This window comes from Reyranella sp. (assembly GCF_050185545.1).
In the GTDB taxonomy this organism is placed as follows: Bacteria; Pseudomonadota; Alphaproteobacteria; order Reyranellales; family Reyranellaceae; genus Reyranella.
On the sequence record NZ_JBFWZI010000031.1, the window covers coordinates 1 to 50,052 of the forward strand.

At 67.4% G+C, this 50,052-nt stretch carries 45 protein-coding genes; 34 read left to right on the forward strand and 11 right to left on the reverse strand.

Going from position 1 to position 50,052, the window contains the following annotated elements; all coding sequences use genetic code 11:
* From AB7O82_RS11345 to AB7O82_RS11385, 9 genes are all read right to left on the reverse strand, one after another.
* Positions 1-1,404, reverse strand: a 1,404-nt coding sequence (locus AB7O82_RS11345; protein WP_428551312.1) for an AMP-binding protein, incomplete at its 3' end; no start/stop codon positions are given.
* A 2-nt stretch (positions 1,405-1,406) separates the two neighbouring features.
* Positions 1,407-2,219: an enoyl-CoA hydratase family protein gene (locus AB7O82_RS11350; RefSeq protein ID WP_428551310.1), complete on the reverse strand. Its 813-nt coding sequence runs from the start codon at positions 2,217-2,219 to the stop codon at positions 1,407-1,409.
* Positions 2,216-2,692 (reverse strand): MarR family winged helix-turn-helix transcriptional regulator, encoded by a 477-nt coding sequence (locus AB7O82_RS11355; RefSeq protein WP_428551308.1) that lies wholly within the window; start codon positions 2,690-2,692, stop codon positions 2,216-2,218. The genes AB7O82_RS11350 and AB7O82_RS11355 overlap by 4 nt, the downstream gene beginning before the upstream one ends.
* Positions 2,686-3,444, reverse strand: a complete 759-nt coding sequence (locus AB7O82_RS11360) for an SDR family NAD(P)-dependent oxidoreductase (RefSeq protein ID WP_428551305.1) — start codon at positions 3,442-3,444, stop codon at positions 2,686-2,688. Before AB7O82_RS11360 ends, AB7O82_RS11355 begins: the two co-directional genes overlap by 7 nt.
* Positions 3,445-3,460: 16 nt before the next feature.
* Positions 3,461-5,752, reverse strand: coding sequence for a bifunctional salicylyl-CoA 5-hydroxylase/oxidoreductase (locus AB7O82_RS11365; RefSeq protein WP_428551303.1), 2,292 nt, complete (start codon positions 5,750-5,752; stop codon positions 3,461-3,463).
* 536 nt (positions 5,753-6,288) lie between these two features.
* Entirely contained in the window at positions 6,289-7,002 is a 714-nt protein-coding gene (locus AB7O82_RS11370; RefSeq protein ID WP_428551300.1) for an ABC transporter ATP-binding protein, read from the reverse strand.
* A complete protein-coding gene (locus AB7O82_RS11375; protein ID WP_428551295.1) occupies positions 7,002-8,771 on the reverse strand; it encodes an ABC transporter permease subunit in 1,770 nt (589 codons plus the stop codon). The genes AB7O82_RS11370 and AB7O82_RS11375 overlap by 1 nt, the downstream gene beginning before the upstream one ends.
* A complete protein-coding gene (locus AB7O82_RS11380) occupies positions 8,768-9,814 on the reverse strand; it encodes a branched-chain amino acid ABC transporter permease (RefSeq protein WP_428551292.1) in 1,047 nt (348 codons plus the stop codon). Before AB7O82_RS11380 ends, AB7O82_RS11375 begins: the two co-directional genes overlap by 4 nt.
* 347 nt (positions 9,815-10,161) lie before the next feature.
* A complete protein-coding gene (locus AB7O82_RS11385) occupies positions 10,162-11,310 on the reverse strand; it encodes an ABC transporter substrate-binding protein (RefSeq protein WP_428551289.1) in 1,149 nt (382 codons plus the stop codon).
* Between the two features lie 447 nt (positions 11,311-11,757).
* On the opposite strand from AB7O82_RS11385, the gene AB7O82_RS11390 reads away from it, so the two are divergent.
* From AB7O82_RS11390 to thiL, 21 genes are all read left to right on the forward strand, one after another.
* Positions 11,758-13,908 (forward strand): thiamine pyrophosphate-dependent enzyme, encoded by a 2,151-nt coding sequence (locus tag AB7O82_RS11390; protein WP_428543032.1) that lies wholly within the window; start codon positions 11,758-11,760, stop codon positions 13,906-13,908.
* 9 nt (positions 13,909-13,917) lie between these two features.
* Positions 13,918-15,582, forward strand: coding sequence for an indolepyruvate oxidoreductase subunit beta family protein (locus tag AB7O82_RS11395; RefSeq protein ID WP_428619409.1), 1,665 nt, complete (start codon positions 13,918-13,920; stop codon positions 15,580-15,582).
* A gap of 6 nt (positions 15,583-15,588) precedes the next feature.
* The gene (locus tag AB7O82_RS11400; RefSeq protein ID WP_428543038.1) at positions 15,589-16,905 is read left to right on the forward strand and encodes an aromatic ring-hydroxylating dioxygenase subunit alpha; all 1,317 of its coding nucleotides are present in this window, start codon (positions 15,589-15,591) and stop codon (positions 16,903-16,905) included.
* A gap of 4 nt (positions 16,906-16,909) precedes the next feature.
* On the forward strand, positions 16,910-17,395 hold the full coding sequence (locus AB7O82_RS11405) for an aromatic-ring-hydroxylating dioxygenase subunit beta (protein ID WP_428543041.1): 486 nt from the start codon (positions 16,910-16,912) through the stop codon (positions 17,393-17,395).
* Positions 17,396-17,403: 8 nt separating this feature from the next.
* Positions 17,404-18,660: a thiolase family protein gene (locus AB7O82_RS11410; RefSeq protein WP_428543044.1), complete on the forward strand. Its 1,257-nt coding sequence runs from the start codon at positions 17,404-17,406 to the stop codon at positions 18,658-18,660.
* A gap of 100 nt (positions 18,661-18,760) precedes the next feature.
* Complete coding sequence (locus AB7O82_RS11415) at positions 18,761-20,002, forward strand: SDR family oxidoreductase (RefSeq protein WP_428543047.1); 1,242 nt, start codon at positions 18,761-18,763, stop codon at positions 20,000-20,002.
* 17 nt (positions 20,003-20,019) lie between these two features.
* Positions 20,020-20,814 carry a cyclase family protein gene (locus AB7O82_RS11420; protein WP_428543119.1) on the forward strand — a complete coding sequence of 265 codons (795 nt, stop codon included), beginning with the start codon at positions 20,020-20,022 and terminating at the stop codon, positions 20,812-20,814.
* Positions 20,811-21,542: an SDR family oxidoreductase gene (locus AB7O82_RS11425; RefSeq protein ID WP_428543050.1), complete on the forward strand. Its 732-nt coding sequence runs from the start codon at positions 20,811-20,813 to the stop codon at positions 21,540-21,542. The genes AB7O82_RS11420 and AB7O82_RS11425 overlap by 4 nt, the downstream gene beginning before the upstream one ends.
* Positions 21,543-21,554: 12 nt before the next feature.
* The gene (locus AB7O82_RS11430) at positions 21,555-22,094 is read left to right on the forward strand and encodes a MarR family winged helix-turn-helix transcriptional regulator (protein ID WP_428543053.1); all 540 of its coding nucleotides are present in this window, start codon (positions 21,555-21,557) and stop codon (positions 22,092-22,094) included.
* Positions 22,095-22,345: 251 nt separating this feature from the next.
* Positions 22,346-23,437: an NAD/NADP octopine/nopaline dehydrogenase family protein gene (locus tag AB7O82_RS11435; protein WP_428619412.1), complete on the forward strand. Its 1,092-nt coding sequence runs from the start codon at positions 22,346-22,348 to the stop codon at positions 23,435-23,437.
* On the forward strand, positions 23,434-24,411 hold the full coding sequence (locus tag AB7O82_RS11440; RefSeq protein WP_428543059.1) for a 3-hydroxybutyryl-CoA dehydrogenase: 978 nt from the start codon (positions 23,434-23,436) through the stop codon (positions 24,409-24,411). Before AB7O82_RS11435 ends, AB7O82_RS11440 begins: the two co-directional genes overlap by 4 nt.
* Positions 24,412-24,413: 2 nt before the next feature.
* Positions 24,414-26,021 (forward strand): ATP-dependent acyl-CoA ligase, encoded by a 1,608-nt coding sequence (locus AB7O82_RS11445; protein WP_428543062.1) that lies wholly within the window; start codon positions 24,414-24,416, stop codon positions 26,019-26,021.
* 339 nt (positions 26,022-26,360) lie between these two features.
* A complete protein-coding gene (gene rpiB / locus AB7O82_RS11450) occupies positions 26,361-26,810 on the forward strand; it encodes a ribose 5-phosphate isomerase B (RefSeq protein ID WP_428543065.1) in 450 nt (149 codons plus the stop codon).
* Positions 26,807-28,114, forward strand: a complete 1,308-nt coding sequence (glyA, locus tag AB7O82_RS11455) for a serine hydroxymethyltransferase (protein WP_428543068.1) — start codon at positions 26,807-26,809, stop codon at positions 28,112-28,114. The genes rpiB and glyA overlap by 4 nt, the downstream gene beginning before the upstream one ends.
* A gap of 30 nt (positions 28,115-28,144) precedes the next feature.
* Entirely contained in the window at positions 28,145-28,612 is a 468-nt protein-coding gene (gene nrdR, locus AB7O82_RS11460; protein ID WP_428543071.1) for a transcriptional regulator NrdR, read from the forward strand.
* 4 nt (positions 28,613-28,616) lie between these two features.
* Entirely contained in the window at positions 28,617-29,699 is a 1,083-nt protein-coding gene (ribD, locus tag AB7O82_RS11465) for a bifunctional diaminohydroxyphosphoribosylaminopyrimidine deaminase/5-amino-6-(5-phosphoribosylamino)uracil reductase RibD (RefSeq protein WP_428543074.1), read from the forward strand.
* 9 nt (positions 29,700-29,708) lie between these two features.
* Complete coding sequence (locus AB7O82_RS11470) at positions 29,709-30,311, forward strand: riboflavin synthase (RefSeq protein WP_428543077.1); 603 nt, start codon at positions 29,709-29,711, stop codon at positions 30,309-30,311.
* Complete coding sequence (gene ribB, locus AB7O82_RS11475; RefSeq protein ID WP_428543080.1) at positions 30,308-31,459, forward strand: 3,4-dihydroxy-2-butanone-4-phosphate synthase; 1,152 nt, start codon at positions 30,308-30,310, stop codon at positions 31,457-31,459. Before AB7O82_RS11470 ends, ribB begins: the two co-directional genes overlap by 4 nt.
* 2 nt (positions 31,460-31,461) lie before the next feature.
* On the forward strand, positions 31,462-31,938 hold the full coding sequence (gene ribH, locus AB7O82_RS11480) for a 6,7-dimethyl-8-ribityllumazine synthase (RefSeq protein ID WP_428543083.1): 477 nt from the start codon (positions 31,462-31,464) through the stop codon (positions 31,936-31,938).
* Positions 31,935-32,402, forward strand: coding sequence for a transcription antitermination factor NusB (gene nusB / locus AB7O82_RS11485; protein WP_428543086.1), 468 nt, complete (start codon positions 31,935-31,937; stop codon positions 32,400-32,402). Before ribH ends, nusB begins: the two co-directional genes overlap by 4 nt.
* Positions 32,403-32,409: 7 nt before the next feature.
* A complete protein-coding gene (gene thiL, locus AB7O82_RS11490; RefSeq protein WP_428543089.1) occupies positions 32,410-33,378 on the forward strand; it encodes a thiamine-phosphate kinase in 969 nt (322 codons plus the stop codon).
* A 201-nt stretch (positions 33,379-33,579) separates the two neighbouring features.
* Here thiL and AB7O82_RS11495 read toward each other — a convergent pair whose 3' ends face one another.
* Positions 33,580-35,814, reverse strand: a complete 2,235-nt coding sequence (locus AB7O82_RS11495; protein WP_428543091.1) for a protein kinase domain-containing protein — start codon at positions 35,812-35,814, stop codon at positions 33,580-33,582.
* A gap of 236 nt (positions 35,815-36,050) precedes the next feature.
* On the opposite strand from AB7O82_RS11495, the gene AB7O82_RS11500 reads away from it, so the two are divergent.
* Positions 36,051-37,232, forward strand: a complete 1,182-nt coding sequence (locus AB7O82_RS11500) for an MFS transporter (RefSeq protein ID WP_428543093.1) — start codon at positions 36,051-36,053, stop codon at positions 37,230-37,232.
* A gap of 172 nt (positions 37,233-37,404) precedes the next feature.
* Entirely contained in the window at positions 37,405-39,510 is a 2,106-nt protein-coding gene (locus tag AB7O82_RS11505) for a sodium-translocating pyrophosphatase (RefSeq protein WP_428543095.1), read from the forward strand.
* Positions 39,511-39,888: 378 nt separating this feature from the next.
* Here the strand turns inward: AB7O82_RS11505 and AB7O82_RS11510 are convergent, their stop codons facing one another.
* Positions 39,889-40,371, reverse strand: a complete 483-nt coding sequence (locus tag AB7O82_RS11510) for an outer membrane protein assembly factor BamE (protein WP_428543097.1) — start codon at positions 40,369-40,371, stop codon at positions 39,889-39,891.
* Positions 40,372-40,467: 96 nt separating this feature from the next.
* Between AB7O82_RS11510 and AB7O82_RS11515 the strand changes: the two genes are divergently transcribed.
* From AB7O82_RS11515 to AB7O82_RS11565, 11 genes are all read left to right on the forward strand, one after another.
* Positions 40,468-40,962, forward strand: coding sequence for a ubiquinol-cytochrome C chaperone family protein (locus AB7O82_RS11515; protein ID WP_428543099.1), 495 nt, complete (start codon positions 40,468-40,470; stop codon positions 40,960-40,962).
* A 93-nt stretch (positions 40,963-41,055) separates the two neighbouring features.
* Positions 41,056-41,556 carry a YceD family protein gene (locus AB7O82_RS11520; protein WP_428543101.1) on the forward strand — a complete coding sequence of 167 codons (501 nt, stop codon included), beginning with the start codon at positions 41,056-41,058 and terminating at the stop codon, positions 41,554-41,556.
* 115 nt (positions 41,557-41,671) lie between these two features.
* Positions 41,672-41,866, forward strand: a complete 195-nt coding sequence (gene rpmF, locus AB7O82_RS11525) for a 50S ribosomal protein L32 (RefSeq protein WP_428543103.1) — start codon at positions 41,672-41,674, stop codon at positions 41,864-41,866.
* Between the two features lie 51 nt (positions 41,867-41,917).
* Positions 41,918-42,997, forward strand: coding sequence for a phosphate acyltransferase PlsX (plsX, locus tag AB7O82_RS11530; RefSeq protein WP_428543105.1), 1,080 nt, complete (start codon positions 41,918-41,920; stop codon positions 42,995-42,997).
* The gene (locus AB7O82_RS11535; protein WP_428543107.1) at positions 42,994-43,965 is read left to right on the forward strand and encodes a beta-ketoacyl-ACP synthase III; all 972 of its coding nucleotides are present in this window, start codon (positions 42,994-42,996) and stop codon (positions 43,963-43,965) included. The genes plsX and AB7O82_RS11535 overlap by 4 nt, the downstream gene beginning before the upstream one ends.
* Positions 43,966-44,097: 132 nt before the next feature.
* Positions 44,098-44,412: an integration host factor subunit alpha gene (locus AB7O82_RS11540; RefSeq protein ID WP_428543109.1), complete on the forward strand. Its 315-nt coding sequence runs from the start codon at positions 44,098-44,100 to the stop codon at positions 44,410-44,412.
* Between the two features lie 18 nt (positions 44,413-44,430).
* Positions 44,431-44,967 carry a MerR family transcriptional regulator gene (locus AB7O82_RS11545; RefSeq protein WP_428543111.1) on the forward strand — a complete coding sequence of 179 codons (537 nt, stop codon included), beginning with the start codon at positions 44,431-44,433 and terminating at the stop codon, positions 44,965-44,967.
* Between the two features lie 157 nt (positions 44,968-45,124).
* Entirely contained in the window at positions 45,125-45,430 is a 306-nt protein-coding gene (locus AB7O82_RS11550; protein ID WP_428543113.1) for a hypothetical protein, read from the forward strand.
* Positions 45,431-45,686: 256 nt separating this feature from the next.
* Entirely contained in the window at positions 45,687-47,951 is a 2,265-nt protein-coding gene (locus tag AB7O82_RS11555) for a xanthine dehydrogenase family protein molybdopterin-binding subunit (protein ID WP_428543115.1), read from the forward strand.
* Between the two features lie 203 nt (positions 47,952-48,154).
* Complete coding sequence (locus AB7O82_RS11560; protein WP_428619414.1) at positions 48,155-49,213, forward strand: NAD(P)H-dependent flavin oxidoreductase; 1,059 nt, start codon at positions 48,155-48,157, stop codon at positions 49,211-49,213.
* Between the two features lie 610 nt (positions 49,214-49,823).
* On the forward strand, positions 49,824-50,052 hold a 229-nt coding region (locus tag AB7O82_RS11565), incomplete at its 3' end, for a hypothetical protein (protein ID WP_428619415.1).

Sequence of the window (50,052 nt, forward strand, 5' to 3'; positions counted from 1 at the left end):
GCCGACCACGGCGCATTCGCGCACGTCGGGATGCGACAGCAGTGCCGCCTCCACCTCCGGGCCGGCGATGTTGTAACCGGCGGAGATGATCATGTCGTCGGAGCGGGCGGCGAAGTGGAAGTAGCCGGCCTCGTCCTGATGGAAGGAATCACCGGTGAGGTTCCAGCCGCCCCGCACATACTCCCGCTGGTGGGAATCATCGAGGTAGCGACAGCCGGTCGGGCCACGCACGGCCAGCCGCCCCACCGTGCCGCGCGGCACCTCGGCCATGTCGTCGTCGACGATCTTGGCTTCGTAACCGGTGACGGGCCGCCCGGTGCTTGCCGGGGCGAGGTCGTCGAGCCGGTTGGAGATGAAGATGTGCAGCATCTCGGTGGCGCCGATGCCGTCGAGGATCGGCTTGCCGGTCTTGCGCATCCAGTCCTCGAATACCGGGGCAGGGAGGGTTTCGCCCGCGGACACCGCGAGCCGCAGCGACGACAGGTCGGCGCCGCCGTCGTGCGCCGCCAGCATGGCGCGATAGGCGGTCGGTGCGGTGAAGCAGATCGTGGCGCGGTAGGTCTCGATGATCTCGATCATCTTCGCCGGCGAGGCGTCCTCGAGCAGGGCGGCGGCCGCGCCGAAGCGCAGCGGAAAGATGGCGAGCCCCAGACCGAAGGTGAAGGCGAGCGGCGGCGAACCCACGAACACGTCGTCCGGCGTCACGCCCAGCACTTCCCGGGCATAGCCGTCGGCGGCGATGAGCAGGTCGCGATGGAAATGGGCCGTGGCCTTCGGCACGCCGGTGCTACCCGAGGTGAAGCCCAGCAAGGCGACATCGTCGCGTCCGGTGTTCACGGCGTCGAAGCGCACCGACTTGCTGAGGGCAATCCGGTCGAGCTCGGCGTCGTGGTTGGCGGTGCCGTCGAAGCCCACTACCTGCTCGATGAAGCGGCTGTCCTTGGCGCAGGCCACCAGCTCGTCCATCAGCCGCGTGTCGCACAGGGCGAGAACGGGCTCCGCCTTTTCGACGATCTTGGTGAGCTCGCTGGCCCGCAGCATCGGCATGGTATTGACCACGACGGCGCCGGCCTTGGTCGCGGCCAGCCAGCAGGCGACCATGGCGGGGTTGTTGGCCGAGCGGATCAGCACCCGGTTGCCCGGCCTGACGCGGTAATTCTCGACCAGCGTGCGGGCGAGGCGGTTGCTCCAGTCCGTCAGCTCCTTGTAGGTGCGCTGCCGGCCGTTGCCGATCAGCGCCGTGCGATCGCCGAAGCCCTTGGCGACCATGCGGTCCGTGAGCTCGACCGCGACGTTGAGGCGCTCGGGATAGTCGAAGCCCTGGAGCAGGAAATCGGGCATCTCGTTCGCCGGCGGCAGCCTGTCGCGCGCGAAGGTGTCGGTGTGGGCGCTCGGTCCAAGCATGGTCAGGCTCCCTCGAAGACCGGCGTCTGCCTGGCGACGAAGGCGCGGTAGGCGCGCTCGAAGTCGCGCGTCTGCATGCAGATCGCCTGGGCCTGGGCTTCGGCCTCGATCGCCTGGTCGAGACCCATCGACCATTCCTGGTTCAGCTGGGTCTTGGTGATGCCATGGGCGAAGGTCGGGCCGGCCACGATGCGGTGTGCCATGTCGAGCGCGTCGGCCTCCAGGGCGCCGGCGTCGACCAGGCGATTGTAGAAGCCCCAGCGCTCGCCTTCGGCGCCCGACATGGTGCGCCCGGTGTAGAGCAGCTCGGCGGCGCGACCCTGGCCGATGATGCGCGGCAGGATCGCGCATGCGCCCATGTCACAGCCGGCGAGGCCGACTCGCGTGAACAGGAAGGCGGTCTTGGCCTCGGGCGTGGCGATGCGGATGTCCGACGCCATGACGATGATGGCGCCGGCGCCCACCGCCACGCCGTCGACCGCGGTGATGATCGGCTTGCCGCAGGCGAGCATCGCCTTGACCAGATCGCCGGTCATGCGCGTGAAGGCGAGCAAGCCTTTCATCTCCATGCCGACCAGTGGCCCGATGATGTCGTGGACGTCGCCGCCCGAGCAGAAGTTGCCGCCGTTGGGCAGGAAGACGACGGCGTCGACGTCCTCGGCATAGCGCAGCCCACGGAACGTGTCGCGCAGCTCGGCATAGGAATCGAAGGTCAGCGGGTTCTTGCGCTCCGGGCGGTCGAGACGCACGCGCGCCACCCTGTCCTCGACCTGCCACAGGAAGTGCTTGGGCTCGAGCCCGGCCATGCGTGTCATTCGCGTCCCTCCCAATCGCTGCGGAACGACTTCAGCATCGCCGTCAGGCGCCGCGTGTCGTTGCCGGATACACCGCCCAGAAGCTCGTCGATCCAACCCTCGTGCGCGGCAGCCATGGCACGGAACTGCTCGCTGCCGGCTCTCGTCAAGCGCACGATCGACGTCCGGCGATCGCCGTTGCGGCGGGTGCGCAGGACCAATCCCTCGGAGACCAGCCGGTCGACGATGCCGGTGACGTTGCCGTTGGACACCAGCAGGTAGCGCGACAGGTCGCTCATCAGCATCCCCTCGGGAGAGCGGTAGAGCGCGGCCAGGACATCGAAGCGGGGCAGCGTGGTATCGTACTGCCGCTTCAGCCGCTCACGCAGCTCGGCCTCGATGGTGCGCGAGGCACGCAGCAGGCGGATCCACAGGCGCAGCCGGTCCTTGCTGTCCTTCGGCAGGGAGGACGTGCGAAGCGGGGCGCTCACCATGTCTCGCCTCCCGAGAGCGAGATCGCCTGGCCGGTGACCGAGCCCGCCGCCTCGCTGCACAGCCACAGCACCGTTGCCGCCACCTCATCGGGCTGGATGAAGCGGCCTTGCGGGTTGGTCGCGGACAGGCTGGCACGGGCCTCGGCGACGGAACGGCCGGTGGTGCGGACGATCCGCTGCACGGAGTCTTCCAGCATGTCGGACTCAACGAAGCCGGGGCAGACGGCGTTGACGGTCACGCCAGACTTGACGACTTCCGTGGCGAGCGCGCGCATCAGCCCGACGACACCATGCTTGGAGGCGACGTAGGGCGCGACATAGGCGTAGCCCTTCAGGCCTGCCGTCGAGGCGACGAAGACGATGCGACCCGACTTGCGCTTGGTCATGCCGGACAGGGCAGGCTTCACCGTCAGGAAGGAGCCGGTCAGGTTGACGTCGAGCGTGCGCTGCCAATCGGCGAGGCTGGTGCGATGCGCCGGGCCGGCCTCTGCCATACCGGCATTGGCCACCACGATGTCGATTGCCCCGCGCGCCGCTTCGGCCTCGGTGTAGAGCGCCGCGATAGCCGCCTCCTGGGTGACGTCGGCCGCGATCGCGCTGATCCGCTTGTTCTGGCCGGCGACGGCTTCGAGCTGCGCCTGTCGGCGGCCGCAGATGGTGACCGCGATCCCGGCCTCGGCCAGCGCCAGGGCGATCGCGCGCCCGACGCCCGTCCCGCCACCGGTGACGAGGGCGTGTGTTCCGACGATCATTTTTGCTGCCCCACAATCATACGCGCATCCCCATCGTCGCGTTGCGTTCGCTCAGCCGGTAGATCTGATCGCGGCCGGGCAGGTAGGGATCGGGCCACTTCACGTCGCGGTCGCCCATCTGGACGGCGGCATGCAAGGTCCAGTAGGGATCGGCGAGGTGCGGACGCGCCAGGCAGACGAGATCGGCGCGACCGGCCAGCAGGATCGAGTTCACGTGATCGGGCTCGTAGATGTTGCCGACCGCCATGGTCGCCATGCCGGCCTCGTTACGGATGCGATCGGAGAAGGGAGTCTGGAACATGCGGCCGTAGACCGGCCGGGCCAGGATCGAGGTCTGCCCGGCCGAGACATCGCAGATGTCGACGCCGGCGGCCTGCAGCAGGCGGGCGATCTCGACCGATTCGGCTGGCGTCACGCCGTCATCGCCGACCCAGTCGTTGGCCGAGATGCGCATCGAGATCGGCTTGTGCGCCGGCCAGGCCGCACGCACGGCATGGAAGACCTCGAGGGGGTAGCGCATGCGGTTCTCGAGAGATCCGCCGTACTGGTCGGTGCGCCTGTTGGTGAGCGGCGTGATGAAGGACGACAGCAGGTAGCCGTGCGCGGCATGGATCTCGAGCATGTCGAAGCCGCAGCGCGCCGCCATCCTGGCCGACGCCACGAACTGATCGCGCACCCTTGCCATGTCGGCCGGGTCCATAGCCCTGGGTACCTGGTTAGCCGGCGACCACGAGACATCGGAGGCGGCCATCACCGGCCAGTTGCCCGATGGCAGCGGGGCATCCATTTTCTGCCAACCGAGCTGCGTCGATCCCTTGGGGCCGGAATGGCCGATCTGGGCGCAGATCTTCGCCTCCGTCTCGGCATGCACGAAGTCGACCAGCCGCTTCCACGCCCGCTCGTGCTCGGGCGCATAGAAACCCGTGCAGCCCGGCGTGATGCGGCCCTCGGGGCTGACGCAGGTCATCTCGATCCCGACCAGGCCGGCGCCGCCCTTGGCGCGCTCGGCGTAGTGGGCGAAATGCCAGTCGGTCGGGCAGCCGTCGACCGCCTTGTACTGGGCCATCGGCGAGACGACGATGCGATTCTTCAGCGTCATGTCGCGCAGGCGGAACGGCGCGAACATGGGCGTGCGATGCACGTTGTCGGCATTTCCGGAGCGCCGCTGAAACCACGCCTCGGCATCGCTTAGCCAGGCAGGATCGCGCAGCCGCAGGTTCTCGTGGCTGATGCGCTGCGAGCGCGTGAGCAGGGAATAGTTGAACTGCACCGGATCGAGGCCGAGGTAGCGTTCGACATCCTCGAACCATTCGAGCGAATTACGTGCCGCCGACTGCAGGCGCAGCACCTCGACTCGCCTTGCATCCTCGTACTTGGCGAAGGCGGCGGGTAGATCGGGCTCGGAATGCAGGTAATCCGCCAGCGCGACCGCGCTTTCGAGCGCGAGCTTGGTGCCCGAGCCGATCGAGAAGTGGGCGCTGGCGGCGGCATCGCCCATCAGCGCCAGGTTCTTGTGCGACCAGCGCTCGCACAGCACGCGCGGGAAATTGATCCAGGCCGAGCCTCGCAGATGGCCGGCATTGGACATCAGGGAATGGCCGCCTAGATACTTGGCGAAGATCCGCTCGCAGGTCGCGATCGACTCCTCGCGGCTCATCTCGCCGAAGCCGAACCGCCGCCAGGTCTCCTCGCTGCATTCGACGATGAAGGTCGCCGTCTCGGGCTCGAACTGGTAGGCGTGCGCCCACACCCAGCCGTGCTCGGTCTTCTCGAAGATGAAGGTGAATGCGTCGTCGAACTTCTGGCGCGTGCCGAGCCAGACGAACTTGCACTTGCGGACATCGATGTCCGGCTTGAAGACCTCGGCGAAGGCGGAGCGCGAGCGCGAGTTCAGCCCATCGGCGGCGACCACGAGGTCGTGCGTCTCCATGAAGGGGCGAGGATCGTCGAACTCGGTTTCGAAGGCCATCTGGATGCCGAGCTCGCGGGCGCGACGCTGCAGCAGCAGGAGCAGGCGCCGGCGGCCGATGCCGCAGAAACCGTGCCCGGTCGACACCGTGCGGCGCCCGCCGTGATAGACGGCGATGTCGTCCCAGTAGGCGAAGTGATCGCGGATCCAGGCGGCGCTCACCGGATCGTTGTCGGCAAGATTGTCGAGGGTTTCGGCCGACAGCACGACGCCCCAGCCGAACGTGTCGTCCGGGCGATTGCGCTCGACCACGGTGACCTGATGCGCAGGGTTCCTGCGCTTCATCGAGATGGCGAAGTAGAGGCCGGCAGGGCCGGCGCCGAGAACGGCAACCTTCACAGGAGGTCTCCTCGGTCCAAGGGCGTTGGCTAGGAATGACTCCGCCGGAGGATTAATTCAAGCCTGAAGTTTTAGGTTTGAAATAATGCTCCCTGCAGCGTCTTCGCTGAGGGAGGTGCCCCATAGGCGTTAAGATACAAAGGAACCTCACCCTGAGGAGCGGCCCGGAGGGCCGCGTCTCGAAGGGTCGGCAACACTGCAGGTGCTTCAAACCGGCTTCTTCTGAGATTCCGTGTACGGCCCATCCTTCGAGACGGCCGCTACGCGGCCTCCTCAGGATGAGGACTTTGGTTGGCCGTCGGCCTAGTTTAACGCCTATGGGGAGGGGCCCCGTCTTAACGGGGCGGAGGGGTCATATTCTTCCGGACCGCGGGCGTGCCGCCCGCTCATGGAGTGGAGCGGGCGGGACGCCCGCGGTCCGCATGATCCATGACCCCTCCGCCTGTCTGCGCGAAGCCGAAGCGGCCTCGCTTCGGCCAAGGCAGGTCGGCGTAAGACGCCGACAGCTCCCCAGCGAAGCTGGGGAGGAGAGGAAATCAACTCCCGCCGAGGTAGCTCGCGGTCACGCGCGGGTCGTGCATGAGGTCGGTGGCCGGGCCCGAATGGACGATCTCGCCGGTTTCCAGAACGTAGCCGAAGTCGGCCGTCTCGAGGGCGGCGCGGGCATTCTGCTCGACCAGCAGGATCGAGACACCCGTTTCACGCAGGGAGGCGATGATCCGGAAGACCTCGCGGACGATCAGCGGCGCCAGCCCGAGGCTGGGCTCGTCGAGCATCAACAGGCGCGGTCGGGACATCAGGGCGCGGCCCAGCGCCAGCATCTGGCGCTCGCCGCCCGACAGGGTCGATGCGAGCTGGTTGCGGCGTTCGGAGAGTCGCGGGAAGCGGCGATAGACGTCGTCCAGCGTGCTCTTGAGGCCGGCACCATCGCGGCGCCTCGTGTAGCCGCCGAGCAGCAGGTTGTCGGCAACCGTCAGATCGCCGAACAGTTCGCGTTTCTCGGGCACGAGGCAGAAGCCGCGCTCGATGCGCGCCTCGACATCGAGCCGCCGCAGGTCGATGCCGTCGTAGGACATGCGGCCGCGCCAGCGCAGCAGGCCGATGGCGGCGCCGAGCAGGGTGGTCTTGCCGGCGCCGTTGGGGCCGATGACGGTGACGATCTGGCCAGGCTCGATCGACAGCGAAACGCCGCGCACCGCCTCGACCTTGTCGTAGGCGACAGACAGGTCCGCTATCGCGAGGAGGGGCATCAGACGACCCCGCCGAGATAGGCTTCCTGGACCCGCGGATCGGCGCGCACGACGGCCGGCGCGCCCTCGCAGAGCTTGGAGCCGAAATCCATCACCACGGTGCGATCGACCAGGCCCATGACGAAATCCATGTCGTGCTCGACCAGGAGGATGGTGAGGCCTTCGGCGCGCAGCGCGGCGAGCAGGCGGGCGAGCTCGGCCTTCTCAGCCGTACGCAGGCCGGCGGCCGGTTCGTCGAGCACCAGCAGCGCCGGATCGGCGGCGAGCGCGCGCGCAATCTCGAGCAGGCGCTGGTTGCCCAGGGGCAGATTGCCGGCCAGCTCGAAGGCCCGGTCCGCCAGCCCGACCCGATGGAGTTGCCGCATTGCCTCTGCCTCGGCGCGCTTCTCCTCGGCGCGATCGAGCCGCAGGGCGCCACGCAGGAAGCCGGACGAGGTGCGGCCGTAGGTGCCCAGCAGGACCGTATCGAGAAGCGTCATGTTGGGACGAAGCTTCACATGCTGGAACGTCCGCGCGATCCCGGCGCGGGCGATGTGGCGTTGCGGCCGCCGCGTGATGTCCTGGCCGAGGAAGGTGATGCGCCCCTGATCGAGCGGCAGGGCGCCGGTGAGCAGGTTGAACATCGTCGTCTTGCCCGCGCCGTTGGGGCCGATCAGGCCCAGGATCTCGCCGGCCTCGACCTCGAAGCTCACGCTGTTGACCGCCACCAGGCCGCCGAATCGACGCGTGACCTCGGAGACCTCGAGGATCGGCTTGCCGCGGTCCGGTTGCCGGCGTCGCTCCAGGGCGGTCGTCGCGGTCGGCACCGTCGGCTGAACGCGAGGCAGGTAGCGCAGGGCATAGGGCACCAGGCCGCTGCGTGCCCGCTGCAGCAGCAGGATGAACAGTACGGCGAAGACCACGACCTCGACCTGTCCGGAGGCGCTGAAGGCGATCTTTGGCAGGTAGTCCTGGATGCTATTCTTGAGCAGGGTGACGATGGTGGCGCCGAGGATGGCGCCCGACAGATGGCCCATGCCGCCGACCATCGCCATCAGGAGATAGAGGATGCCGACATTGACGTCGAACGGCGCCGGGCTGACGAAGCGGCTCATGTGGGCGTAGAGCCAGCCCGACAGCGCCGACAGCAGAGCCGCCAGCACGAAGGTCACGAGCTTGATGCGGAACGGGTCGATGCCGAGGCTCTCGACCATGATGCGCCCGCCGCGCAGGGAGCGAATGGCCCGGCCCTGGCGCGAGCCGAGCAGGTTGGCGGCAAGCACGAGGGACACGATCAGGAAGAGCCAGATAAGGTAGTAGATGCTCTGGCTGGCGGCGAGCGAGAAACCGGCGATCGAGATCGGCGGGATGTCGCTGATGCCGTTGAACTGGCCCAGCATGGGCAGGTTGCCGAACAGGAAATAGATCGCGAGGCCCCAGGCGATGGTGCTGAGCGACAGGAAGTGCCCACCGAGCCGCAACGTCACGCCGCCGAGAACGGCGGCGATCGCGGCCGTAAGGGCCAGCGCCAGCGCCAGGCCGAGCCAGGGCGAGTAGCCCTGCTTCACCGTCACCCACGCCGTGGCGTAGGCGGCGATGCCGACGAACGCGGCCTGGCCGAAGGAGAGCATGCCGCCGATTCCGGTCAGCAGGACGAGCCCGAGGACGGCCAGCGCATAGATGCCGATGAAGTTCAGCAGCGTGATGCTGAAGGGACTCAGGACGGCAGGGAAGACAGCGAGCAGGGCAATCGCGCCGAGGCCAACGAGGCGAAGCTGGGCCGCGGTCATTCCTCGGCCTCCTCGTCGTCGGTGGCGGCCATGCTGAGCGAGCGCCACAGCAGCACCGGGATCAGGACGCCAAAGACCACGACTTCCTTGTAGGCGCTGCTCCAGAACGAGGCGTAGCTCTCCAGCAGGCCGACCAGCACCGATCCCAGGGCGGTGCCTGGATAGCTCGTCATTCCTGCGATGATGGCGCCGACGAACGCCTTGAGGCCGATCAGGAAGCCCGAATCGTAGAAGATGGTCGTCACCGGCGCGATCAGCACCCCCGAGATGCCGGCGAGGAGAGAGGCCAGGACATAGGCGATCGTTCCGGTCGTGGCTGGCCGGATGCCGACCAGCCGCGCGCCGGTACGGTTGACCGCCGTGGCGCGCAGCGCCTTGCCGAGCAGCGTGTACTCGAAGACCAGAAAGAGAAGGCCACTGAAGACGATCGCCGCGATGACGATCAGCAGCATCTGGGCATTGACGATCAGGCCGGCGACATCGAACACGGCATCGGCGAGCGGCTTGGTGCGCACGCCTTCGGGTCCGAAGAACAGCAGACCCATGCCCGACAGGGCGAAATGCAGGGCTACCGCGACAGTGAGCAGCAGCAGGACCGAGGCATCGGCAATGGGGCGGAACACGATGCGGTCGAGCAGGGGAGCGATTGGCAGCACCAGAGCCAGGGAAAGCGCGATGCGCACCGGCATCGATAGCGTCATGCCCGCGACCATCCACACCGCGGCGGCGGGCAGGAGCGGCAGCACCAGATAGAAGAACACGGCGCGCGGCAGGCGGCCGATTTCGCCCGCCCGCGCCAGCGCCACGCCCTCGATGAGGGTCGCGAGCAGCGCGAGACCGGCGACGAGGCCCACCGTGCCCGGCCGGGCGCCGGTCTCGAGAGAGGCGAGAGAGAGGGCTGTGAAGGCGGCGATATCGCCGAACGGCACGAAAATGACCCGAGTCACCGCGAAGATCAGGACCAGGCCGAGCCCGATGAGGAGATAGATCGCGCCACTGGCGACGCCATCCATCGCCAGGATCGCCGCTATCTCGCCGGTCATGCGGGGGGGCGTCTCGTCCGGAGCGGACGAATCTCATTGTCCTCCCGGGCAATCGCGTAGGGCATTTGCAGATGCCAAACAGTACCGACATCCCGAGCGGAGCCGCCCGGAGGGCGGCGCAGTCGAGGGACCTTTCTTGATGATGCTGCGACAAGAAAGGTCCCTCGACTGCGCCTCGCTTCGCTCGGCTCCGGTCGGGACGACGGCTTTCTTGCCGTTGCGAAGCTCATCGCTGGGAGCGCGCCATTCTGATGGTGCTCTTCTTGCTGATCACGCATCCCATGAGCGCCATCGGAGTGGCGCGCTCCCAGCGCATCTTCCTTGGAACAACGACCACCAAGCCTGGCCTACGGCTCGTACTTCCACTTGCCGCCAACCAGACGCACCAGCACCAGGCTGCGCTCGTCCACGCCGTAGCTCTCGCCCGGCCTGAAGTTGTAGATCGCGTGCGTGCCCACCAGGTCCTTGGTGGTGAAGATCGCGTTCTTGAGCGCGGTGCGGAACTCGGGCGTGCCGGGCTTCGCCGTCGCCGTCGCTCGCTTGGCCGCATCGAGGAACACCAGCCAGGCGTCGAACGAGTAGGCCGAGAAGCCGTCGGTCGTCGGCATGCCATTGGCCTTCTGGTAGGCGGCGCGGAAGGCCATCGAGATCTTCTTGCTGAAATGCGTGTCCGGCAGCTGCTCGGCCACGATCACCGGCCCGGCCGACACCAGCACGCCCTCGACGGCCTTGCCGCCGACGCGGATGAAGTCGGCATTGAGCAAGGCGGGTGTGCCGTAGAGCGGGCCCTTGTAGCCGCGCTCGGCGAGCGTGAGCGGCGGCAGCGCGCCCTGGGTCGCCGAGCCGCCCAGCAGCACTGCATCGGGCTTCGTCGCCATGATCTTGAGGACCTGGCCGGTCACCGAGTTGTCGGTGCGGGCGTAGCGCTCGTTGGTCAGGACCTTCATGCCATTGGCCTCGGCAGGCTTCTGCGCGCCGTTGTAGACCAGGTCGCCCCAGGCGTCGGAGAAGCCGATATAGGCGAAGTTCTTGATGCCATCCCGCTTCATGCGATCGACAACGACCTTGACCATCAGGCTGGGCGGCTGCGGCATGGCGATCGCCCAGCGGTCGCCCGAATCGGTCGCCGGCACGGTGATCGGCGAGATCGCGATCATCGGCACCTTGAGCTCGTTGGCTACCGCCACCATGGCGATGGTGGAAGGCGCGGTCGCCGTGCCGATCAGCAGATCGACCTTGTTCTCCTCGATCAGCTTGCGCGCATTGCGCGTCGCGGCTGACGGGTCCGATCCGTCGTCGAGTTGGATGAACTTGATCTTTTCCTCGCCGATGCTGCTGGCGTACTCGACGGCGGCCTTCATGCCGCGATCGTAGAGGACGCCGATCGACGATCCCGGCCCGCTTTGCGAGGTCACGAACCCGACGGTGATCTCGGCCTGCGCCGCGCCGATACCGAACGAGCCGACGGCCAGCGCCGCCGCGATGAATTTCCTCATGCCCATCTCCTGACTTGTCGATCTCCCCGTGACGACACCTGGAGCATACGCCCGTCCCGCTGCGCCGCGGGCCACCGAAACGACCCGACCTCCGCTCCAAGATATTTCAATCCTAAAATTTCTCGAAATTGAGAGTCAAGGTTCACTCTGCTCCCCAGCTCCGCTGGGGAGGTGTCCGCGCAATCGCGGACGGAGGGGTCATGAGTCTTCCGGACCGTGGGCGTCCGGCCCGCTCATGCTCATGCTCATGTCCATGATGATGAGCATGAGCGGGCGGGACGCCCGCGGACCATATGATTTATGACCCCTCCGCCGCCGTAAGACGGCGACACCTCCCCAGCGAAGCTGGGGAGGGCTAGCCCGCGATTGACAGCGAAATGCTTCAATTCTTAAATAACTTGCGGCTGCGCTGATGCAGCTTCAATCCGCGATCGTCAGAGACCGACCATGGCCGAGCGATCATTTGCCAACGAAGTGGAGGATCTCAAGCTCGGTGACGGGCAGGAGTTCCGGGGCGAGGGCATTCTCGCCATCACCAAGGCGTTGCTGCAATCCGGCGTCGGCTACGTTGCCGGCTACCAGGGCGCTCCGATCTCGCATCTCATGGACGTTCTGGCTGATGGCCAGGAAATCCTGGAAGAGCTCGGCGTGCATTTCGAGACCAGCGCCAGCGAGGCGGCGGCGGCGGCGACGCTCGCGGCCTCGGTCATGTATCCGATCCGCGGTGCGGCGACCTTCAAGTCGACGGTCGGCACCAACGTCGCCTCGGACGCCCTGGCGAACCTCGCATCGGGCGGTGTCACCGGCGGCGCACTGATCATCGTCGGCGAGGATTACGGCGAGGGCTCCTCGATCATGCAGGAGCGCTCGCACGCCTTCGCGATGAAGTCGCAGATCTGGCTGCTCGATCCCAAGCCTGATCTCGAGAGCATCGTCGCCGCGGTGGAGACCGGCTTCGAATTGTCAGAAGCATCGAACACGCCGGTCATGCTCGAGGTCAGGATTCGCGCCTGCCATGTCCGCGGCAGCTTCCGCGCCAAGGATAACCGCCGTCCCGCGATGAGCTTGGTCGAGGCGCTCGAATCGCCGCGGCGCGACACCGGTCGCATCGTGCTGCCGCCCGCCTCCTACGCGCACGAGAAGGAGAAGATCGAGAAGCGCTGGCCGGCGGCGGTCAAGTTCATCCAGGAGCGCCGGATGAACGAGTTCGTGCCCGGCGACGTCGGCGAGATCGGCATTATTCTCCAGGGCGGCATGTACAACGGCGTGATGCGCGCCCTGCAGGGACTGGGCCTCGCCGACATCTGGGGGACCAGCCGCATCCCGCTCTACGTGCTCAACGTCACCTATCCGCTGGTGCCCGACGAGGTCGTCGCGTTCTGCCGCGGCAAGCGGGCGGTGCTGCTGGTCGAGGAGGGCCAACCCGACTACATCGAGCAGGCGCTGAACAAGATCCTGCGCCAGGCGGCGGTCCCGACAGTGCTGGCCGGCAAGGACCCGTTCCCGATGGCGGGCGAGTATACCGCCGCGGTGATGGCCGAGGCCATCGGCACCTTCGCCCGGCTGTGGATTCCCGACGTGCTGGCGCCGGAAGTGAGGGCGTCCAATGCCGCACCCGCCCTGGACGACAGGCATGTGAAGGGGCTCGCCGAAGCCGTGCCGCCGAGGCCGCCGGGCTTCTGCACCGGTTGCCCGGAACGGCCCATCTTTGCCGCCATGAAGCTGGTCGAGCGCGAGATGGGGCCGCATCACATCGCAGCCGATATCGGCTGCCACCTGTTCTCCATCATGCCGCCGTTCAACATCGGCTCGACCACCATGGGATACGGGCTGGGACCGGCGTCCGCCTCAGCCTTCAACGTCAAGGCCGGGAAGCGCGCCATCTCGGTGATGGGCGACGGCGGCTTCTGGCACAACGGTCTGACCTCCGGCATCGGCAACGCCGTGTTCAACAAGAGCGACGGCGTCGTGCTGATCGTCGACAACCACTATACGTCGGCGACCGGCGGGCAGGATCTGCTGTCGTCGCGCGCCACCAACCGCAGCCGCTCGACCCGGCACGCCATCACCACGGCGGTCAAAGGCATGGGCGTCGACTGGGTGCGCCATATCGATCGCACCTATGATGTCGGACGCGTGCGAGACACGCTTAAGGAGGCGCTGACCAGCCGCGACGCCGGGCCCAAGGTCATCGTCGCCTCGTCGGAGTGCATGCTCAACCGGCAGCGGCGCGAGCGGCCGCTGTTCGCCAAGGCGGCGAAGGCCGGCCAGCGGCTGGTGCGCCAGCGCTTCGGCGTGGACGAGGATGTCTGCACGGGCGATCACGCCTGCATCCGTCTGTCCGGCTGTCCATCGCTCTCGGTCAGGCACACCGCCGATCCGCTGAAGGACGATCCCGTGGCGTCGATCGACAATTCCTGCGTGGGCTGCGGTAACTGCGGCGAGGTGGCGGAAGCCGCGGTGCTCTGCCCATCATTCTATCGCGCCGACATCATCGTCAATCCGACCGGGTGGGACCGCGCCGTCGAGCGGCTGCGCACCGCGGTCATCGGCTTCCTGCAGCGCCGCCGCGCCCGGCGCCAATTGCGATTGGCCTGATTAATGGACATGGTGACGTCCGCCGTGCGCCTCGACACGCGACGGCCGACCGCAATCGCGGTGTTGGCGATGGGCGGGCAGGGCGGCGGCGTGCTGGTCGACTGGATCGTGGCGCTCGCGGAATCCCAGGGTCATGTTGCCCAGGCGACGTCGGTTCCCGGCGTCGCCCAGCGCACCGGCGCGACGATCTACTACGTCGAGACGATCGCGCCCGACGATTCCGGCCGCCGTCCGGTCCTGTCGCTGATGCCGGTACCGGGTGAGGTCGACATCGTGATCGGCGCCGAGCTCATGGAAGCCGGCCGGGCCATCCAGCGCGGGCTGGTGACGCCCGACCGCACGACGCTGATAGCTTCCTCGCACCGCGCGTATGCCGTCAGCGAGAAGGTCGTGCCGGGCGACGGCGCCGGCGATCCCGCCAAGGTCTTCGAGGCGGCGCAGGCCGCCAGCAAGCAGTTCCTGGCCTTCGACATGGCCACGATCGCGGAGGAGACGGAGAGCGTCGTGTCGGCGGCGCTGTTCGGGGCCCTGGCAGCCTCCGGCGCCTTGCCATACCCGCGCGCGGCGTACGAGGCCACGATCCGGGCGACGGGGCTCGGCGTCGAGGCGAGCCTGCGCGCGTTCGACCGCGCCCATGAGGCGGCGGAAAACGAGCGACGGACGCCGACAGCGCCACCTGCGCGGCCGACCGGCGGCAGCGTGAAGAAGAAGCTGCCTGCGCTCGGCCCGGTCGGCGATGCCTGGTTCGACACTCTTGTAGAACGGGCGCGAAAGCTCCCTGCAGCCGCCCATGGCATGGTGGCGGCCGGCCTGGCGCGCGTCGTCGACTTCCAGGATGTCGCCTACGGCCGCGAGTATCTCGATCGCGTCGAGGCATTTGCCGCGATCGAGCGGCAGTCGGCCTCGCCCGCCAATGCCATGTTTCCGCTGACCTGCGCCGCCGCCAAGCACATCGCCCGGGCGATGGCATATGACGATGTGATCCGGGTTGCCGATCTCAAGACTCGCGGCAGCCGCTTCGAGCGCGTGCGCAATGAGATTGCGCTGCGGCCGGGCCAGATCGCCTACACGACCGAGTTCATGCATCCGCGCATGGAGGAAGTCTGCGGCACGCTGCCGGCCGGGATCGGCCTTTGGCTGGAGTCGAGCCCGCGCATGCTCGGCGTGCTGCGCCGCTTTGTCGACCGCGGCCGACGCGTGCAGACGGGCACGATCGGCTGGTTCCTGCCGCTCTATTTCCTGGCGGGCTGGCGGCGCTTCCGCCGCGGCACGCTGCGCCATCGACGCGAGGCGGCGCACATCGTGGCCTGGCTGGATCAGGCCGCGACCGCGGCGAAGCGCGACATCGCGCTCGGCGTCGAGCTTCTCGAGGCACGCCGTCTCGTCAAAGGCTATTCCGACACGCACGACGCGGGCGCCGGCCGCTTCTCGCAGCTGATGACCATGGCGCGACGCCTGGAGGGACGCGCGGATGCCGCCGACTGGGTGCGCCGCCTGCGCCAGTCGGCGCTGGCTGACGCCGGGGGGCGGGCCTTCGCCGACCCGATCACGACGGTGGAGTGTTTCCTGTGTGGGGCCTTCTTCGCTGGGAGCGCGCCACTCCGATGGCGATCATGGGATGTCCAATCACCAAGAAGGGCGCCATCGGAGTGGCGCGCTCCCAGCCATAAGTGAGGGCGCATGATCGGCAAATACCGCGGCAACCGACAGGCCGTTTCGGCGCTGGTGCGGGAGACCGAGATCCATCGCGACCTCTATGTCGACCGGGAGCTGTTCGAGCTCGAGATGGAGCATCTCTTCGCCAACACCTGGGTCTATGTCGGGCACGACAGCCAGGTGCCGAAGATCGGCGACTACTACGCCACTACCATCGGCACGCAGCCCGTCGTCATGGTTCGCGACGGCGAAAGCAGCGTGCAGGTGCTGTACAATCGCTGCCCGCACAAGGGCACGCGGCTGACCGGCGAGGCCTGCGGCAACACCGGTCGCTTCTTCCGCTGTCCCTATCACGCCTGGACCTTCCGCCTCGACGGCAGCCTGGCCGGGATCCCCCTGAAAGCGGGCTACGACGGCACCGGCTTCACCGATGGTCACGCAGCGCGTGGCATGACGCCAGTGCGCCACGTGCACAACTATCGCGGCTTCGTGTTCGGCAAGTTGAGCGACGTCGGTCCAGGCTTCGAGGAATTCTTTGGCGAATCACTCAGCAGCATCGACAACATGGTCGACCGCTCACCCGAAGGGAAACTGGAAGTGGCGGGTGGCCCGCTGCGGTACATGCACGCCTGCAACTGGAAGATGCTGGTCGACAACCTGACCGATACTTGCCATCCGATGATCGCCCATCAGTCCTCAGCGGGCACGACGGTCGACGTGTGGAAGTCGGCGCCGCCCGGAACGAAGAAACCGATGGCGGTCGAGATTTACGCGCCCTTCGCGAGTTCGTACGAATTCTTCCAGGGCATGGGTATCCGCGTCTGGGACAACGGCCACGGCCATACCGGTGTGGCGCACTCGATTCATTCGGACTATTCCGCGGTGCCCGGCTACTTCGAGAGGATGGTCGCCGCCTACGGCGAGGAGCGCGCCAAGGCGATCCTGGGCGAGACCCGCCACAACACGGTCTATTTCCCCAACTTCACGGTAAAGGGTCCGATCCAGCTCGTGCGCCTGTTCAAGCCGATCGCGGCCGACAAGACGCTGGTCGAATCGTGGGCGTTCCGGCTGGTGGGCGCGCCGGACATGCTGCTCGAGCGGACGGTGATGTACAACCGGCTGGTCAACGCGCCGACCTCGGTGGTCGGTCACGACGACCTCGAAGTCTACGAGCGCGCCCAGTCGGGTCTGTCGGCCAACGGCAACGAATGGGTCAATGTCCAGCGGCTCTATGCGCCGGACGAGGCTGAGCGCCACAACGTAACGACCGACGGCACGTCCGAATGGCAGATGCGCAATCAGTTCCGCACCTGGGTCAAGTTCATGACCATGAGCCCGTGACGCGATGAGCGCTTCCCCCAGCAATCAGCAGCTGATCGACTTCGTCGTTCGTGAGGCGCGGCTGCTCGACCAGCATCGCCTGGAGGATTGGCTCGATCTATTCACCGAGGACGGCCACTACTGGATGCCTCTCGAGCAGGGCCAGAGCGATCCCAGGCTCACCACCTCGTTGATGTACGAGGACAAGCTGCTGCTCAAGATCCGCATCGAGCGGCTCAGGGGCAAGGCGACCTACAGCCAGAGTCCCACGAGCCGCTGCCACCACGTGCTCCAGATCCCGCAGGTCGACGAGCGCGACGATCAGGAGCGGCGCTACGTTACGTGGACGCCCATGCACTACGTCGAGAGCCGCGGTGATGAGCAGACTCTGTACGCGGCGTGGGTGACGCATCACCTGACGGCGGTCGAAGGCGAAATCAAGATCCGCTTGAAGCGGGTCGACCTCGTCAATTGCGATTCCGCGCTGGGCAGCATCCAGCTTTTCGTGTGAGCACGGGGATGGCCGCCACCAGACAACCCTATGACGGCGTCGTTGTCGCCGCCCCCGTAACCATTCCCTATCGCCGCTACTCGACCAACACGGCGCACTGGTGGGTGGGACGCGCAGTGCGCGAGGTCGTCCAGCGGGCCGGCCTGCGCAGCACCGACATCGACGGGCTGTCGCTGTCGAGCTTCACGGTCGGCCCCGACACCGCGATCGGTCTCACGCAGCATCTGGGGCTGAGCCCGCGCTGGCTCGATCATGTGCCGCTGGGCGGCGCCAGCGGAGTCGTCGCCTTGCGCCGCGCGGCGCGCGCCGTGCAGTGCGGCGATGCCGAGTTCGTGGTCTGCGTCGCCGGCGACACCAACCAGGTCGATTCGTTCCGGCGCATGCTGTCGACCTTCTCGCGCTTCGCCCAGGACGCCGTCTATCCCTACGGCTCGGGCGGCCCCAACGCGAGCTTCGCGCTGATCACCCGCAACTACATGATGCGCTACGGCGCGACGCGCGAGGATTTCGGCAAGATCTGCGTGGCGCAGCGGGACAACGCGCTGCACTTCCCGCACGCCCTGATGAAGAAGAAGCTGACGCTTGACGAATACATGGGCGCGCGGGCGATCTCGGATCCGATTCATCTCTTCGACTGCGTCATGCCGTGCGCCGGTGCCGACGCCTTCCTCGTGTGCCGCGAGGACGCAGCAGAGTCTCTCGGCCTGCCGGCAGCGCGGCTTCTCGCCACCATCGAGCGGCACAACGCCTTTCCCGACGACCCGATCCAGTATCGTGGCGGCTGGGCCATGGATATCGGCGAGCTCTATGCGATGGCGGGCGTCACGCCCGATGACGTCGATTTCGTGCAGACCTACGACGACTACCCGGTGATCTGCATGATGCAGATCGAGGATCTGGGGTTCTGCGGCAAGGGCGAAGGGCCGGACTTCGTCCGCTCGCACACGCTCACGGCAGACGGCAGTTTTCCGCACAACACCTCGGGCGGGCAACTCTCGGTCGGGCAGGCGGGGGCGGCCGGCGGGTTCCTTGGCCTCGTTGAGACGGTGCGCCAGCTTTGCGGCGAGCCGCTGGGCGCCAGGGTGCCGGAGGCCACGGTCGGCCTCGCCTCCGGGTTCGGCATGATCAACTACGATCGCGGCCTGGCGAGCGGCGCGGCGCTGCTGGCGGGAGGGCAGGCAGGTCATTCGCGTATTGAAAGAGATACCGTCATCCCGAGCGAAGCCGCCCGGAGGGCGGCGCAGTCGAGGGACCTTTCTTCATGATGGCGCAACAAGAAAGGTCCCTCCACTGCGCCTCCCTGCGGTCGGCTTCGGTCGGGATGACGCCTCATTTTGCTTGCGCACGTGGTCTCGGAGGGCAGGCATGACCGAGCCATTGAGCCGTCCCAAGCGCAAGGACCCGCTCAAGAAGACGCGCATCCCGCTGCTGCCACAGGGCACGCGCAGCCGCACCGCGCTCGGCCTCACGGCGGCGGCTGCCGAAGGCCGTTTCCACCTTCAGGTCTGCGGCGACTGCGGCGCGGTCGCCTATCCGCCGCGCGACGCCTGCCCGCGCTGCCTGTCGGCCAACCTGCCGTTTCGCGATGTCGACAATGGCGGCATCCTGCTCGCCGAGACGACCATCCGAACCTCGACCGACGTCTATTTCCGTGAACGCATGCCCTGGCGCATCGGCACGGTGCTTCTCGACGCCGGTCCCGCGGTCGTGGCGCACCTGCACGGCGATCTGCGCGAGGGTGAAAGGACCCGTCTGGAATTGAAGCTCGACAAGTCTGGCCAGGCGATCGTGATCGCGCTGCCGGCCAAGGATACGCCGAACATGGCCGACGATCCGCAATGGCGCGAGCTCACCTGCGATCCGAAGTATCGCCGCGTGCTGGTCACCGACGGTCGCACCGCCGTCGGGCAGGCGATGGCTGAGGCGCTCTCGCAAGCCGGAGCGAGCATCGTGTTCGTCGGTGTCGGCGACCCGTGGAAGCCGTTTCCCGGCGAGGAGCGGCTGCGCAGGCTCGAGCGCGTGGAGATCGTGGCGCTCGATCTCACCGATACCATCTCGGTCAACGAGTGCGCCGGCGAGTTCGCGCCGCGTGTCGACATCCTGGTCAATACCGCCGAGCACGTGCGCACCGGCGGCATCATCGAGCGCAAGGGCCTGACGGTGGCGCGCGAGGAGCTCGAAGTCCGCTATCTCGGGCTTATGCGGCTTGCCCAGGCGTTCGGCCCGGTGCTGCGCGCGCGCGGTGCCGACGGCATCAACTCGGCTGCCGCCTTCGTCAACCTGGTGTCGGTGTTCGCACTCACCAACTGGCCGGCCTACGGTGCCTTCTCTGCCACCGAGGCGGCCTGCCTGTCGGCGGCGCAATCGTTGCGCGCCGAGCTGCGGTCGGGCGGCGTCAAGGTGGTGAACGTCTTCTTCGGGCCGCTCGAGACCGAATGGTACCAGGCGGTGCCGCCGCCCAAGCTCGCGCCGTCGGCGCTCGCCCGCGCCGTGGTGCAGGCGCTGCAACGGGGGCTGGAGGACGTCTTCGTCGGCGACATCGCCGAGGACATCCGCGCGCGCCTGGCTGTCAACCCCAAGGCCCTCGAACGCGAGCTCGGCTCATGAGCAGGAATACGGACGTAATGGCTTCTCCCGATCTGCTCGCCTTCGCCGGCGCGATCGCGGCCGGCGAGATCGAGGTCGTCGATCTCACCCATACGCTGTCGCCGGACTTCCCGACCATCGTGATGCCGCCCGAGCTCGGCCAGTGCGCGCCGTTCCGGATGGAGGAGGTGTCGCGCTACGACGAGCGCGGGTCCGCCTGGTACTGGAACAACATCTCCATGGGCGAGCACACCGGTACGCATTTCGACGCGCCGGTGCACTGGATCTCGGGCAAGGACCTGCCGGAGAATTCAGTCGACACCATCCCGGTGGCGAACTTCATCGCACCGGCCATCGTGATCGACATTTCGCAGCAGTCGGCCGCCAATCCCGACTACGAGCTGACCGTGGCCGATGTCGAGGCGTGGGAGGTGCTGCACGGGCGCATCCCGCCGCGCAGTTGGGTGCTGCTGCGGACGGATTGGTCCAAGCGCAATGGCCGCGACTACGTCAACATGCGGGAAGACGGCCAGCACACGCCGGGCCCGTGTCCCGAGGTGGTGCGCTTCCTGGTCGAGCAGCGCGACCTGCACGGCCTCGGCACCGAGACGATCGGCACCGACGCGGGCCAGGCCTTCCATTTCAACCCGCCCTATCCGGCGCACTACTACATGCATGGCAAGGGCCGTTATGGATTGCAGTGTCTCGCCAATCTCGACCTGCTGCCGCCAACCGGCGCGGTGATTCTCGCAGCGCCGCTCAAGATCCGGCGGGGCTCGGGCAGCCCGCTGCGCGTCCTCGCGCTGGTGCCGCGCGCAGAGGCCCGCGCGTGAGCGACGCCGGCACTGCGATCGTCACCGGCGCCAGCGGCGGCATCGGCGCCGCCATCGCCAAGGCGCTGCTGGCCGACGGCTATCACGTGATCTCGCTCGCCCTCGACAAGCCGGACTGGGCACATCCGAAGCTCGAGGCGCGGACGGTCGACCTGTTCGATGCCCGCGCCACCGAAGCAGCGGCGGCCGAGATCGCGCGCGAGCATCGCGTGACGCATCTCGTGCACAATGCCGGCGTCATTCGGCCAAACGCGGTCGAAAGCACGGCGGCGGCCGACATCGCAGCCCTCGCCCAGCTCCATCTCGGCGCGGCGCTGACCCTGCTCGGCGCGACGCTGCCGCACATGAAGCGGGTGGGCTTCGGCAGGGTCGTGCTGATCTCCTCGCGTGCGGCGCTCGGTGCCACGGGTCGCACGGCCTATTCTGCGACCAAGGCCGGAATCATCGGCATGGGCCGCACCTGGGCGCTCGAGCTCGCGCCGCACGGTATCACCGTCAACATGGTGGCGCCCGGTCCCGTCCAGGGCACGCATATGTTCCACGAGATCATCCCGGCCGGCAGTGAGCGCGAGTCGGCGCTGGCGGCGGCCATCCCGATGCGCCGGCTCGGCCGGCCCGAGGACGTCGCTGCGGCGGTCAGGTTTTTTGCCGGCCGGGAGGCGTCGTTCATCACCGGCCAGGTCCTTTATGTCTGCGGCGGGGCCAGCGTCGGCACGCTGGTCATCTGAAGGGACGCGACCATGAGCGAACCCGTCTTGAAGTCGTCGAATGGCAGGATGCGCCACCGGTCCAATGGCGAGGTGCGGTTCGTCGAGAGCGGAACGGCGTCGACGCAGAAGGGGCATCTCGAGCTCAGGGTGTGGCTGCGCCTGCTCGGTTGTTCCGGCAAGATGGAGAACATACTCGGCCAGCGCCTGCGCAAGGAATTCGGCACCTCGCTCGCCCGCTTCGACGTGCTGGCGCAGCTCGAGCGCTTTCCAGACGGTCTTTCCATGTCAGAGCTGTCGCGGCGGCTTCTCGTGTCTAACGGCGCGGTCACCGGGCTGGTCGACAAGCTCGGCGAGTCCGGGCTTGTGTCGCGCCACGAGGATCCCAACGATCGCCGCAGCATGATCGTGCAGCTCACGCGCAAGGGTCGCGAGGCGTTCCTGCGCATGGCGCGGCGACACGAGGAATGGGTGGTGTCGATCCTGGGCGAGCTCAGCGTCGAGGCGCAAAGCGAGCTCCTGCAGAACCTGACGCTGCTGCAACGCAATCTCGACCTGCACGGCAAGGGGTGAAGGGATGGGCGGGCGGCTTGGAAAGCAGCGCCTTCGCGCCCTTCATTCTCCTCCTCAGCTTCGCTGGGGAGGTGCCCCGTCATACGGGGCGGAGGGGTCATGCTTTCTTGGACCGCGGGCGTCCCGCCCGCACATGATCATGAGCGGGGGGCACGCCCGCGATCCGGAAGACCATGACCCCTCCGTCGACACCTCCCCAGCGAAGCTGGGGAGGGGAATGAAAAGCGCGTCGCTTTCGAAAGGGAACAGTCTTGGAAATTGCAGTCTTGGGCGGCGGTAACGGTTCATTTGCAGCCGCGGGCGACCTCTCGCTCGCCGGACACCAGGTCCGGATGTGGCGCCGCGATGCAGCCGCCGTCGCCAGCCATCGCGACAGCGGCTGTACCATCACGGTCAAGGATTTCCGCGGCACGTACAAGGCCACGCCGGCGCTCGTCACGACCGACATTGGCGAGGCCGTTCACGGTGCCGAGCTGATCGTCTGTCCGACGCCGGCCTTCGCCCAGGACGAAATCGCCAAGCGCCTCGCACCTCATCTCGGCGACGGGCAGGTCGTGTTCCTGCCGCCGGGGACGTTCGGGTCTGTTCTGTTCGCCACGGCCGCCCGGCAGGCCGGAAACCGGGCGCGCGTGGCGTTTGCCGAGACCGGCACCTTGCCCTGGCTCGCGCGCAAGCACGGCCCGTTCGAGGTACAGATCTCCGCCCGCGGCAAGCATCTGCCGACCGGCGTATTTCCGCTATCGCGCGCCGATGCCACGCTGGCGGTCCTCGAGCGTGCCTTTCCGGGCGCGATTCGACCGTGCGGCGATGCCCTGTCAGGCGCGCTCATGAATGCCGGACCGATCATCCATCCGCCGCTCATCGTGATGAATGCAGCGCCGCTCGAGCACTTCGAGAAATGGGACATCCACAACGAGGGAACCCAGCCGGCGGTGCGTCGCGTGACCGATGCGCTCGATCGCGAGCGCGTAGCGATCCGCGAGGCGCTGGGCTATGGCGCTCCGCACTTCCCGCTGGCCAACCACTATGCCGCGAGCGGGCTTGAGTGGATGTATGGCCGGGGCTCGCATGAGAGACTGACCAAATCGGGCGACTGGCGTGAGCGCATCGTCCTGCGTGAACACCGCTACATGATCGAGGACGTGCGGATGGGGCTGGCCTTGCTGGCCTCGACGGCGCGGCTTGCCGGCGTCGCGGCGCCGCTGGTCGAGGCCTTCCTCTCGATCGGCGGCGCGATCTGCGGCGAGGATTTCTTCCGCACTGGGCGCACCCTGGCGAGCCTCGGGCTCGGCGATCTCGATCGGGCCGGTGTGCAGAAGCTGCTGCGCGAGGGCTTCGCATGAGGAAGCCCATAGCCTTGGTGGGCGCCGGCCGCATGGGACGCGGCCTCGCCGTGGTGTTCGCCTATGCTGGACACGACGTCGCGCTGATCGACCTGAAGGAGCGTGCGGCCGACCAGTTCACTTCCCTTGCCAGGGAAGCCACGTGCGAAATCGGCGCCACCCTGGGCACGCTGGCGCGGCTTGGTTTCTGCGCCGCGGAGCAGGCGCCGTCCATCGCCGCCCGCGTGCGCGTCGTCCCGGCGGCCGAGGCGGCCACCGTGCTGCCAGCTGCCGGCTTCATCTTCGAGGGCGTGCCGGAAGTGCTCGAGCAGAAGCGGACAGCGCTCGCCCTGATGTCGCGTCTCGCCGGACCGCAGCCGATCATCGCCTCGACCACCTCGACCATCCTGGTCGACGACCTCGCCGAGGCGATCGAGCATCGCGAGCGCTTCCTCAATGCCCACTGGCTCAATCCGCCATACCTGATGCCGCTGGTCGAGCTGTCGCCCGGCAAGGTCACCAGCGGCAACGTGGTGCAGACGCTGCGGGACCTGCTGGACGGGATCGGCAAGGTCACCGTGCTCTGTGCGGCGACGCCGGGCTACATCGTGCCGCGCATCCAGGCGCTCGCCATGAACGAGGCGGCCCGCATGGTCGAGGAGGGCGTGGCATCGGCCGAGGAGATCGACAAGGCGGTGAAGTATGGCTTTGGCTTGCGCTTCGCCGTGCTCGGGCTACTGGAGTTCATCGACTGGGGCGGCGGCGACATTCTCTACTACGCCAGTCGCTATCTTACTCAGGCTCTGGGCAACGAACGCTACGCCGCGCCGGCGATCGTCGAGCGCAATATGCAGGAGGGGAACATCGGCATGAAGACCGGACGCGGTTTTCTCGATTACGAGAAGCTCGATCTCGACAGACATCGCCTGGAGCGGCTGACGGCGTTCACGACGCTGCTGCGCGATCTCGGCCTCGTCCGGCCGCCGGTGGTGTGATCATGACGCCTGAACCGCTCGATGCCGGCCGCATCTTCGCTCCCGGCGAGCGCAGTGTCGCGGTGATGCTGCAGGCCCAGGCCGACAAGTTCGGCGCCAGGCCGCTGGTGCAATCCGGCGGCAAGTGCTGGAGCTTTGTCGAGGCACCCGGGCTTGCCGCGCGCGCCGCCGGCCGCCTGCACGAGGCCGGGGTGCGGCCGGGCGATCGCGTCGCCCTGATCTGCGAGAACCGGCCGGAGTTCATCGAGATCTTCCTCGGCACGGCCTGGCTCGGCGCCATCCTTGTGCCGATCAACACCGCCTCGCGCGGCCTGCAACTGCGCCACATCCTGGAAAACTCAGGCGCCCGGCTGTTGGTGATCGAGGCGGCCCTGCTGAGTGCTCTCGACCACGTCGATCTCGCGACCCTGCCGGTTGAGGCGATCTGGATCATCGACCAGCCGGTCGGCGCGCCGCCCACCGTGGTGCCGGCGCAAGTGCTGCCGCCCCTGGGCGCGGCGGTGGCCGCCGGGCCTGCGCGGCCGAGCGATACGCTGGCCATCCTCTACACCTCGGGAACCACCGGCCCGTCGAAGGGCGTGTGCTGCCCACACGCGCAGTTCTTCTGGTGGGGCGTCAACACCGCCCATCTTCTGGGCGTCGTCGAGAACGACGTGCTCTGCACGACGTTGCCTTTGTTCCACACCAATGCGCTGAACACCTTCTTCCAGGCCATGCTGACCGGCGCCACGGCGAGCTTCGAAAGCCGGTTCTCCGCCTCTGCCTTCTGGACCACTTTGGCGGAGCGGCAGGCGACGGTGACCTATCTCCTCGGCGCGATGGTGCCGATCCTGCTGTCGCGCGATCCGCACCCTGACGAGCAACGTCACTCGACGCGCATTGCCCTGGCGCCAGGGGTGCCCGGCCATTTCCATGCCGAGTTCACCCAGCGCACTGGCATCGGCCTGCTCGACGGCTACGGCTCGACCGAGACGAATTTCGTCATCGGCACGCCGCTCGGCGAGCAGAAGCCTGGCACCATGGGACGGATTTTCGAGGGCTTTGCCGCCCGCGTGGTCGACGACGACGACAACGAGGTGGCGGACGGCACCCCGGGCGAGCTCATCCTGCGCGCCGAGGCACCGTACGCATTCGGCACCGGCTATTTCGGCACCCCGGAGAAGACGGTCGAGGCGTGGCGCAATCTCTGGTTCCACACTGGCGACCGGGTCATCCGCGAGCCCGACGGCTACTTCCGCTTCGTCGATCGCCTCAAGGATGCCATCCGCCGGCGCGGCGAGAACGTGTCCTCCTTCGAGGTCGAACAGGTGCTGCTGAGCCATCCCGAGATCGCCACCGCCGCCGCCTACCCGGTGCGCTCGGAACTCGCCGAGGACGAGGTCATGGCGGCGATCGTCCTGCAGGCCGGCAGTGCGCTCGATCCGGTGGCCGTCATCCGCTTCTGCGAGACCCGCATGCCATACTTCGCCGTGCCCCGGTTCCTCGAGTTCGTCGATACCCTGCCGACGACCGAAAACGGCAAGATCCAGAAGTACAAGTTGCGCGAGCGCGGCATCACCGACCGCACCTGGGACCGCGAAGCCGCCGGAATCACGGTCAAGCGACGGTGACGCGATTCAATGTTCCTCCCCCCGTCATACGAGGGAGGTGCCCCCGGCCCCATCCTTCGAGACGGTCGCCGCGCGGGCCTCCTCAAGATGAGGATTCTTCTTAGTTTAACGCCTATGGGCACCTCCCCCGATTACGAGGATGGCATTTTGACGTCGTCAAAATTCGACGACGGCGCAAGCTGGAGCCGCCTGGACCCGCCATCACCTGCCGTCCTGCCATTTTCGTGAGCCGTTTCAACGTCTTGTAGGTCGTATCCCATGATTTTGGGGGAATCGTGACATCACTACCCCCGATATGGTAACGGAAGATCAACAGCTAGAAAGGAACCAGCCGTCGAGATGCCGGGGAGCGCCATCGCGGTCGCGTCGGATCATGCCGGCTTCGACCTCAAGGAAATTCTCAAGCGCGACCTGCAGAGCGCGGGCCACGAGGTGCTCGATCTTGGCACTGGCTCACCGGAATCCGTCGATTATCCTGACTTTGGCAAGGCTGTGGCCGAGGCGGTCGCGTCGGGCAGGGCGACACGCGGAGTCATCGTCTGCGGTACCGGCATCGGCATCTCGATTGCCGCCAACCGCAATCCAAAGATCCGGGCGGCGGTGGTCCACGACGCGACATCGGCACGCTTGGCGCGCCAGCACAATGACGCCAACGTCGTCGCATTCGGCCAGCGGCTCATCGGCGTGGAGACGGCGCGCGAGGCGCTGCAGGTCTTTCTGAAAACCGACTGGGACGGCGGCCGCCATGCGCGCCGCGTCGAGAAGCTATCGAAGGGTTGTCAACAATGAGTCGAGCCGCTGCCAGGTTGAGCGACATGCCGCTGCCAATGTTCACTCGCGATCTTGCCGAAGCCGATCCGGCGATCGACGCCGTTCTCAAGGGCGAGCTGCATCGCCAGCGCGAGCAGATCGAGCTGATCGCTTCCGAGAACATCGTGTCCCGCGCGGTGCTTGAAGCGGCCGGTTCGGTGCTGACCAACAAGTATGCCGAGGGCTACCCAGGGCGACGCTACTACGGCGGCTGCGAGGAGGTCGACAAGGCCGAGCAGCTCGCGATCGACCGCGCCTGCAAGCTGTTCGACTGCAGCTTCGCCAACGTCCAGCCGCACTCCGGCGCGCAGGCCAACCAGGCCGTGTTCATGGCGCTGCTGAAGCCCGGCGAGACCTTCATGGGCATGGCCCTCGACCAGGGCGGCCATCTCACGCACGGCTCGCCGGCCAACCAGTCTGGCAAGTGGTTCAAGGTCGTGTCGTACGGCGTCAAGCCAGACACGCATCTGATCGACTATGAGCAGATGGAGGAGGTGGCGCGCCGCGAGAAGCCCCGGTTGATCGTCGCCGGCGCGTCGGCCTATTCGCGCCATATCGACTGGGCGCGTTTCCGCAAGGTGGCCGACGAGATCGGCGCCTGGTTCATGGTCGACATGGCACACTATGCCGGCCTGGTCGCCGCCGGGGTCTACCCGAGCCCGCTGCCGCACGCTCACGTCGTGACGACGACGACGCACAAGACGCTGCGCGGCCCGCGCGGCGGCATGGTGCTGTCGAACGACGCCGAGGTCGGCAAGAAGATCAACTCCGCGGTGTTCCCGGGGCTGCAGGGGGGCCCGCTGATGCACATCATCGCCGCCAAGGCCGTGGCGCTGGGCGAGGCATTGCGCCCCGAGTTCAAGGCCTATGCCCACAATGTCGTCGACAATGCGCGCGCGCTCTCGGCAGCGCTGATCGAGCGTGGCCTTGCCATCGTCTCGGGCGGCACCGACAGCCACGTCATGCTGGTCGACCTGCGGCCCAAGAAGGCGACCGGCGTGGCGGCCGAGAAGGTGCTCGACCGCGCCGGCATCACGGTGAACAAGAACAGCATCCCGGGAGATCCCGAGAAATTCACCGTGACCTCGGGCGTGCGGCTGGGCTCGCCGGCCGGCACGACGCGCGGTTTCGGCGTCGCCGAGTTCCGCCAGATCGGCCATCTTATCGCCGATGTCCTCGACGGCATCGCGCGCAACGGGCCGGACGGCGACGCCCAGGTGGAGAGCCAAGTGCGCACCAAGGTGCACACGCTCTGCGCCCGCTTTCCGATCTACCGCGACTGACAAAAGCGCAGGCAAAAACGGGGGGAGAAAATGCGCTGTCCATTCTGCGGTCACGAGGACACACAGGTTAAGGACTCGCGACCGACCGACGACAATTCGGCGATCCGCCGGCGGCGCTATTGCCCGTCCTGCGGATCGCGCTTCACCACCTTCGAGCGCGTGCAACTGCGCGAGCTCACGGTCATCAAGAAGAACGGCCAGCGCGTCGCCTTCGACCGCGACAAGCTCGCCCGCTCGATCTCGGTCGCCTGCCGCAAGCGGCCGGTCGATCCCGAGCGGGTCGAGCGCGTCGTCAACGGCATCGTGCGCCGCCTGGAAAGCTCGGGCGAGAGCGAGATCCCCTCGACGCAGATCGGCGAGCTGGTGATGGACGCGCTGCGCGCGCTCGATCCGGTCGCCTATGTGCGCTTCGCCTCGGTCTATCGCAATTTCCGCGAGGCCCGGGACTTCGAGGAGTTCATCTCCGATCTCGCCGAGACGACCAGTCTCAAGGACTGACACGATGATGCGCGCGGCGCTCGCGCTGGCGCGCCGGTCGCTGGGGCGTACCTGGCCCAACCCGGCCGTCGGCTGCGTGATCGTGCGCGAGGGCAGGGTGGTCGGGCGTGGCCGCACCCAGGATGGCGGCCGTCCGCATGCCGAGGTCGATGCGTTGCGGCAGGCCGGCGACCTGGCGAAGGACGCCACCGTCTACGTCACCCTGGAACCGTGCTCGCATCACGGGCGCTCGCCGCCCTGCGCCGACGCCCTGATCGCGGCCGGCGTGGCGCGCGTCGTCTCGGCGCTCGAGGATCCCAATCCGCAGGTCAACGGCCAGGGCCACGCCCGCCTGCGCGCCGCCGGCATCGCGGTCGAGGTCGGCGAAGGCGCAGCGGAGGCAGCCGAAATCAACGCCGGCTTCGTGCTGCGGGTGCGCGAGGGCCGGCCGCTTATCCATCTCAAGCTCGCCACCTCGCTGGACGGCCGGGTTGCCACCGCATCGGGCGAGAGCCAGTGGATCACCGGTCCCGAAGCACGGGCCTGGGGGCACCGGATGCGGGCGACGCACGAGGCCATCCTGGTCGGCGCCAACACCGTGGCGCAGGACGATCCGGAGCTGACCTGCCGCCTGCCGGGGCTTGCCCGATACTCGCCGGTGCGCGTGCTGCTCGATTCGCGCGCGCGCCTCGGCCCGACCTCGAAGCTGGCGACGACGGCGCGCGCGCATCCGGTCTGGCTGATCTGCACCCCCGCCGCGCCCGTGGCCAGACGAGAGGCCCTGCAGGCGCTGGGCGTCGAGATCATCGAGGTCGGGGCGGACCCCACAGGTCGGGTCGACGTCACCGCGGCCGTCCGCGCACTGGGCGCGCGTGGTATCATGCGCCTCATGATCGAAGGCGGAGGCAAGGTGACGGCCGCATTCCTAAAAGCGGGCGAGGTCGATCGCCTGAGTATATTCCGCGGCGGCCTGGCGCTGGGCGGGGACAGCCGCTCTGCGGTCGGCCCCCTGGGACTCGAGCGGCTGGGTTTCGCGCCCCGATTTACCCTCGTTTCCACGCGCGTCCTCGGCGGTGACACGCTGGAAACCTGGACCCGAGGGCCTTAAGTACGCGCCATGTTCACCGGCATCGTCACCGACATCGGCGAGATCACCGCCATCACACCAGGCGGCAACCAGGGCGATCGCCGCTTCGTCGTCCGCACCAAGCATGACATGGCACCGATCGCCATCGGGGCGTCGATCGCCTGCTCGGGCTGCTGCCTGACCGTCGTCGAGAAGGGCAAGGACTGGTTTGCCGTGGAGGTTTCCGGCGAGAGCCTGGCCAAGACTCACCTCGGAGACTGGCGCCAGGGCAGCCGCCTGAACCTCGAATTGTCGCTCAAGCTGGGCGACGAGCTGGGAGGCCACCTGGTGTATGGCCACGTCGACGGCGTCGGCCGCATCGTGTCGATGACGCCGGAAGGCGGCAGCGTGCGCTTCATTTTCGAAGCGCCGGCCGAGCTGGCGCGATTCATCGCCGCCAAGGGCTCGATCGCGGTCGACGGCATCTCGCTCACGGTGAACGAGGTCGATGGCAACCGCTTCGGCATCAACATCATCTCGCACACCCAGGCGGTCACCACCCTGGGGCAGGCCAGGGTCGGCCAGCGGGTCAACCTTGAGGTCGACATGCTCGCGCGATACGTTCAGCGATTGTTGGAGCACGGAAGATCATGAGCGCGCTCGAAAAGGATGCCTGGCGGATCACCTTCTCCGAGGTGAAGGCTGCGGCCGAGGACATCATCGAGGAAGCCCGCCGCGGCCGGATGTTCATCCTTGTCGACGACGAAGACCGCGAGAACGAAGGCGACCTCGTGATCCCCGCCCAGTGGGCGACGCCCGAGGCCATCAACTTCATGGCCAAGCACGCGCGCGGCCTGATTTGCCTGGCGCTGACGCGCGAGCGGGTCGAGCAGCTCGGCCTGGCGCTGATGGCGCGCAACAACGGCACGCGCCACCAGACCGCCTTCACCGTGTCGATCGAGGCGCGCGAAGGCGTGACGACCGGCATCTCGGCCGCCGATCGGGCACGCACCGTGTCGGTGGCGATCGACCCCTCGTGCGGGCCGCAGGACATCGTCTCGCCGGGCCACGTTTTTCCGCTGGTGGCGCGCGACGGCGGCACGCTGGAACGCACCGGCCATACCGAGGCGGCCGTCGACCTGGCGCGGCTCGCCGGGCTGACACCGGCCGGCGTTATCTGCGAGATCATGAACGACGACGGCACGATGGCCCGTCGCAACGACCTCATCACCTTCGCCCAGCGCCACGGGCTCAAGATCGGCACCATCGCCGACCTGATCGCCTACCGCCGGCGCTACGATTCGATCGTCAAGCGTCTCTCCGAGACCACCTTCGAGAGCATCTACGGCGGCGATTTCCGCTGCGTCATCTACGTCAACAAGGTGACCTTGGCGCAGCACATCGCCCTGGTGAAGGGCGACCCGGCGAGCGGCGGGCCGGTCACCGTGCGCATGCATGCCGTCAACATCTTCACCGACGCGCTGGGACAACGCGACACCGGCCGCGGCGGCGAGATCGAGGCGTCGATGAAGCTGATCGCCGAGGAAGGGCGCGGCGTCATCGTGCTGATCCGCGAGCCGCTGACGGTGATGCTGGCCGAGCAGCGCCGGCGCGCCGGCGAGCCGATCGCGCCATCGGGCGGCGAGCTGCGCGACTACGGCGTCGGCGCCCAGATCCTGATCGACCTCGGCGTCAAGGAAATGGTGCTGCTGAGCAACAGCCGCAGAAGCGTTGTCGGCCTCGAGGGCTTCGGCCTCAAGATCGTCGGCCAGAAGCCGGTTCCCGGCCGCGCGGCACGCTAGCCATGTCGACCCGGACGGAGACGCCGACGGCCCGGCCGCCGGTCGACGGTGTGGCAGGCGCACGCATCCTGATCGTTGAATCGCGCTACTACCCGGAGATCGCCGACGCCCTGATCGCCGGTGCCGAGCGCGAGATCGTGCGCAATGGCGCGGCCTTCGAGCGCGTCGTCGTGCCGGGCGCCTTCGAGATTCCGGGCGCCATCGCCCTGGCGGCCGGCCGCTACGACGGTTTCGTGGCGCTGGGCTGCGTCATCCGCGGCGAAACCTCGCACTATGACTACGTCTGCGGCGAGAGCGCGCGGGCCCTGATGGATCTGGCGGTTCAAGGCAGGCTCGCCATCGGCTATGGCATCGTCACCGTGAACACATTCGAGCAAGCCGAGGCACGCGCCCTCATCGATCGCGGCGACAAGGGTGGCGATTCGGCCCATGCCTGCCTGGCCATGGTGGCGCTGCGCCGGCGCTGGCCGCCGAAATGAGCCAACAGGCGACGCCGAGCCGCCGGCAGGCCGCGCGGCTTGCGGCGGTGCAGGCCCTGTATCAGTGGCAGGAGGGCGCGCACGGCCCGGGCGAGATCGTCGAGCAGTTCCTCAAGGTCCGTACCGGCGAGGCAGGCGAGGGCGGCATGCGGCGCGATGCCGACCGGCCGCTGTTCAAGGACGTCGTGGAAGGCACGGTGGCCAACAAGGACGCGCTCGAGCAGACCGTGTCGGCGGCGCTGGCCAAGGACTGGACATGGGCGCGCATCGATCGCCTGGTGCGCGCCATCCTGCTCGCCGGCGCCTACGAGCTCGTGCATCGCAAGGACGTGCCCCTCAGGGTGGCGATCAACGAGTATGTCGAGATCGCCCACGCCTTCTACGACCAGGGCGAGCCCAGCTTCGTCAACTCGGTGCTCGATCGGGTCGGACGCAACGCGCGTCCCTCCGAGCCGGCGAGGTGACCGGCGGATGGCGCACGCCAGGCGCATCGGCGAATTCGAGCTGATCGCCCGCTATTTCGCGCCGCTGGCGAAAGGCTTCGCCGGCGCCGGAGGCTTGAAGAGCGACAACGCCGTCCTGTCGGGCGATGCCCGGCACGATCTCGTCGTCAAGACCGACACCGTGGTGTCCGGCGTTCACTTCCTGGCCGACGAGAGTCCTGAGGGCGTCGCCGCCAAGTCGCTGCGTGTGTGCCTGTCGGATCTCGCGGCCGGAGGCGGCACGCCGTACGTCTACCAGCTCTCGCTGGCGCTCCCCGGTACCTGGACCGAAGCATGGATCGCCGCCTTCGCACGCGGCCTGGCGGCGGACCAGCGCCGCTACGGCATTGTGCTCTGCGGCGGCGATACGGTGGTCACGCCGGGGCCGCTTACCATCACCATCACGGCGTTCGGGAAGGTGCCGCGCGGGCGAGCACTGACGCGAGCCGGCGCACGTGCCGGCGATGAGCTGTGGGTGAGCGGCACTGTCGGCGATGGTGCATTGGGCCTGCGCGCCGCGCGCGGCCAGCTCGTGAGCCCTGCGCTCGAGCGGCGCTTCCGGCTGCCGCAGCCGCGAACGACCCTCGGGCCCCGCCTTGTCGGCATCGCCACGGCGGCGGTCGACGTCTCCGACGGCTTGTTGGCCGATGCCGGCCATATCGGCGATGCGTCTCGCCTGAGCGTCGTCATCGAGCGCGATTGCGTGCCGCTGTCGGCGGCGGCACGCCGCGCCGTCACCGCCGATTCCGGCCTATGGCCGGAGATACTGGGCGGCGGCGACGACTACGAGCTCGTGTTCACGGTGCCGCCGCGCCGACGCCAGGCCTTGCTGCGCGCCGCCGATGCCGGCGGCGTGACCGTGACGAGCATCGGCACGCTGGGCAAGGGGCACGGCGTACGACTGACGATTGGAGGGCGACCGGCCCAGGCAGGGCGGCGAGGTTACGTGCATTTCTGATCCAGCGAAGTGGTCTTGAGTCCCTCTCCCGTAATCGGCGAGGTGCCCCGTCATACGGGGCGGAGGGGGAATGCCTCAGTCCAAGACCTATGAGATCCCGACGTCGGAATCGGATGAATCTCGACTGCGGCTCTCCCCTTGTGTGCGGGCCACCTCCCCCGATTACGGGGGGAGGCAAATGAAGTGTCCGCCTGCGGAAGCTCAGGGGTAGTTGTTCCGATCTTCCCAAGGCCAGCGCCAGGTTCGCCTGGGCGGCGGTGGGGGTGGTGGTGGCTGTTTCCGCAGTTCCTCCAGGCGGCGCTGCTCCTCGAGATAGGCGCGACGCTGCGCCTCTTGCCAGCGCGCAATAGCCGGCGCCGCCTTCGCGAGGAGCGTCGTCTTGTTGTCGGCGCTGATGAAGCCGGTCGGCGGCTCCCCGTTCGAGCTCTGCCAGTCGGCGATCTTGCTGCGCGTGCGCGGACCGAACACGCCGTCGGCGCCGCCTGCATCGAAGCCAAGGGAGGTGAGCGCGACCTGGATCTTCTGCCGATCGTGCGTGCTGAGCTTCAGCGAGGTTTCCGCCTGCTCGGCTTCGGCCTTCAGCTGCTCCTCGCTCTTCTTCGGCTCTTCCGACCGTGCCGCCTCCTGCGTGGAACGATCGCGGCGACCCTGATCCTCCTCGATGGCGCGCGAGTCGGCGTCTTGCACCTTCGGCTCGTCGAGGGCGGGGACGGCCACAGGCGCTGTCTGGGGAGCGACAGGCGCTGGTGAGGCCGTTTGAGCCGAGGGCGACGACGGCGTTGGGGCAGGGGCAGGGGCAGGGGCAGGGGCAGGGGGAGCGACGGCAGCCGGTGCCGGCGTCGATGGCGGCAAAGGCGGAGGCTCGGTCTGGGCAGGCGGAACCGCCGCCACAGTCGGTGCCGACGTTGCAGCCGGCAGAGGTGATGACGAGGTCGTGCCGGTCGGTGCCGGCGTTGATGGCGGCAGCGGCGGCGGTACGGCCGGGGTTGGCAGAGTCGCCCGGGTCGGCGCCGGCGTCGCGGCGGGCACGGGTGATGGTGCGGTCGCGGCAGTCGGTGGCGATGTCGCTGCCGGCAGAGACGGTGGCGTGGTCGCGGCGGGCGGTGGCGGTGTTGCGCTCGGCGGAGGCGTCGGCGCGACCGTCGTCGATGAAAGAGTCGATGCAGAAGGCGGCAGCGCCGCGGCCGCCGACGACGTGGCCGGCGCAGGGGAAGCGGGCGCCGGCGCGGTCGCGGTCTGAACCGAAACAGGCTGCGATGCCGCGGCCGGGCGGTGAGTCGTCGACCCGTTCGCCGCTGCCGACGGGGTCCCAGCCGCCGGCGCCACTGCGGTCGCTGTCCGTTCGTCGCGCGTCGCGAGGGTAAACAATCCGTAGCCGACACCCAGTATCACGACGACGGCTCCCGCCAGCACGTCGTATCTCAGGCGATTGAACGAGGGGACAGCGGGCGAAGGCGGCGGCGGCGGCGTTGGTGGCGTCGCGCCCGGAAGCGTAGCCGTGGAAACCACGTCGGCGACAGGCGCTTCCTTGCCGAAGAGGATCTCGCGCCACGCTGCGATGCTTTGCGGCCTGGCTTCGATCGGCAAGCGCAAGCCGGCATCGATTCCAGCCAGCAGGCTCGTCGAGTAGCCGTTGTCGGCGGCTTCCGCCGGAATCACGGTGGCGCCTTCGAACACGCGCTCCATGACGCTCGGCGGCACCTTGCCGGTTACGGCGGTGAAGAGCGTCGCCGCCAGCCCGTATATGTCGGTCCACGGCCCCTGCTTGCCCGACGTCGACTGCTCGGGCGCGGCGTAGCCCGGCGTGAACACGGCGGTGAGCGCCTGCGAGCGGTCGGCGATGGCGACACGCGAGGCGCCGAAGTCGATCAGGGTCGCCGCATCGCCGGGTCCGAGGATGATGTTGGCCGGCTTGATGTCGCGATGGAGGAACCCGGCGGTGTGGATCTGCTCGAGGCCATCGAGCAGCGAGGGCAGAATCCGATCGATGGTGGCTTGGGAAAGCCGTGGCTCGCTCTTCAGTCGTTGCGACACCGTCTCGCCCGAGAGCAGCTCCATCACGACGTAGGCGGTGCCGAACGCCTCGAGGAAGTCGTGCACCCGGACGACGGCCGGCACGTGACCCAGCTTGGCGATGGTGCGGGCCTCGTCGAGGAAGCGATTGCGTCCCCACACGAAGTCGGTCGACATCTCGGTCGAGCGCGGCAGCACAGTCGAGCTCTCGTGGCGAATGGCGATGCCGGTCGGCAGGTATTCCTTGACCGCGACATCGCGGCGAAGATGGGTGTCGTAGCAGCGATAGGTGATGCCGAAGCCGCCGAGGCCCAGCACCGACTCGATACGGTACCGTCCGATCATCACGCCGGCCGTCAGGGCCGCGTGGTGTTCGGTGCGATCGACCTCCTGTCGTTTCGCAGTCGGCGCGTCGTCGGTCATTGCTGCAGTGCAAGCCTCGGGGACGTAAAGAACAATCTTGAAACCCAGCCGCCCGCCTGTCTACGGCCGGTTGGGCATGCCCATATTACAGCGAGCGGCTCGGAAATAGCAGGTCTGGGCTGCGCCAGCCCTCCTTCTAATCGCTTGGGGCGGAAAGGGGCGGCGACTATGGTGCGCGCCCAATGGATGGGTCGAACAAGGTAGAGAGAACGGCGGCAGCGTCTACCGGCGGGGCGATGCCGCGCCGCGCTTTGCGCAACATCGCCCTGCTGGCGATCTGCCAGGCACTCACGCAGAGCAGCAACACGCTGATGTTCGCCTCGTCGGCGCTGGCGGTGCTGACCATCGTCTCCCCCGACATGCGCTTGTGGGCCAACCTGCCGGTCACCATGCAGCATCTCGGGGTCATGCTGTCGGTGTTCCCGGCTTCACTCCTGATGATGCGACGCGGCCGCAAGTTCGGCTTTCGCTCGGGCTCGGCCATGGGCATGGCCGGAGCAACATGCGCGGCAATCGGGCTTGGTCTCGCGAGCTTCCCGATCATGTGCCTGGGCGGCCTGATGATGGGCTACGGCATCGCCAACATGCAGCTCTACCGCTTTGCCGCCGTCGAGCTGGCGCCCGGGCATTTCCGCGCCCAGGCGATTTCCTATGTGACCGCCGGCGGCGTCATCGCCGGCATCATTGGACCGGGGCTCGCCCGTATCACGCCCGATCTGTGGTTGCCGACCTTCCAGGCGAGTTTCTGCGCCGTCATCATCATCCACGCCATCGTCTTCGTCGTGCTGGGCTTCATCGAGTTCCCGACGGTGAAGGCGGAGGACGTGAGCGGCCCGCAGCGCCCGCTGCTCGCCATCGTCACCCAGCCGGCCTACATGGTTGCGTGCGCCGGCGGCATGATCGCCTTCGGTGTCATGTCCTTCGTCATGGCGGCCTCGCCGCTGGCCATCGTGCAATGCGGCCTCGACAAGGGCGAGGCGCCGATCACGATCTTCGTCCACGTCATGGGCATGTTCGTCCCGGCCTTCTTCACCGGCCAACTGATCCAGCGTTTCGGCCTTTTCAACGTCATGACGGCGGGCATCGCCCTCCTGGTCCTGGGCGTCGTGGTCGCCCTGATGGGCGTGACCGTCTGGAACTTCCGGATCGCTCTCAGCCTGAACGGCGTCGGCTGGAATTTCCTGTTCGTCGGCGCGACGACGCTCCTCACCACGACCTATCGGCAGGCGGAGCGCGGCAAGGCGCAGGCGTTCAACGATTTCATCGTCTTCGGGACGACCACCGTGGCGAGCCTGATGGCCAGCGTCGTGCTTGAGCTCAAGGGCTGGGCGATGCTCAACTACTTCGCCCTGGCGCTGGTCGTCGTTGCGCTCGTGGTGATCAGCGTCTATCGCCTGTTACGCCCCTCGCGGGCGTAAAACCAAGGTCGCAGGCCGGAAGCCAAGCCCTTGAGGCAACGGGGTTTTTCCCAGCGCGGGTTGCGCTGCGGGAAGCGTTCTGCCATTTTCCGGCCCGCCTTGCGCCGGGGAGAAACCGTACTTCAGCACGCGCCGGGCGGAGAATGCCGTAAAAACAACAGGTTAATTCAATATGTCCACCATCCTCTGGGCTGTCATCGCGTGCGGTGTCATCGCCGTCTTGTACGGCGTCGTCACCGCTTCGCGGGTCATGGCGGCCGATTCGGGCACTGCGCGGATGCAGGAGATTGCGCAGGCCGTGCAGGAGGGCGCTGCCGCCTACCTGCGCCGCCAGTACACCACCATCGCCATCGTCGGCGTGGTCGTGCTCGTCGTTCTCGCCCTTCTGCTCGGCAAGTATGCAGCGATCGGGTTTCTGATCGGCGCCGTGCTGTCCGGCGCGACAGGCTTCATCGGCATGAACGTCTCGGTGCGCGCCAACGTGCGTACTGCCGTCGCTGCCCAGAAGAGCCTGGGACAGGGCCTCGACCTCGCGTTCAAGGCCGGCGCGGTCACCGGCATGCTGGTCGCCGGATTGGCCCTGCTGGGCGTCGTTGGCTACTTCTCCGTGCTGGTCAAGATGGGCGTGACCATCGGCAGCCGCGAGATGATCGACGGGCTGGTGGCGCTGGGCTTCGGCGCCTCGCTGATCTCGATCTTCGCCCGCCTGGGCGGCGGCATCTTCACCAAGGGTGCCGACGTCGGCGGCGACATGGTCGGCAAGGTCGAAGCCGGCATCCCGGAGGATGACCCGCGCAACCCGGCGACCATCGCCGACAACGTGGGCGACAATGTCGGCGACTGCGCCGGCATGGCGGCCGACCTGTTCGAGACCTACGCGGTGACCACGGTCGCCACCATGGTGCTGGCCTCGATCTTCTTCACCGGCAACCAGGCCCTGGTCGCCAAGCTCATGCTCTACCCGCTGGCCATTGGCGGCGCCTGCATCATCACTTCGATCATCGGCACCTACTTCGTCCGGCTGGGCTCGAACGGCAACATCATGTGGGCGATGTACAAGGGCGTGATCGCGGCCGCCGTGCTGTCCATCCCGGCAATCTGGTTCGTGACCGACTGGGTCGTCGGCGCCGGCACGGAGCTCAAGGTCGGTACTCTCACGTTCCACGGCTCGACCCTGTTCTGGTGTGCGCTGGTCGGCCTCGCCGTCACCGGCCTGATCGTGTGGATCACCGAATACTACACCGGCACCGACTACCGTCCGGTCAAGGCGGTGGCGCAGGCCTCGGTCACGGGACACGGCACCAACGTCATCGCCGGCCTCGCGATGTCGATGGAGGCAACGGCCCTGCCGGCGCTGCTGATCTGCGCCGGCATCGTGGTCTGCTATCTGCTCGCCGGCCTGTTCGGCATCGCCATCGCGACCACGGCGATGCTGGCGCTGGCCGGCATGGTGGTGGCGCTCGATGCCTATGGTCCGGTCACCGACAACGCCGGCGGCATTGCCGAGATGGCCGGCTTGCCGAAGGAAGTGCGCAAGAACACCGACGCGCTCGACGCCGTCGGCAACACCACCAAGGCCGTCACCAAGGGCTACGCCATCGCCTCGGCCGGCCTTGGCGCCCTGGTGCTGTTCGCCGCCTATACGTCGGACCTCGACTACTTCATCGCCCAGGGCAAGCTCGGCATCCAATCCGTCGAGTTCTCGCTCAAGAACCCGTACGTCGTGGTCGGCCTGTTGATCGGCGGCCTGCTGCCGTACCTGTTCGGCGGCATGTCGATGCTGGCGGTCGGCCGCGCCGCCCAGGCAGTGGTCGAGGAAGTGCGTCGCCAGTTCCGCGAGAAGCCCGGCATCATGCAGGGCAAGGACCGGCCCGATTATGGCCGTGCCGTCGACATGCTCACCAGGGCCGCGATCAAGGAGATGATGATTCCGTCGCTGCTGCCGGTGCTGTCGCCGATCGTGCTGTTCATCGTCATCAGCGTCATCGCCAATCGCGCCGACGCGTTCGCCGCAGTCGGCGCCATGCTGCTGGGCGTCATCGTCACCGGCCTGTTCGTCGCCATCTCGATGACGGCGGGCGGTGGTGCCTGGGACAATGCCAAGAAGTACATCGAGGAGGGTCACTTCGGCGGCAAGGGTTCTGAGGCCCACAAGGCCGCGGTTACCGGCGACACCGTCGGCGATCCCTACAAGGACACCTCCGGCCCGGCGGTGAACCCGATGATCAAGATCACCAACATCGTGGCCCTCCTGCTGCTCGCCGTGCTCGCGCACTGACCAAGCTGCCGCGCAGGGACCAAAGCAAAAGCCCCGGCCGCAAGGCCGGGGCTTTTCACTTTGGGAGGGACTCTTCGCGGGGGGCACGTCACTCCAGTGGCGCGATCTTCCTCTCGAGGCAGACGAAGACGCGCCATTGGAGTGGCGCGCCCATAGGCGCTAACTTTGGCCGGACCAACAAAGTCCTCATCCTGAAGGAGGCCGCGCAGCGGCCGTCTCGAAGGATGGGCGACACACGAAGTCGTTGGAGAAGCGGTGTCGCAGCACCCGGTCTGTTGTCGACCCTTCGAGACGCGGCCTCCAGGCCGCTCCTCAGGGTGAGGTCCCTTTGTAAGTTAAGTGAGCGCCTATGAGTGGCGCGCCCCCAGCCTCAGGTTCTCAGCCGCCGCCGCCGGTCGGCGCACCGGGACTGCCGCCGGTCTGCTTGGCCGGGCCGGTGAACTTGCCGATGTTGCCGAGAAGCTGCTCGAGGACGGTAAGCTCCTTGCCCGAGGTCGGCGTGATCCGCGCCACCATGGTGATTTCCTTGGCGTCCTCCAGGTCGTAGTACTTGAGCGAGGAAATGCGACCGGAGTCGTTGAAGGTGATCTGGATGACGTTCTGTTCGCTGATCCAGGGCCGTTTGGGACCCCAGTATTCCTGCTTCTCGCTGATATAATACCAGACGTTGGGGTTGAACGTCGCGACTGCCGACGGCGAGCCGATCAGTCGCTGCACATCCTCGCGGCTCTGGGTGTTGACCTCGAGCTTGTCGACCGAACCGGGCGACGGCGAGAAGCCGCGGATGGTGGAAACGTTGTCGCACGCGGCGACGAGGGCGAGCGCGAGGGGGGCGAGGGCGAACGGGACGGCGCGACGCATGGACTGATTCTTGGTTTCGTCGGAGAGAAGGGTCGAGCGGAAGATGTCGCGACAGGCGCGGCAGGTCAACCGCACCAGCCAAGAGGGCAAGAGACCGTGTTCCGCCGTCGCAAGCCAGAAGATGCCTTTGCCGCGGCGCTGTACGCCCGAACCGCCGAACGGGCCCGGGCGCCGGAACTGTTCGAGGCCTGTGGCATCCCCGACACGCTCGACGGACGCTTCGACTCGCTTGCCCTGCATGCCGCGCTGACGATCGACCGGTTGCGCCGGGAACCCGACGGGGACGTGCTGGCGCAGGCATTCTTCGACGCCATGTTCCGCCACCTCGACCTCACCCTGCGCGAGATCGGTGTCCAGGATCTGGGCGTCGGGCGGCGTATCAAGATCATGGCCGAGGGGCTGCACGGACGGGCGCTCGCCTATCGCGAGGCGCTTGCCGGCACGCCCCGAGAGCTGCTTGAGGCCTTGCGCCGAAACGCCTATGGCGGTAGGCCGCCCGTCGACGATCGGACCGTGGAACGGCTGGCCGACCATGTGCGACAGTACGCGGCATGGCTCGCTGAAACGCCGCGCAATCTCCTGATCAAGTAGATCAATAAAATGTCGCAAGTGACTCAAAGAGAACCAAAATCGGAAATAGAGCGGATTGTCGACCTGGACCGTATGGGGCCCGGAGGCGCAGCCTTGGAGATCGTCGCCAGCGACAGCGAGCGGGCGGCGCTGGCCAAGCGCTTCGGCTTCCTCGGCCTGCCGGCCTTGTCGGCCCGCGTCACCGTCGATCGCCGGATGGGTGGCCAGATCGTCGTCGAGGGGCGCTTGCGCGGACGGATCGTGCAGGCGTGTGTGCTCACGCTTGACCCCGTGAACCAGGACCTGGACGACGCCTTCCGCATCGTCTTCAGGAAGGACCTGGCCGACGACCGCGACCCCGAGAATGGCGAGGCGGTGCTGAGCGCGCAGGCCGATGCGCCCGAGCCTTTGGCCGGAAGCCTGCTCGACGTCGGCGAAATCGTCGCCGAGCAGCTGTCGCTCGCCGCCGACCCCTATCCGCGCCGGCCGGGCGCCAAACTCGAGGACGTGATGCCCAAGCCGCGCCATCATGGCCGCCGGAGCCCGCCGGACCAGCGCCGGCATCCTTTCGCCGGCCTGGCGGCACTCAGAGACAAACCCGGCCGCGGACGCTAAATTCTTGCGGTGATGGTGGGTTTTGGCTAGACAAGCCGGCCCGCCGCGCCGCTAGAGCGCGGCTGCAGCGTTTTTTGGGGCTGGCCATTGGTGCCGCCCCGTCGTGGAGATCGTCATGGCAGTTCCCAAGAAGAAGGTTTCGAAGTCCCGCCGCAACATGCGCCGGGCCCACCACGCCATTCCCTCGATGGCCTATGTCGAGTGCAAGAACTGCGGTGAGCTGAAGCGGCCGCACGCCGTCTGCTCGCATTGCGGTTACTATCGCGAGGACATGCCTGTCCTGGCCGACAGCGCGTCGGCCGAGAAGTAGTCCTGGCACGCTGCCGGCGATGCGCTGGCATCCAACAGGCAGGAACAAGCGGTGAGCGGGGGCAAGATCGTCCTGGCGCTCGACGGCATGGGGGGCGATCGCGCGCCCGATGTCGTGGTGGCCGGCGCCGATATCGCGCGCGAACGCTACCCGGGCACGAGCTTCCTGCTGTTCGGTGACCCGGCCCGGCTGAAGCCGCTGGTCGACAAGCGCAAGGGCCTCGCGTCGGTGCTCGAGATCGTCCCGGCCGAAGACGCGGTGCTGGCCGAGGACAAGCCGTCCTTCGCGCTGCGCCGCCGGCGCAAGTCGAGCATGTGGCTGGCCGTCGATGCGGCGGCCCAGGGGCGCGCCGACACCGTGGTGTCGGCGGGCAACACCGGCGCCCTGCTGGCCATCTCGATGGTCGCCATGCGCATGCTGCCGGGCGCCCATCGGCCGGCGCTCGCGTCGTTCCTGCCGACCGCGCGCGGAGAGACGGTGATGCTCGACCTCGGCGCCAACCTCGATTGCGATGCCGACAATCTCGCCGAGTTCGCGGTGATGGGCAGCGTCTTCGCGCAGGTGCTGCTCGGCCTCGATCGCCCCAGGGTCGGCCTGCTCAATGTCGGCTCCGAAGAAATGAAGGGCCATGAGGAACTGCGACAGGCCGCTGCAATGCTGCGCGCCGAAGGCTCGCCGGTCGACTTCCACGGCTTCGTCGAAGGCGACGATATCGGTATCGGCAAGATCGACGTCGTGGTGGCCGACGGCTTCACCGGCAATGTCGCGCTGAAAGCGATCGAAGGCACCGCCAAGCTCTACACCCAGTGGGTGCGCGAGGTCTTCCGGACGTCGACCTTCGCCAAGATCGGCGGCCTGTTCGCGTTCGGCGCGTTTCGCAAGATGCGCAAGCGAGTCGATCCGCGCCGCTACAACGGCGGCGTGTTCCTCGGCCTCGACGGCGTGTGCGTGAAGAGCCACGGTGGCACGGACGCGCTGGGCTTCGCCTATGCCATCGGCGTCGCGGTCGATCTGGTGCGTTACGAATACAAGAGCAAGCTGATCGAGGGATTGGGCAGGCTGCAGGTCGTGCGGTCGTCGGCCGAGGCGCCATCGACGTCGGCGCTGCAGGCAAGCGGAGGGGCTGCGTGATTCGTTCCGTCGTTCAGGGGTGCGGCGCCTACCTGCCGGAACGGGTCGTCACCAACGACGAGCTTGCCAAGACCCTGGACACCTCGGACGAATGGATCCGACAGCGCACCGGCATCCGCCAGCGCCACATCGCCGCCGACGGCGAGTTCACCTCGCATCTCGCGATCAAGGCCGCTGAACGCGCGCTCGACCATGCCGGGATCGCCGCTGCCGATCTCGATCTCATCGTGCTCGCCACGGCGACCCCCGACGAAACCTTTCCCGCCACCGCGACCCGCGTGCAGGCGGCGCTCGGCATGACCAAGGGCGCCGCCTTCGACGTCCAGGCGGTGTGCGCCGGCTTCGTCTATGGCGTGTCGGTGGCCGACAGCCTGCTCCGCAGCAGCGTCGCCTCGACCGCCATGGTGATCGGCGCGGAGACCTTCTCGCGCATCCTCGACTGGACCGATCGTGGCACCTGCGTGCTGTTCGGCGACGGCGCCGGAGCGATCGTGCTCAAGGCGGAGCAGGGCGCCGGCACGCCGGCCGATCGCGGCGTCCTCGCCAACGCACTCCATTCCGATGGGCGCCAGCACGACATTCTCTACGTCGACGGCGGCCCGTCGTCGACCAAGACCACCGGCTTCCTCCGCATGGAGGGCAAGGAGGTCTTCAAGCACGCCGTGGTCAACATGGCGGCGGTCGTCGGCGAGGTGCTCGAGCAGGCGGGACTTCAGACCACCGACATCGACTGGCTGGTGCCTCATCAGGCAAACAAGCGCATCATCGATGGTACCGGCCGCAAGCTCGGCCTGCCGCCCGAGCGGGTCGTCGTCACGGTCGACAAGCACGCCAACACCTCGGCTGCCTCGATCCCGCTCGCCCTCGACACCGCCGTCAAGGACGGCCGAATCCAGCGCGGTGACTTGCTTCTGCTGGAAGGAATCGGCGGCGGTCTGGCCTGGGGAGCCTCGCTGGTGCGCTGGTAGGCAGCGTCAAGGACGCGCCACCCGCAACAGAAGGCGAACAGACGCCAATTAAAGGCCAGCGTCTATCCTCCTGATATTGACCGCTTTCCCACCTTAGAGTATGGATTAACTAAGGGGGAAAGAGGGTACCGGATGGAAGGCCGGACGATTACGCGTGCCGATCTGAGCGAGTCGGTGTTCCAGGAAGTGGGCCTGTCTCGCAACGAATCGAGCGACTTGGTCGAGACGATCTTGTCAGAGGTTGTCGAAGCCTTGGCGCGTGGCGAATCGGTGAAGATTTCCTCGTTCGGAAGCTTCACGGTTCGCGACAAGGGCCAGCGTGTCGGCCGCAATCCAAAGACTGGGCAGGAGGTCCCGATCCTGCCGCGGCGGGTACTCGTCTTTCGAGCGTCGAACGTTCTCAAATCTCTGATTAATGGGGCGCCCGGCGAGAGTAAGGGACAGTAGTCAATCGGGGGGTAGGTCATGGCCGCTTCGGTTCAGGCCACGGAAAGGCGAGTCGAGAAATCGGCGCAGGCGTTTCGCACCATCAGCGAAGTCGCCACCGAGCTCGACGTGCCTCAGCACGTGTTGCGCTTCTGGGAAAGCAAGTTCAGCCAGGTCCGTCCGCTGAAGCGTGGCGGGGGCCGGCGCTACTATCGGCCGGAGGATATCGATCTCCTGCGCCGCATCCGGTCCCTCCTGTATGAGGACGGCTACACCATCAAGGGCGTCCAGCGCCTGCTGAAGGAGGGCCGCGGACGGCTGCCGCCGCAGCAGCAGCGGCTCGATCTCGCCGCCGAGAGCGCGCTGGAGAGCCTGCGAATCGTGTCGGCGCGCGCCGAGGCGATGGCGCAGGGCAGCCAGCGCCAGCCGCTGCCGCGGACGGGGCCCCAGCCCGCCACGAACACTCCGCGGGCCACCATGCTCGACCTTCACAAGCGGCGGGAAATCGAAGCCGTGCTCGAGGATCTCGAGCAGGCGCTGACCCAGTTGCGCAGTACGCTCAAGTCGAACAACTGATCGGGGCCTGGCGTGCCGCCGGGGGGCGGTGCGTCGGGGCCTTGCCAGGGGTTCGGGATACCCACGAAGTCGGGTGGAGGGCGCGAAGAAGGGGCTACAACCACCTGATTGTCATCTATTTTTTCTTCAGCCGGCATCGTCAGAGGGGGACGCAGCCGTGGTTGCCGATTTGGACCGCGTTCCTGATTGGACGCACATATTTCGTCTCAATGCATTGAACGACAACGAGTTGGAAGCCTTTTCTCCGACTCTACCTGAACTTCTATACCTGCGACGGGGCCTCGATCAGCCGGGTGGCAAGCTGCCGCTGTTCGATCTCGACGGCCAGGAGATCGAGGCTGCCATCGTGCGGCGCTGCCTCGCGGCAGGCTGGGCCAAGCCATGGTTCAACAATCCGCTGAAACCCGACTGGCTGGTTTGCAAGTTGACGATGTCAGGGCGCGCTATCGCAGGCGAAGGCTGACTTTGCCTTAATGTGATCCTGAGCACTGCGAAGGATCTCGCATCGCCAGAAGTTGCAATGCACTTTCCTGGAGACGGCGATGAGGTCCTTCGCTCCGCTCAGGATGACCGGAAGTGCACGGCCGGCCATATTTAGTCACTGACAAGATACCAGAATACGCAGAGATCATGCTGCGGGGGCTTGATCTCGCGGTCGCGACTCGTTCTGATCGGCGGGTGATTCCGAATCGCTCACCGCACGAACAGGACAAACAGCCATGACCGTCGAAAATCCAGACAACAAGTGGATCGGCAAGCGTACCCCTCGGCCGGATGGCGCGGACAAGGTAACGGGACGGGCGGCCTATGCCGCCGACACCACCATGCCCGGCATGATCTGGGGCAAGGTCTTGCGCAGCCCCCATCCGCATGCCCGCATCAAGTCGATCGACACCTCGGCGGCGGAGGCCTTCCCGGGCGTCAAGGCGGTCATGACGGCCAAGGACATCGTCGATTTCCCGATCGACAAGGGGGCGGTGATGCTGGGCATCCAGGACATGCGCTGGATGTGCCGCAACGTGATGGCGCGCGACAAGGCGCTGTTCCACGGCCATCCCGTGGCCGCCGTCGCCGCGACCACCCAGGCGATCGCGGCCGAGGCCCTCGGGCTGATCAAGGTCGACTACGAAGTCCTGCCGTGGGCAATCGATGTCGAGGACGCGATGAAGCCCGGTGCGACCCCGCTCCACGATCACATCAAGTTCGAGGGCAAACCCTCCAACATCGCAGGCACGCTTGAGCACAAGAAGGGCGACGTCGAGGCGGGCTTCAAGGAAGCCGACGTGATCGTCGAGCGCAGCTTCAAGACCGAGGCCGTGCACCAGGGTTACATCGAGCCGCACGCCTGCCTCGTCAGTGTGGTCGACGGCAAGGTCACGATCTGGAGCTCGAGCCAGGGCCAGTTCATGGTCCGCGCGATGTGCTCCTATCTGACCGACATCCCGCAAAGCGATATTCGCGCCATCCCGGCGGAGATCGGCGGCGGCTTCGGCGGCAAGACCATCATCTACCTGGAGCCGCTGGCCCTGATCCTGGCGCGCAAGTCGGGCCGGCCGGTCAAGATGGTGATGTCGCGCGAAGAGGTCTTTCGCGCGTCCGGTCCGACCTCGGGCTCGGTGAGCACGGTCAAGATCGGCGCGAAGAAGGACGGCACGATCGTCGCCGGCCAAGGAACCTATTGGCTGCAGGCCGGCGCCTTCCCCGGTTCACCGATCCGCGGCGCCGCCGGTTGCGCCTTCGGACCTTACGACATCCCCAATGCCTATACGAAGGGCTACGACGTGGTCTCCAACCGCTCGAAGGTCGCGGCCTACCGCGCGCCCGGGGCGCCGATCGGTGCCTACGCGGTCGAGTGCGTGCTCGACGAGCTGGCCGAGAAGCTCAAGATGGATCCGCTCGAGCTGCGTCTCAAGAACGCCGCCAAGCAAGGCACCAAGGCAGTGCACGGTCCGGTCTACCCGGTCATGGGCTACCAGGAGACGGTGAAGCAGGCGCTCGCGCATCCGCACTACAAGGCGCCGCTCAAGCCCAACCAGGGCCGCGGTGTGGCGAGCGGCTACTGGTTCAATGCCGGCGGCGAGTCGAGCGCGACCATGCGCATCAACGAGGACGGCACTGTCGTCGTGATGACCGGCCATCCCGACATCGGCGGCTCGCGCGCCTCGACGGCCAACATCGCCGCCGAGATCCTGGGCATCGACCACAGCAAGGTGACGGTGCTGATCGGCGATACCAGCAGTGTCGGCTTCTCGAACCTGACGGGCGGCAGCCGCGTCACTTTTGCCTCGGCCATGGTGGTCACGCAGGCGGCGGAAAAGGTCATCACTGATCTGCGCCGCCGCGCGGCGAAGATCTGGAAGATCGATCCCGATGCCGTCAACTGGGACAACGGCGAAGCCAAGCCGGCCGGCGACAATGCCGGCAAGTTCGAGCCGCTGTCGCTGGCCCAGCTCGCGGCACGGGCGACCGAGACCGGCGGACCGATCGGCGAGGCCGCGGCGAGCAACACGATTGGTGCCGAAGGCGGCTTCGGCACCCACATCTGTGACGTCGAGGTCGACCCGGCCACGGGACGCGTCTGGGTCGTGCGCTACACCGTCTTCCAGGATGTAGGCCGCGCGATCCATCCCGACTACGTTGAGGGCCAGATGCAGGGCGGTGCCGCCCAGGGCATCGGCTGGGCGCTCAGCGAGGAATACATCTACGACAAGAACGGAAAGCTCGATAACGCGGGCTTCCTCGACTATCGCATGCCCGTCACGTCGGACCTGCCGATGATCGATGCCGTGATGATCGAAGTCCCTAACCCGAAGCATCCGCAGGGCGTGCGCGGCGTCGGCGAAGTGCCGCTGGTTCCGGTGATGGCGGCGGTTGCCAATGCTGTCCACGGCGCGCTCGGCATACGCTTCCATAGCCTGCCGATGTCGCCGCCCAAGGTGCTGGCGGCATTGGAGGCCGCGAAACTGCCGCGTGCGGCGGACTGACTCGGCTCACTCCGACCTTCGCCTCCCCCGTCCTACGGGGGAGGTGCCCCGTCAAACGGGGCGGAGGGGGAAGGCCTCAGCCGAGATGCCCGGAAGTCCGACGTCAGAGTCGGAGGTATCTCGACTTGGGCCTTCCCCCTCCGGCCTTTCAGGCCACCTCTCCCGATTACGGGGGAGGGAAACGAATTCGGAGGAACCGGTTCATGTGGCCAGCCAACGCGCTCACGCAGCGCCTGGGTCTCAAATGGCCCGTCATCCAGGCACCGATGGGCAGCATGAGCACGCCGGCGCTCGCCGCCGCGGTCAGCAACGCCGGCGGGCTGGGCGGCCTCGGCATGTGGGGCCTGACCGCAGACGAGGCCGGCCGTCGCATCGCCGGCTTCCGCCAGATGAGCGGCGGCAGCCTGAACGTGAACTATCCGATGTGGCCCGAACCGCGCGCCACGGCGGAGATGGCCGAGGCGATGCGGCAGCACCTGCAGGTCCACTACGACGCCAAGGGGCTGGGCAGCGTGCCGGCACCGCGGGGGAAGGCGGGCGACGTTACGCCGGAACATCTGGCCATGCTGCTGGACGTCAAGCCTGACGTCGTGAGCTTCCACTTCGGAATCCCCGATTCCGCGACCATTCGGGCCATCAAGGCAGCCGGCATTTTCATCATCTCGAGCGCCACGACGGTCGCCGAGGCGAGGTTGCTCGAGGCGAGCGGCGTCGATGCCATCATTGCCCAGGGCACCGAGGCGGGCGGCCATCGCGCAACCTTCAGCGGCGTCGACATGACCATGCAGGCCGGCCTGTTCTCGCTCCTGCCGCAGGTGGTCGATGCGGTGCGCGTGCCCGTCATCGCTGCCGGCGGGGTCGCCGACGGGCGAACCGCGGCGGCCGCCTTCATGCTGGGCGCCGGCGCCGTTCAGATGGGCACGGCCTTCCTGCGCTGCGAAGAAGCCAATGTTCAACCGGCCCATCGCAGGGCGCTCGCCGAAGCGACCGAGTCGTGCACAGTGGTGACCGACCTCATCAGCGGCAGGCCGGCACGCTACATCCGCAACAAGCTGCTCGACGATCTCGTGGACTCCGGCTTGAAGCCGCTACCGATCCCGATGCAGCTCAGCCTGACACTGCCGCTCGGCCAGTCCGGAGACAGGGAGATGACGCCGCTGTTCTCCGGGCAATCGGCGACACTGGCCCGCCACACCAGCGCGGCGGACCTCGTTCAGGCGCTCGCCGAAGACGCGCTGCGGCGGCTGCGCGCGTTCGCGTAGAGACCGGCCGTAGCCAGCACTGGTCGACGACCGGGCGAAGCGACCGACGAGTAGCAGCGACCATTTGCGCGCGCTTGCCGCGACGCCTGATCGTCTCGAACGCTCGTTCAGTAGCTTGCTTGGTACAAGATCACGAAATTGCAACGGCTGCTCCGGCGCAGAGACACGAAGAGAGGACGTCGTGCCAATGCATCTCCAGCCGACAATTCGCTTCTCCGCTGGCGGTCAAGTCTCGGTAGACAGCACACAGTGCAAGGCCGGCGCCAGGTCGGCCCGAGCGCGATGACGCCGGCAACAAAAGCGCCGGGGTGACGTTTTACGTCGACAAGCCAGACCCAACGCCAACCAGAGGGCGCCATGACCTTGCAAGCGCGGTCGCTGCCGGTCACTTTCTTCCTTGCCGCCCTTTGCACGGCGACCGCCATCTACGCTCTTCCTCGAGAGGCGTCTGCGCAATCGCAGCAACTCACTCCATTGCGATCGCAAAGCGTCGCTGATGGTGGTTTGCCTGTTGGCGGACGATCGCTCGATCTCTCGAAGGCAGGATCGCCAGGCCGCTCGAAGAACGTCTGCCAGGCAGGAGGCGGCGGCGGCAGCAGTGGGGGCTCCGGTGGCGGTGGTGGCGGCGGCTCCGGCGGCGGCGCCGGAGGCGGCGGTACGGGTGCGGGCGGGGCCGGCAGCGGCGGTGGGGGCTCCGGGGGCGGTGGTGCGGGTTCCGGCGGCGGCGGCAGTGGCTCCGGTGGTGCAGGCACCGGTGGTGGAGGTGCCGGTGGTGGAGGTGCCTCGGCTGGAGGTGCCAGTGGTGCCAGTGGTGGAGGTGCCTCGGCTGGAGGTGCCAG

Coding starts and splice junctions, on each gene's coding strand:
- rpiB (WP_428543065.1), top strand. CDS start 26,361: ATGCCGGGGAGCGCCATCGCGGTCGCGTCGGATCATGCCGGCTTCGAC.
- ribD (WP_428543074.1), top strand. CDS start 28,617: ATGATGCGCGCGGCGCTCGCGCTGGCGCGCCGGTCGCTGGGGCGTACC.
- AB7O82_RS11445 (WP_428543062.1), top strand. CDS start 24,414: ATGACGCCTGAACCGCTCGATGCCGGCCGCATCTTCGCTCCCGGCGAG.
- AB7O82_RS11380 (WP_428551292.1), bottom strand. CDS start 9,814: ATGACCGGCGAGATAGCGGCGATCCTGGCGATGGATGGCGTCGCCAGT.
- AB7O82_RS11420 (WP_428543119.1), top strand. CDS start 20,020: ATGGCTTCTCCCGATCTGCTCGCCTTCGCCGGCGCGATCGCGGCCGGC.
- AB7O82_RS11470 (WP_428543077.1), top strand. CDS start 29,709: ATGTTCACCGGCATCGTCACCGACATCGGCGAGATCACCGCCATCACA.
- AB7O82_RS11390 (WP_428543032.1), top strand. CDS start 11,758: ATGGCCGAGCGATCATTTGCCAACGAAGTGGAGGATCTCAAGCTCGGT.
- nusB (WP_428543086.1), top strand. CDS start 31,935: ATGAGCCAACAGGCGACGCCGAGCCGCCGGCAGGCCGCGCGGCTTGCG.
- nrdR (WP_428543071.1), top strand. CDS start 28,145: ATGCGCTGTCCATTCTGCGGTCACGAGGACACACAGGTTAAGGACTCG.
- AB7O82_RS11400 (WP_428543038.1), top strand. CDS start 15,589: ATGATCGGCAAATACCGCGGCAACCGACAGGCCGTTTCGGCGCTGGTG.
- AB7O82_RS11415 (WP_428543047.1), top strand. CDS start 18,761: ATGACCGAGCCATTGAGCCGTCCCAAGCGCAAGGACCCGCTCAAGAAG.
- AB7O82_RS11360 (WP_428551305.1), bottom strand. CDS start 3,444: ATGATCGTCGGAACACACGCCCTCGTCACCGGTGGCGGGACGGGCGTC.
- glyA (WP_428543068.1), top strand. CDS start 26,807: ATGAGTCGAGCCGCTGCCAGGTTGAGCGACATGCCGCTGCCAATGTTC.
- thiL (WP_428543089.1), top strand. CDS start 32,410: ATGGCGCACGCCAGGCGCATCGGCGAATTCGAGCTGATCGCCCGCTAT.
- AB7O82_RS11405 (WP_428543041.1), top strand. CDS start 16,910: ATGAGCGCTTCCCCCAGCAATCAGCAGCTGATCGACTTCGTCGTTCGT.
- rpmF (WP_428543103.1), top strand. CDS start 41,672: ATGGCAGTTCCCAAGAAGAAGGTTTCGAAGTCCCGCCGCAACATGCGC.
- ribB (WP_428543080.1), top strand. CDS start 30,308: ATGAGCGCGCTCGAAAAGGATGCCTGGCGGATCACCTTCTCCGAGGTG.
- AB7O82_RS11505 (WP_428543095.1), top strand. CDS start 37,405: ATGTCCACCATCCTCTGGGCTGTCATCGCGTGCGGTGTCATCGCCGTC.
- AB7O82_RS11560 (WP_428619414.1), top strand. CDS start 48,155: ATGTGGCCAGCCAACGCGCTCACGCAGCGCCTGGGTCTCAAATGGCCC.
- AB7O82_RS11410 (WP_428543044.1), top strand. CDS start 17,404: ATGGCCGCCACCAGACAACCCTATGACGGCGTCGTTGTCGCCGCCCCC.
- AB7O82_RS11440 (WP_428543059.1), top strand. CDS start 23,434: ATGAGGAAGCCCATAGCCTTGGTGGGCGCCGGCCGCATGGGACGCGGC.
- AB7O82_RS11430 (WP_428543053.1), top strand. CDS start 21,555: ATGAGCGAACCCGTCTTGAAGTCGTCGAATGGCAGGATGCGCCACCGG.
- AB7O82_RS11385 (WP_428551289.1), bottom strand. CDS start 11,310: ATGAGGAAATTCATCGCGGCGGCGCTGGCCGTCGGCTCGTTCGGTATC.
- AB7O82_RS11495 (WP_428543091.1), bottom strand. CDS start 35,814: ATGACCGACGACGCGCCGACTGCGAAACGACAGGAGGTCGATCGCACC.
- AB7O82_RS11370 (WP_428551300.1), bottom strand. CDS start 7,002: ATGCCCCTCCTCGCGATAGCGGACCTGTCTGTCGCCTACGACAAGGTC.
- AB7O82_RS11375 (WP_428551295.1), bottom strand. CDS start 8,771: ATGACCGCGGCCCAGCTTCGCCTCGTTGGCCTCGGCGCGATTGCCCTG.
- AB7O82_RS11500 (WP_428543093.1), top strand. CDS start 36,051: ATGCCGCGCCGCGCTTTGCGCAACATCGCCCTGCTGGCGATCTGCCAG.
- AB7O82_RS11545 (WP_428543111.1), top strand. CDS start 44,431: ATGGCCGCTTCGGTTCAGGCCACGGAAAGGCGAGTCGAGAAATCGGCG.
- AB7O82_RS11555 (WP_428543115.1), top strand. CDS start 45,687: ATGACCGTCGAAAATCCAGACAACAAGTGGATCGGCAAGCGTACCCCT.
- ribH (WP_428543083.1), top strand. CDS start 31,462: ATGTCGACCCGGACGGAGACGCCGACGGCCCGGCCGCCGGTCGACGGT.
- AB7O82_RS11350 (WP_428551310.1), bottom strand. CDS start 2,219: ATGACACGCATGGCCGGGCTCGAGCCCAAGCACTTCCTGTGGCAGGTC.
- AB7O82_RS11510 (WP_428543097.1), bottom strand. CDS start 40,371: ATGCGTCGCGCCGTCCCGTTCGCCCTCGCCCCCCTCGCGCTCGCCCTC.
- AB7O82_RS11395 (WP_428619409.1), top strand. CDS start 13,918: ATGGTGACGTCCGCCGTGCGCCTCGACACGCGACGGCCGACCGCAATC.
- AB7O82_RS11355 (WP_428551308.1), bottom strand. CDS start 2,692: ATGGTGAGCGCCCCGCTTCGCACGTCCTCCCTGCCGAAGGACAGCAAG.
- AB7O82_RS11540 (WP_428543109.1), top strand. CDS start 44,098: ATGGAAGGCCGGACGATTACGCGTGCCGATCTGAGCGAGTCGGTGTTC.